Genomic DNA, 56,553 nt, shown 5'->3' with positions numbered 1-56,553 from the left:
CCCGGCCACATCCGCAATCCGGCGACCTTCGACTTCCCGGTCGCCTACCAGGTCGTCGCCGGTGCGACCCCGCGCCGGGTGGTGAGCGAGGCGGATCCGACCCTGCTCGAGCCGTTCATCGACGCCGCCCGCAAGCTCGAATCCGAAGGCGTGGACGCGATCACCGCCGCCTGCGGATTCCTGGTCCTGTTCCAGCAGCGGCTGGCCGATTCCGTCCGAGTCCCGCTCTACAGCTCGAGCCTCATCCAATTGCCCATGGTCCACCGCATGTTCGCCACCGATCGCACCGTGGGCCTGTTCGTCGCCGACGAACAGGCCCTCACCCGCCGCCACCTGGAAGCCATCGGTGGCGAGTCCGTTCCGATCTGTGTCGCCGGAATGGCCAGGCACCCGGAATTTCGCGAGGTCATCCTCGAAGGCCGCCGCGACAACCTCGACGCAGACCGCCTCGGTGCGGAAGTCCTCGAAGAAGTGTCCCAACTGGCTGCCAACAACCCCGACATGGGTGCGCTGGTCATCGAATGCACCGACCTCGTGCCGTACGGTCACGCCATCCAGCAGCTACTGCACATCCCGGTCTTCGACATCGTGACCCTCACCAACATGGTCCACCACACCCTGTCCCACATGCCCTTCCGCATCGGGGAGCGCGGCAACGGTTAGGACGGTGTCACGGCCGCAGCGGCGACGATACCGGCCGACACGAACGTCGTGTTCAGGCTCGCTCGACCAGAGTTCCGGCTGCCGTCGAAACTATCGGGAGGACATTGGATTTCGTCATCTACCCGTCCGGTCAGCGCCATCGTGAGTCGCGGCTCGCGGTTGGCGGTGAACAGACGACATCAACAAATGGTCGACGAATGAGGAAGAGCGAGTTCCCTTGTCAAGTCTGGGAACTCGCTCTCTCGTTGTGTCCGGAGGGGGACTTGAACCCCCACGCCCTAATACGGGCACTAGCACCTCAAGCTAGCGCGTCTGCCATTCCGCCACCCGGACCGGTGATGCTGCACAAGATTAGCGGAGAGGCTGGCGGAAACGGAAATCGGGGCTGGGCCAGGCGAAATGAGGTGCGCGGGGGGAGGTTTGGGGACTAGCGGAGGATGCCTGCCAGGTTGGCGTTCTTGATGGGGGTGTCCTTGTTGGCCTGGACCTGACAGAGGCCCTGGACGGCGGCCATGGACAGGTCGACCTGGGTGCCGGCGGGCTCGTGGTCGTTGCCGGTCTGCTGCTTGATGAACTTGGTGATGGTGACGCGCTGGGTGTCCGCGTTCTGGGCAAGGTAGTCGCTGCACTTGGTGTCGCCGCCCTTGTTGAGAGCCTTCTCGACATCCGAGCAGCCCGAGAGCAGGGCTACGGCCAGTGCGGCGGCCGCCACGGCCGTCCATCGCGCGGTGTTCATCATGCGTTCCTCGTCGGTCGTGCGCGGCGGTATCGGCCGCGCGATCGACCGCCACTGTAGATGGGTGCGACCGTTCGGCAATCGGGGTCGGACCCGGAGATTCGATCCGAATCGCTGTGATTTGCATCACATTTCCCCGCACATCGAGGGGGGTCGACCTGGCATGGTGGGGACATGTCCCTGGCCTCCACCGAAACAATTCGGATCCTCGGCGCCCGCGAGCACAATCTGCGCAACGTCTCCATCGACATTCCCAAGAACAAGATCACCGTGTTCACCGGAGTCTCCGGATCCGGCAAGTCCTCCATTGTTTTCGACACCATCGCCATCGAATCCCAGCGGCAGCTCTACGCCACCTTCCCGGCCTTCGTCCTGAACTTCCTGCCGCGCTACGAACGCCCGCACGCCGAGGCCATCGAGAACCTCACCGCGCCGGTCATCATCGATCAGAAGGCGGTCGGTGGCGGGCCGCGGTCCACGGTCGGCACCATGACCGACATCTACGCCCTGATCCGAGCCCTGTTCGCGCGCTTCGGTTCTCCGTCCACGGGATTGGTCTACGACTACTCCTTCAACACCCCGCAGGGCATGTGCACCGAGTGCGACGGACTCGGTGTGGCCATCACCGCCGACCCGGGCAAACTCGTGGACCGCACCAAATCGCTCAACGAGGGCGCACTACTGGTGCCGGGCTACACCGTCGGCAGCGGCGATTGGCAGCTGTATGCCAACTCCGGCCGATTCGACCCGGACAAGAAACTCGCCGACTACGACGACGCGGAATGGCACGATCTGCTACACGGCACCGGCGGCAGAGTGGAATTGTCTTTCGCGAAAGGCACGTGGAAAGCCAATTACGAAGGCCTGGTCGACAAATTCACCCGCACCCGGCTCAAGCGCGACACCTCGGGGCTGTCGGAGAAGACCCGCGAGCAGATCCAGCGCTTCCTCAGCGAGGGCGTCTGCCCGGCCTGCGACGGGGCGCGACTGAATCCGAAGGCCTTGGCCACCGCCATCCATGGACGCAATATCGCCGACTGGGCGCGGCTGCAGATCACCGATCTCATCGAGGTCCTCGGCGAGATCGACGACCCGGCCGCCGTCCCGCTGGCGGCGGCCACCCGGGTCGCGCTCGAACGCGTTGCCGGCATCGGGCTGGGCTACCTGAGCCTGGACCGCGCCACCTCGACCCTGTCCGGCGGTGAGGGCCAGCGCCTGAAGATGATCAAGCACCTGGGCAGCACGCTGGTCGGGATGACCTACATCTTCGACGAACCCAGCGTCGGCCTGCACCCGCGCGATGTCGGGCGGCTCAACCACATGCTGGAGGCGCTGCGGGACAAGGGCAATACCGTGCTGGTCGTCGAGCACGATCCGGATGTCATCCAGATCGCCGACCACATCGTGGATGTCGGTCCGCGCGCGGGCGTCCACGGCGGCGAGGTCGTCTTCACCGGCAGTTTCGCCGAGTTGCGGCAGGCCGATACCCCCACCGGCGCGGGATTGCGCCGCGCCTTCCGGGTCAAGGAGAACTTCCGGTCCGCGACGGGCGTACTGACGGTGGCGAATGCCAACGCGCACAACCTGAAAGATGTCACCGTCGCCATTCCGACCGGCATCCTGACCGCCATCACCGGTGTCGCCGGCTCGGGCAAGAGCAGCCTCATCCGCGACGAATTCCTGGTGCGCTACCCGGAATCGGTCTTCGTGGACCAGTCCGCCATCGCCGCGTCCTCCCGGTCCACGCCCGCCACCTACCTCGGGCTCATGGATCCGATCCGCAAGCTGTTCGCCAAGGCGACCGGCGAATCGGCCGGTCTGTTCAGCTTCAACTCCGACGGCGCCTGCACCGAATGCGGCGGCCGCGGCGTCATCATCACCGAGATCGCCTACATGGACCCGGTCACCACCCACTGTGAATCCTGTGACGGGCGGCGGTTTTCCGATCGGGTCCTCGCACTCACCCTGCGCGGCAAGTCGATTGCCGACGTCCTCGAGCTCTCCGCCGAGGCGGCCGTGGAGTTCTTCCCCGAGAGGACACTGAATGCCAAGTTGCGCACCATGAACGAGGTCGGCCTGGACTACCTGAGCCTGGGCCAGGCGATGAGCACCCTCTCCGGCGGCGAACGCCAGCGCATCAAGCTCGCGACCCAGCTGCAGAACACCGGCACGGTCTACGTTCTGGACGAACCCACCACCGGCCTGCACATGTCCGATGTCGACACCTTGCTCACGCTCATGGACAACTTGGTCGAGCGCGGGAACACGGTCGTGGTCATCGAGCACAACCTGGACGTGGTCGCACACGCGGACTGGGTCATCGACCTCGGGCCCGACGGCGGCAAGAACGGCGGCGAGGTCGTATTCACCGGTACTCCCGCCGAACTGCTCAACGACCCGGTCTCGCTGACGGGGGAGTACCTGCGCCGCTACAAGTCCGCCTGACGAAGAGCGTCACAGGTACCGATCGTCCGCGGTACTGGCCGCCCGCCACGCCCTGGCTTCATGGGGATTGCCGCGGCGATTGAGGAGTTCGGCGAGACCGGCCATGGCCCGGGGGTCACCCTGGGTCGCGGCGGCGCGCCACCAGTGCTCGGCCTCGGTGAAATCGCCCCGGCGATAACGGAAGACGCCGAGGTCGTAGGCGGCGCCCGGATGACCGAATTCGGCTGCTTGCGTCCATAGTTGGCAGGCCTGCTCCTCGTCGCCGCGACTCTGCATGGCCACGCCCAGCTCGTAGAGCGCGTTCTGGAAGCGGCTGGCATCGGTGGGCGGGGCCGGGAGCGGCGGGGTGGAGCTGATGGTGAGCTCCACGACCAGTTCGCCGAAGTCGGGCGCGCCGACGCCGGTGCTGCAGTGCAGGACCGTCACGGCGGGCTCGCGGGCGATGAGGATGCCGTAGTTACCCGTCCAGGAGACGGTGGACTCGGTGTCGTCCACCCAGACGGGGGTGAGGGTGAGGGCGGCATCGGTCTCGGCAGGGCACACCTGTAGCTCGATGCCGCCCGACATGGCATCACTCCAGACGTCAACCCCCCTGAGCCGGCGGCCTTCCAGCAACACATGTCCGCCCTCCACGGCGAGTCCGATGCCCAGGCTGCGCACGCCGGGGCGTGGGGCGGCGCTGCGCAGGGTCAGCCGGACCGTGGTGGGGGAGCCGCCGAGACCCTCCGAGTGCAGGGGGTAGACCTGCGCGCCGTTCCAGGTCACGGGGTCTGCGCTGTCGTATCGGTCCGCCAGTGTTGGTTCGGTCGTGCCCGGCTCGGCGTACGAATACGACCCCTTCATCTGCCCCGCCTTCCGCCGGTGCCCGGTGATATTCGGGGCTACCGTAGTACCGATGCCACCTGTTGCGTCCCGGATTTGCCAGCTCCGCGATCCAGCAAACTCCTGGTCGCATGACCGGCATCTTTCCGGGCGTCCGACCGGTGCCCGGTGTACTGATTTCGCCGGTCGATCGACGTGGCGGCCACGTCCACGCGGTGTGTCGTACTTGCGGAGGGCCCGGTGTCATGTTGAATCGTCGGCGACGTACCAGCGAACGAGTGAAAGGTAAGGACATATGGCTCTGCCCACCATGACCCCCGAACAACGCTCCGAGGCGCTGGCGAAGGCCGCGGCGGTTCGTAAGGCCCGCTCGGAACTCATCGCGCAGGTCAAGAAGGGGTCGGTCAGCCTCGCCGAGGTGCTCAAGCGCGCGGACAAGGAGGACCTGGTCAAGAAGACGAAGGTGGCGGCGGTCATCAAGGCGCTCCCGGGCATCGGCCCGGTCAAGGCGGCCAAGCTGATGGACGAGGCCGAGATCCCCGCGGACCGCCGAATCGGCGGCCTGGGTTCCCGGCAGCGTGCCGCGCTGCTGGAGGCGCTGAAGGCTTGAGATCGGGGGGTGGCCTGCCGGGTCGAGAACCGGCCCGGCGGCGACCACTCCCACCGCCTCCGAATCCTCGGTGAACGCGCAGGACATCGACCGATTTGGTCCAGGCGGTCCGATCCGATAACCTTGCTGAGCACCACCGGTCCGGGTGGCGGAATGGCAGACGCGCTAGCTTGAGGTGCTAGTGCCCGTATTAGGGCGTGGGGGTTCAAGTCCCCCTCCGGACACAGTCAGTAGGCCTACGGGCGGTTTTGGAGCAGTATCCACCAAAACCGCCCTTTTTCATGGCCACAGCCCGCCGAGGACATCGACCATCTGCCGGATCTTCTCCCGGCTCATCCTGTGTTCCGCAACGGATCTCGCCTCGATCGCGGTGACTTGCGCTGGTACCGAGGTCCAGCCTCCGCACCGCGATCGAACCCCGAACTGAAACGCCTCTCACAAAGTGGCGAATTCCGTACTGCGCCTGCCGAGTTCGGTGATCACCGTATCGGACTCGGGTCATCCGGGCGTGCGTGGCTTCGGCCGAGATGGAACACGTGTTGACAGCGCGATCACGAGCCTCATAAACTCGATATCGATTCGAATTCGGGAAAGACTGGCCTGGTTAGGGCCCTGATTCATCGCCGAGGTCACCGGAACGAAGTTGGCGTCCACGGCGGCGGAGATATGTCGACCACCGGCCCGTTGAGGGCGTGGCGGGTAGTTGTGCGCCGCAGGCAGTTCACAAACACCACGACACCGGGGTGGTCAAACCAATCGAGACTCAGGAGTTGATATGACTGCGCACGAAGAGACCGCAGAGGTAGTTGTCGTCGGCGCCGGGATGGCGGGATTGATGGCAGCGACCACGCTGGCGCCGAGGACCGATGTGGTTGTCCTCGAGTCCACCGATCGCACGGGCGGACGAGTCGACACCGTCCGCAAGGGCGACTACTGGATCAATGTCGGCACTCAGTTCACCGAAGGCACCGGCACACTGATCGATGCCCTGAACAAGCACGGCATCGAGATGGGTTCGCTCGCAGGCAAAAGCGTCGCGCTGTACCTCAATGGCGGGCTGGTCGACACCGCGAATCCTCTCGCGCTCATGTTCCGCACGAAGATGACGATGATGGACCGTCTCGGCATGGCCATCGTCGGTGCGCGCATTCTCGCCGTCATGCCGTTCCTGGAGTCGCAGAGCCGAATCGCGCAACGGGTTCGCGCCAAGCTCGACACCAAGCTGGCCTCGTATCTACTCCAGGGCGTCCGCTCCGAGCTGGCCGGCGAGGTCGTCCGGTCGTGGTCGGCGCAATGGATGGGATGCGAGGCGGAGGAAACGGCCGCGACCCAGTTCGTCACGTCCGTCGCTATCGCGTTGGCCGACCCGGAGAAAATTCCGAACTTCTCGCTGCCGGTCGGTGGCAACCAGACCTTGACCGACGTACTGACCGAAGACCTCGGCAGTCGGATCCGGTTGAACTCGGTGGTGCGATCGGTACGCCAGGACGGCGACGGTGTCGTCGTCGACTACCTCGATGGTGACCGTCCGGCGAGGATTCGGGCCGAGCGGGCGATCGTGACCGCGCCCGGCGACATTGCCGAGCGGATCATTCCAGACCTCCCGCAGCGGTACCGCGTCGCTTTCAACGACATCACCTACGGCCGTTACGTAGTGGTCGGCTTCTTCACCGAGGAAGTGGGGCCGCAGCGCTGGGACGATTTCTTCGGTGTCTCGACGCCGCAGTTGTCGTTTCAAGCGATGTTCAACCACGCCGCGGCGATGCGCAAAGGTGGCGCTCGAAAGCCAGGCGGAGCACTGGCCTGTTTCGCCGGCGGGGCTCAGGCCGACGCATTGCTGGACCTGCCTGACGAGGAAATCCTGTCGCGATTCACGAAGGACTTGCTCACCGTATTCCCCGAGCTGGACGGGAAGCTGGGCGACGGCGTTGTGCGGAAGCACCATCGGGTCGTCCCGTTCTGGGCGCCCGGCCGGAGGAACTCGCTGCCGACGTTGCGGGATCCGTTCGGATCGATCTACCTCGCGGGCGATTATCAGCTCGATCTGCCGTCGCTCGCCGACGCGGCCGCGTCGGGTGAGCGAGCGGGGAAGGCCGTACTGGCGAGCCTGAGCCGGCGACGATAGCCGAGGCCGCGATCGAGAGAACACTGGGACATTCCGGACGCCACCGCGGCCATACCGCACTCGTCGGTCACCCGCCGGCCGGCCGGGTTCCCAACCTCTCGGGTCGGTACACCTAGGTCGTCACGGCTGTCACCGCCGCCAGCGCGGCGGCGGTGAACACCCGGTACCCGCGGGCGGGGTCGAGGCCGTGGATCTCCTTGGTGTCCAGGGCGTCCATGAAGTCGAGGATGTCCGTGCTGAATTCCTGACCGGGGACCAGCACCGGGAATCCCGGCGGATACGGGGTGACGAAGGTGGCCGATACCACCGGCTGCCCGGCGCCGAGCCGTTCGCGGACCTGGTCGGCGGGCAGATACTCGCATCGGTCGTCGTCGTAGGCCAGGTAGAACGCGGTGCGCATGTCCCCGTCCGGCGCTGCCCCGCCGGGGTCGGTCCGGAAGGCGTCGTGGAATCGGGAGAAGTTCGGCAGCGGCGGATGTTCGTGGGTGAGCGCGTGCACGCTGCGTTCGAATTCCTGCCCGGCAGCCGGGCCCCGCTGGCTCGCCTCGTCCTCCAGCCCCTCCGCGATACCCACCAGGGCGCGCAGCAGATACGCGACGGATGTTCTGGTGGTGCCGATGTTCGTCATGGCCAGCACGGTGTTGCGGGTCGTCTTGTTGACCTGGACGCCCCAGCGATCCATCAGCTGGTCGTGTTTGAAAGTGTCTCCGTCGATCCCGGTCGCCCCGATCTCGAGGGTGAGCCGGCACGGGTCGAGCACGAATTCGTCGGTGTGCCAAGCCTCGTCCATCGCCACCGGGCCGGCGTGCAGCGGGCAGCCGCGGCTGCGCCGGTACCGGTCCGGGATCAGGTTCTCGCTGCCCAGCACACGGAAGTACTTCGACAGCAGCGGATGTTCGGCGATGCGGTCGCGCAGGGTCATCGCCAGCTCCACCTGCCGCGCGACCAGCTCGAAGCCCTCGAGTTCGACCTGCCGGCGCCCCACGTCCAGCGACGCCAGGATCTGGTAGTTCGGTGAGGTCGAGGTGTGCGTCATGTACGCCTCGCAGAAGGCGCCCTCGGCGCGCCCGGCGAAGTCGTCGTCGAACACGTGGATCATCGACCCCTGCCGCAACGCGGTCAGCGTCTTGTGGGTGGACTGGGTGGCGTAGACGCGAATGCGCACGCGGTCGGGGTCCGGCAGCAGTGGTTCGTGCACCAGATCGTCGTCCGAGCGGCCGGCGAGTTCGGCACTGCGGCTGTCGAATTCGGCCCGGTACTCCGGGGTCCGGAAGCGCTGCGCGAGCGTGGCCGCGACGTTCATCGCCGTCCGCCGCCGGTACACCGGATGGAATCGGGCGAACGCGAACCATGCCTCGTCCCAGAGGAAGACCAGATCCGGCTTGATGGCCAGGCATTCGGTCATGACCCGTTCGACGTCGTAGACCACGCCGTCGAACGTGCAGTTGGTCAGGGAGATCATCCGCACCTGACCGAGACGGCCCGCGGCGCGGTACGTCAGCAGGGTCCGCTTGATGTCGGCCAGCGGAATCGCGCCGTACATGGAGTACCGGTCGAGTGTGTAGCTGTCCAGGTAGGCCACCCGGGACCCGGCCAGCACCTGGGCGTAGTGGTGCGATTTATGGCAGTTGCGGTCGACCAGCACCACATCCCCGGGCGCCACCAGGGCCTGGGTGACGATCTTGTTGGCGGTCGAGGTGCCGTTGGTGACGAAGTAGGTCCGGCGCGCCCCGAACGCCCGCGCCGCCAGTTCCTGCGCCTCCCGGATCGGGCCGTGCGGTTCCAGCAGCGAATCGAGACCACCGGCGGTGGACGAGGTCTCGGCCAGGAAGATGTTCAGCCCGTAGAACTCGCCCATATCCCGGATCCACCGCGAGTTCACCACCGAGTTGCCGCGCGAGATCGGCATGGCATGGAAGACGCCGGTCGGTTTTCGCGCGTAGGCGGTCAGCGCGGAGAAGAACGGGGTCCGCCGGCGCCGCGCCACCCCGCGCAGGATCGTCAGATGCAGATCCAGCACATCCTCCTGCAGCAGGAACACCGAGTCGAAGTGCTGCCCGAGCTGTGCGGCCAGCAGTTCGATCGATGCGTTGTCGACCAGGTAGAGGTCGAGTTCCGGTCGCAGGGAACGCAATTCGCGCGCGACCGACGAGACCCGGGCCGCGGTGTCGAGCCGGTCGAAACCCGCGAGCTGGACCGGTGAGAGGAGGCGGTCCAGCAGGGAGCGATCGCGCATCGACCGGGTCCGGAAGTCGGAGCGGACGACGACGGCTTGGATCCCCGGATTCACCAGGGCCGCCACCACCGCGTCCTCGACGCTGGGCGCGACCACGATGTCGTAGACGGCCTCGTCCTCCGGCCGGCGGATGGCTCGGATCTCTTCGCGCAGCCGCTGATCCTCGCTGTCGGACAGATCGGCGACCACCAGAATGTCGAAGTGCGGCCGGGGGTCAGTGGCCGCCGCCCCCTCGCCCGGCACGCCGGGCGGCCGGTCGCCGACGTTCGCCGCGGCCGCGAGCGACGCGCCGCCGACGAGCCCCCGGCCGATGGTCTCGGCCAGCCGGGTCAGTTCGGCGTACGCCCCCGTGCCGGCCAGCTCGTGCGCCCGCGCCACCAGCCGGCCGCCGGGGTAACTGTGGTACGGCTCGAGCAGGTCGGTGTCGGCGAGGTAGCGCTCCAGTTCCGCCACCTCGGTACCCGCATCCGGGCCGAGCGCCGCCAGCCGCCGCGCGGTATCGGCGATGTGCCACCAGATGTCGTTCCGCAACTGCGCGACACTGTTGTACGCCGACAGCTCCCGCCCGGAATCGCTGTCGGCGCGGTCGGCCTCCGTGCTCACCACCGCGCCCGATGGGCGGATCCGGGTGCAGACCCCGCCCGGCGGGCGTGACGCTCAACCGCATTCCGCATCCGATCGCCACGCCCGGTGCCCGGGCAGGCGCTGGGAGGCATTGTCATCAGCGTTTCCTTCCGCTGCGGCATCGGCCGGCACCGCCTGCCGCTATTTCCGGTTCAGCTGCCAATCCGGTGGCAGCCCCTGGACTTTCGCGTCGGTGCCGCACGCCTCGATGGATACGGTCGCCGGACCCAGGCGGAGATCCGTGAGCCGGATGATGCCCGCCCGCTCGGGCAGGCGCGGCGCGATGGTGAGGGTGCGCCCGGGGACGTCGGGCATCAGCCCGAGGAACGATCGCATGAGCAGCAGGGGCGCCGCGCTCGCCCACGCCTGCGGCGAGCACGAGGTGGGATACGGCACCGGGGAACTGAAATCGGAGCGGGCGAAGCCGCAGAACAGTTCGGGCGGCCGGGCCCCGAATTCCAGGATGGCCTCGAGCAGTCCGCTCGCGAGTTTCACACTCAGGTCCAGTGCGCCGGGGATGTGGCCGTAGCGCATCAGACCGGCCACCGCGATGGCCGTATCGTGCGGCCACACCGAACCGGTGTGATAACCCATGGGATTGAAGTGGCGGGCGGTGGAAGACAGTGTGCGCAAACCGAATCCGCTGTTCAGGTCCGCCGCGCCCAGCCGCTCGATCAGTTCGGCCGCGCGTTCGTCGGGCACGATGCCGGTCCACAGGCAGTGGCCGGGATTGCTCGATCCGACATCGACCGGCTGCTTCGAGCCGTCCAGCGCCAGGGCATAGCAGCTGCTCTTCGGCATCCAGAAGGCCTCGTCGAAACGGGCTTTGAGGTCGGCGGCCTGCGTGCGCAGCCGCTCGGCGAGGGCGTGGTCGCCGAGCTCCTCGGCCAGTTCGGCGCGGCCGATCCGGGCCGCGTAGACGTAGCCCTGCACCTCGCACAGGGCGATCGGCGGGTCGGCGAGGCGGCCGTCGGCGAATCCGATCGCGTCCCAGCTGTCCTTCCACCCCTGGTTGGCGAGGCCGCGGTCGGTCTTGCGGCGGTACTCGACGAAGCCGTCGCCGTCGAGGTCGGCGTCGGTGTCGATCCAGGCCAGCGCGGCATCGGCGGCCGGCAGCAACTCCTGTACGGCCGCGGCGCCGATACCCCAGCGGCGGCATTCGGCGAGCAGCATCACGAACAGGGGGGTCGCGTCGGCCGTGCCGTAGTAGACGGTGCCGCCGAGCACCCGATCAGTGCCGGGACCGTAACGCCGCTCGTGCATGATGCGGCCGGGTTCCTCCTCGGTGAGCGGATTCGACTCGGTGCCTTGAAGTTTCGCCAGCTGGCGCAGTGTTCCGAGGGCCAGGTCCGAATCCAGCAGCAGCGCCATCCACGAGGTGAGCAGACTGTCGCGGCCGAACAGGGCCATGAACCAGGGCGCGCCGGCGGCCACATAGGAGGTGCCGTCGGCGGGATCGTCCAGCCGCAGCGCGCCGAGGTCGGTCTCGGTGCGCTGCAGGATGAGGTTGAGGCCGGCGCCGCTCGCGGTGAGGGTGGTGGTCGAGGCACGCCAGCGGCGGATCTTGTCCGCCGGGCTGTGTTCGTCGTCGTCGAAGTTCATCGGGACGGCCCGATGGTCGTTGATCGGCTGGCAGTGCACCACCGTCTGCCAGCTGCCGTGTGCGGGGACCAGCACCTGCCAGGTCAGCGATCCGGGCTGAACCTCGGGGTCCTCGCCGGCGGTGATGATGATGCCACGCCCCTGCTGACTGCGGTCGGTGAAGCGCAGCGCCTGCTCGGTGGCGGCCGACTCGCCGCCGCCACCGCCTGCGCGGCCCTCCTTGACCGCGAACAGGTCCGCGAAATCCGCCTCGGCATCGAGAACCACCGTCAGGGCGGTGTCCTCGTCGCCGAGATTGAGCACGCTGATGATCTCCTGCATTCCCTCACCCACGACGCGACGGCGCTGGACCAGCACCGTCGCGTCGGCGACACCGTGCGGTGGCGGCTTCCGGGCCACGAATCGCGCCCGGAAGGGTTCGCGCACCACCACCGAAAGCTGTTCCGGCGGAAGACCGTCCACGCGCAGCTCCCATCGGGTCAGGATGCGCGCGTCCCGGTAGTACAAACCGTGGGCGGTGCCGGGGTGAATGTCCCCGAGTCGGTCGGACAGGCAGAAGGTTCCGGCCTCGACGAGGGTGATCACGCCGGCGCCACCCTCGATGAGAACGGGTGGGCCGGCATTGAATACGCTCACGGGCGACCGCCTGGCGCCTGGCTGCTGAGGATCGGGGTCCCCGCGGGTACCCGCACCCGGACGGCGGTTCGCGACGTCCGTTGCGCCGCCATCTCGATCGCCCGGTGATAGGCCGCCTCGTAGCCCTGCGCGAACAGGTCCGTGGCGAACAGCCTTTCGACCCGCTCCCGGCAGGCGTAGGGGTCGATCTCATCGGCGCGGGCGATGTATCCGGGTAGTTCGTCGGGATCGTCGCAGATCCATCCGGTCACGCCGTGTTCGACGACCTCTTCCACCGCACCGCCGCGCAGCGCGATCACCGGTGTGCCACAGACCATGGCCTCGATCATGACAATGCCGAAGGGTTCTTCCCACCGAATCGGGAACAAAAGGCAGCGCGCGCCGGCGAGCAGATGGCGTTTCGCGGTCGCGTCGGCCTCGCCGAACACATCGTCGCTCTCGGTGAGCAGCGGCTCGATGTAGTTGTCGAAGAACTCGTGCTCGGGCGGCTCGTTGAGCTTGCCCGCCAGGACCAGCCGCACACCGGCGGAGTGAGCGGCCCGGAGCGCCAGGTGGGGTCCCTTGTAGGGCGCGTAGCGGCCCAGGAACAGGGCGTAGTCGAGCTTTTCGGTGCGGAATGGCCATTCCGAGGGGCGGATCGCGTTGTGCACGCGGCCGATCCAGTTCAGATCCGGCGCGAGCGCGCGCTGCCGGTCGCTGATCGCCACGAGCCGCACACTGTGATCGAGCGATTGGTAGTAGTCGTGCATCTCGGGGTCGACCGGACCGTGCACGGTGACGACGGTGGGAATCCCGAGCCCCCGGTAGGCGGCCGCGTTGGCCGGGCCGGCGAAGGTGTGATCGTGCACGACGTCCACCGGGTCCTCGGCATGCAGTGCCTCGATGATCTGCCAGGTCTTCATGGCATTGACGATCTCCGGGTACGGCTCGCCGAGCCGCTTGGACTGGATATCCTCCCAGACCCGGACGAATCGGGCCTTGGTACCGGCGTGGCCGGCGCCGAGCAGCGTGACGCGGTGACCCTGATCGACCAGCTCATCGGCCAGCGTGGCGACAACAGCCTCGATACCGCCATAACCGACCGGTGGGATGTCGAAATACGGTGGAGCGGCGAGAACGATATGCAGCGACCGCTTCCGGGAATTTACCGCGCCGAACACAGCGGAATTTTCGGGCTGTAGCTGCAGAAAGTCGAAGGCGTTCTCGAGTGAGGCATCGCACGTAAGTTCGCTACTCATTTCGAAACTCCTCGTCGTGAGTTGAACTGAGCCAAACCCTCGTATACGGTGCCACGAACGACGCTGGTCGGCAAGGGGTTGTTTGCCCGGTTTGCGCGGTCGCAATTCAAAAGTTATGTCGATGGTTTATCGGCTCGAATTACGGGTATCCCTATCCACCCATCGAGCATGAAATGTATTTGCACCGTGAGGGATTCGCGAATCTCGGCAGTAGCGCTCAGCGAGAACCCTTTTCCACCGACTCACTCCGCAAGCACCTCGGGGAACCCGAACAATGCGACCAGCGCCGGGTCGTGGAATGAGATGACACCGCGGACACCGGTGGTGGTCGGAGCCAGGACCACGATGCCGTGGCCGCGGAGCACGCCATCGGTGTCCCGGTGGTACTCGATGGCGGCGGGCTGGCCGTTGGCCGTAGTGGGTAGCATCCGCCAGTTGCCGGGCCGACCCATCACGTAGGCGTCGAGCATGCGGATGCAATTCACCCGGCCCTCCTGCCAATCGCGGAACGGGGTCGCCTCCAGTGTCGCGTCGGCGCGCAGCACCTGTTCCAGGAGAGCGGCATCGGCGTGTTCGAAGGCGGCGATGTAGCCGTCGAGCAGTGCCCGCGCGCGGCGGTCGGATGGTTCGAGCAATTCCTCTGGGCCCGAGGGCAATTCGTTCAGGCGAGCGCGGGCCCGCTGCAGGCCGCTCTTGACCGCCGCGGTTGTGGTGCCGAGGATTTCGGCGGTCTCGGCGGCGGAGAAGCACAGGACCTCGCGCAGGATGAGAATGGCGCGCTGGCGGGCGGGGAGATGCTGGAGGCTCGCGATGAGGGCCAGGCGGAGTGACTCGCGGGCGACCACCGCGGCGGCCGGATCGTCGGCGGCCGGGGCGATCCAGCCGCCGGGGCATGGTTCGAGCCACGAAACCTCGCCCGGCGCAACGCGACTCGGCGCTTCCTCGGACCCGTCGGCGGGACCGCCCAGGCCCGAAGGCAGGACTCGGATGCGGCGCGGCTCGAGCGCCGACAGGCAGACATTGGTGGCGATCTTGTACAGCCAGGTCCGCATCGAAGCGCGGCCCTCGAAAGCGGCGTAGGAGCGCCAGGCGCGCAGGTATGTCTCCTGGACCAGGTCTTCGGCGTCGTGGGCCGAGCCGACCATGCGGTAGCAGTGCGCCAGCAGTTCCCGGCGGAATCGCTCGGTTTCGGCGGTGAAGCGGCTCCGATCGGCCGCCTCCGCCAGGTGCGCCGTCATGCGGCGAGTTTAGGCTGCCGCCGGGCCGCAGCATGGCTGCTTGTCATGGGCTGCTCTCTTTCCGGATCGTGTGCCCGCTGATCGGGTCCTCGCCCATTGCGACCGGGACGGCGGTCCGAAGGAATCGAAACCCAGGTCAGCGGGTATCCGGATAATCAGGGCAGCAGGGCCAATTTGCCGATGGTGGCGCGGGATTCCATTTCCGCGAGGACCTTCGGCCCGTCGGCGAGATCGTGGGCGGTGGGTCTGGTGGGGGCGAGGACACCCGCTGCGATGAGCGCGAACATTTCGGCCATGACCTCGCCGAAGATGTGAGGAGCGGCCTGGATCAGCACCCCGATATTGAGGCCGATGAGGTGAATCTGGTGCTTGTACACCAACTCCCAGTTGGTGATGGCGGTGTCGCCCCCTGCCACGCCGTAGACGACGACCCGTCCGGTGACCCGTTTGGCCGCGGCGAGGCTCGCGGTGAAGGTCGCGCCACCAGCGGATTCGAGCACCAGGTCGGCTCCGGCGCCGCCGGTCAGTTCCAGCACGTCGGCGGCGAGGTGCTCGGACCGTGAGTCCAGCATGTGGTCGGCACCGAGCCCCCGCACGATCTCGTGCTTGCCCGGCGAGGCGGTGGCGATGACGGTCGCACCGTAATGCTTGGCCATAGTGACCGCGGCTTGGCCGGTCGCGCCCGCTGCGGCGTGGATCAGCACCGTCTCACCGGTGGCTATGCGGCCCAACGGTTTCAATGCGGCGAGCGCGGTAGGCCAGTTCACGACCAGCCCCAGTGCCTGCTCGGTGGTCCACCCGGCCGGGATCGGCATGGCCGAGGCCGCGGGCAGCACCGCGTATTCGGCGAATGCTCCTGCCCCCACGCCGACGACACGGGCCCCCGAAAGCGATTCGGCCACTTCGTCTCCCGCCGCGACGACCTCACCGGCGGCCTCGAACCCCGCCGTGTACGGTGGCCGCGGTCCGCCCAGGAAGGTGCCGTGGGCCTGGGAGATGTCGGCGAAATTGACTCCGGCGGCGGCCACTCGGATCAGGACCTCGCCCGGACCGGGAACCGGTACCGGCGCGTCCGTGATCAGACGCAGGTCCTGCGGGCCCCGCAGCGAGGTTTGCCGCAGGGCCCGCATGGTGGTGGGAATGGTCATGGCGATCAGCACTCCTTCTCGGTTTGTCACCAGGTAGACCGTCGCCACCGGAGAAAGGAATCGGCCGCCGGAACCCGTCAGCCGATCGGCGTGACCGCGGGCATGGTGAAGCGGCCCGACAGGATGTCGGGGCCGGGGACGTAGGAGCGGGCGAAGAGGATGAACGGGCCGGCGGCCGCGGCAGGCAGCCAGTTCGCCTGACGGTCGGGCTGCGGCGTCCGGGGTTGGATCCAGATGTCGATGCTGCCGTCGGGGTTGGTGACGACTCCCGGTGTGTTGCCCGCGATTTCGTAGCGGTTGATCGGGTTGGGGGTCAGGAACTGGCCCGCTAGACGATCGCGGTTCCGTGGCCACCCCAACCGATTCGAGCGAGTCCCCCTGATCACGCGTGACCTACCCGCTCGATGCCGGATCACATTGCCCGACGTGGTGTCGAATGGACCGCCTGAACGTTGTACACGACGTCGTAGCGCAATGTGGGCTACCGCCCGCAGACTTGACCTGATCACTCCCCACAAGGATGGACAGAAGCATGGCGAGTCGTGTGCTCGAGAACTTCATCGACGGCAGGTTCGTGGCCTCGGAATCGACGGACACCCTCGAGCTGGTGAATCCGGTCGACGAGACGGTCACCGGTCGCGTGCCGGTGTCGACCGAGGCCGAGGTCGATTCAGCGGTCACGGCCGCCGCACAGGCTTTCCGAGCGTGGGGCAGAACTACGCCGCGGGACCGCCAGAACGCTCTGCTCGAGCTGGCTGATTCCATCGAGGCGCACAGCACCGAACTGGTTGAGGCGCAATGCCGCAACACCGGTCAGCCGAAGGCGGTGATCGCCGCTGAGGAGATCGCGGCGGGGGCCGACCAGCTGAGGTTCTTCGCCGGCGCGGCCCGTCTACTGGAGGGTAGGTCCGCCGGAGAATATGTCGACGGATTCACCTCGTACGTGCGTCGCGAGCCGATCGGCGTGGTCGCGCAGATCACGCCGTGGAACTACCCGTTTCTCATGGCCATGTGGAAGGTCGGTCCGGCGCTCGCCGCCGGGAACACCGTGGTACTCAAGCCGAGCGACACGACGCCGGAGAGCACACTGGTGCTGGCGGGACTGACCCGAAGCCTGTTGCCGGACGGGGTTTTCAACGTGATCCTCGGCGACGCGAGGACAGGTGCGGCACTGGTGGCGCATCCGGAGCCGGGTTTGGCCTCGATCACCGGATCGGTGCGGGCCGGGATCGCGGTCGCGGAATCGGCTGCGCGCGGGCTCAAACGAGCTCATCTCGAACTGGGCGGTAAGGCTCCGGCAGTAGTGTTCGCCGATGCCGATCCCGAGTCCACCGCGGCCGGCATCGCGCAGGCGGCATTCTTCAATGCCGGCCAGGATTGCACGGCCGTCACCCGCGTACTCGTGCACGAATCCATCCACGCGGATCTGGTGGAAGCACTGGTGAAGAGTGCCCAGCGTCTGCGACCGGGGCAGCCCGACCATCCGGACAGCTTCTGCGGACCGCTCAACAATGGCCGCCACTTCGACTCCGTACTGGGCAAGCTGGCCGCACTGCCTTCCCACGCGACCGTCGTGACAGGTGGCAAGCGGTTGGGCGAGAAGGGTTTCTTCGTCGAGCCGACGATCATCACCGGGGTACATCAGAGCGATCCGATCGTGCAGGAGGAGACCTTCGGCCCCGTGCTGACGGTGCAGTCGTTCACCGACGAGGCCCAGGCCGCCGCTTACGCCAACGATGTGCCCTATGCGCTGGCGTCCAGCGTCTGGACCCGCGACCACGGCACTGTCGAGCGAATGGCGCGCGCGCTGAATTTCGGTGCGGTATGGGTGAATTGCCATATGGTGCTGACCGCGGAGATGCCACACGGCGGATTCAAGCAGTCCGGCTACGGAAAGGACCTGTCGATCTACAGCGTGGAGGAATACACCCGTATCAAGCACGTCATGAGCGCTCACCACTGACCGGTGCGGCGAGCGTGTCCCGAACTTGCAAGGCGAGCCACAACTCGTGCCGCGTGGCTGCGGGATCCAATGACCGCGCCAGCAGTTTCTCGATCTTGGAGATCCGGTTGCGGACCGTGTGACGGTGCACGCCGAGCCGCTCGGCTGTGACATCCCAGGTTCCGTTGGCGTCGAGCCAGGCTCGGAGTGTACTGACCAGCTCACCGGTCTGATCGGCGAGATCGATCGACGCAAGAGTGTTGTCGGCGAACGCCGCGAGCACATCGGGGGAAGCAATCGACAGCAGCAGGCTGCTGGTGCTGTCTTGCCGCGAGGTCGCCGGGCGCCCGAGCCGAGCGCTCACGGGAATCAGCGAACGCGCTTGCTGTACCGACAATGCCGCCATTTCGGGCGCGACAGTGTCGCCGATGCCCACGGGGTGATCGGCGGCGAAGCGACGCAGCAGCAGCGGCAGATCCGTACCGTCGATCACCATCGCCTCCACGCCATCGCCCACGGTGCGAACAAGACCGCCGGGTAATGCATACGCCAGATCTGCGGCGAGCTCTTCGATGCGCTCCGGCAAGGGCTGGATGGCCAGTCCAACGACCGAGCCGGTGCGAATGCCGAACTGGTCGAACATGTCTCGGATAGCGGACGCGCTCGCGCCGGGGGCCAGGACCCGATCGAATGTCGCCGCCCGAGCACGCCGCTCGGCGTCACCCGCCAGATACCGTTGCTCGAGTTCGAGGGTGACCAATGAGGTCAACGCCGACTTCATGAGCCGGATTTCGCGGGCATCCGATTCGACCAGCACGGCGTATCCTCGCACTCGCCTCGCGCCGACCGGCTGCACACTGAGGGTCCGTCCGTCGATATCGGTCACCGAGCTGCCGCGCAGCCCGTGGGGTGCCACTTCGTCGATGAGCTCGCGTGCGGCATCCAGCAGCCGGTTCGTCCCATGGCCCACGGTGGCGATTTCCCGGCCCAGCGGATCGGTGATCAGCGCGGGCAGTTTGGTCGAGTCGAACCACACGCCGATCAATCCATCCAGGCCGCGGCCCGATGCGGCTGCGACCGTCAATTTTCGTTGCACGGTCAGCGTGCGTTCGAGTCGCTGCCGTTCTTCGGCGGCATGCGCCGCGAAAACCGCCTTGGTGACGGCGATGAACGGAGTCTCGTCCGGCACCAGCAGCAGCGGAATCCCTTCGGCCTCAGCGGCTTCGATCAGGGCGGACGGCGCTTGCCGATAGGGCAGGCCGTGCCCCAGCCCCAGTGCCAGCGCGCTCGCGCCGCCGCCGACGACGTCACGCACGAAGTCGCGACATTGTGTCTCGTCCGCGGACAGCTGGAGTCCTGCGGTCATCAGCAGTTCGCCGCCCTGGAGCCAATTGCCGGGGCGCAACAACTCGGTGACATGAGCGGCATCGATCGCGCGGTGGATGGCTTCTTGTCCAGCGATCAGCTCGAGTCGCAATTGTGGCTGTTCGAGCAGGTCCGCGACGGTCAAAGGCATGGACGCAGTGTCCAACAAATTCGCGGATATTTCTACACCGCGTCGATGTGTGGTGGGCTCGGTGCGCATCTAGCCTCTTGCCATGTCTTCCCAGCAATCCCTCGGCTCGATCGATGCGAGCCGAGTTCCCCGGTACTGCGGCCCGGCCACCTTCGCCCGGCTGCCGGGTATCGACGAGGTCGGCAGGGCCGACGTCGCGATCGTCGGAGTTCCCTTCGACACCGGGGTCAGCTACCGCCCCGGAGCGCGCTTCGGCCCGGGACATGTCCGCGCGGCCAGCAAGCTGCTGCGGCCGTACAACCCCGCGCTGGATATCCATCCGTTCGCGGTCCACCAGGTTGCCGATGCAGGGGACATCGCGGTCAATCCGTTCGACATCGACGAGGCTGTGGCGACCATCGAGAGCGAGGCTCGGGGCTGGCTGGCGAAGGGGACCCGCCTGCTGACCATCGGCGGTGATCACACCATCGCGCTACCGCTGCTGCGTGCGGTCGCCGCCCAGCACGGCCCCGTCGCCGTCGTACACTTCGACGCGCACCTCGACACCTGGGACACCTACTTCGGTGCGCGCTTCACCCACGGCACCCCATTCCGGCGCGCCGCGGAGGAGGGTTTGCTGGATCCGCGGCGTTGCCTGCACGTCGGCGTACGCGGCCCGCTGTACAGCTCCGATGATCTGCGATCCGACGAGTGCCTGGGCTTCCAGGTGGTGCACGCCGACGACTATCAGTACGAGGGCGTAGTGCAGGTCGTGGAGCGCATGCGCCGACGACTCGGCACGGGTCCCGTGTACGTGTCGGTAGACATCGACGTGCTCGACCCCGCCTTCGCCCCCGGCACGGGCACTCCGGAATCGGGCGGTCTGTCCAGCCGTGAGCTGCTGGCCACCCTGCGCGGGCTGGTCGGGCTCGACATCGTGGGCGCGGACATCGTGGAGGTCAGCCCGGCCTACGACCATGCCGAGATCACCGGAATCGCCGCCGCGCACACGGCCTATGAACTGCTGTCGGTGCTGGCATGCAACCGAGCAGCCGCCGCCGGGCATGCCTCGCCGCGCGCGGAGCAGGTACGCCCGTGAACGTCGCTGAATCTGGTGCGCCGCAAGAGTCTTCCACCGAGCTCGGATCCGGCGTGATCGGCTCCGCCCATCTTGTGTTCTTCGTTTTGTCCGCCGCCGCACCGCTGACGGTCATGGCCGGTTTCGCCGCGCTCGGATTCATGGTCGCCGGCCAGGTCGCGCCCGCTGGATACCTGATCGCGGGAATCGTCTACGCGGTGTTCGCGGTCGGCTTCACGGCCATGAGTAAGCACGTGCGCAACAGCGGCGCGTTCTATGCCTACATCAGCCGGGGTATCGGACCCACGGTGGGGGCCGGCGCGGCCATGGTCGCCTATCTCTCCTACGCCCTCGGTCAAATCGGATTCCTCGCTGCCACAGGCGTTTTCGGATCAGCAGCGATTTCGATGATCACCGGAGTCTCCGTGCCGTGGCAGGTGACGGCGGTCGCACTCGGGCTGATCGTCGCGCTGCTGTCGTATCTCAAGGTCGACATCGGTGCGAAGGTGCTCGCGGTCTTGTTGGTGACCGAGGTGGGGATTCTGTTCGTACTGGCCGTCGCCGTGTTGATTCGCGGTGGCCATGAAGGGCTTTCGGCGGGCAGCTTCAACCCCGCACACCTGATGACCGGATCGATCGGCGCGCTGTTCGCGATCACCTTCGTGGTGTACATCGGATTCGAGCAGACCGCCATCTACAGCGAGGAGGCCCGAGACCCACACCGCACCGTCCCGCGTGCCACCTATATCGCGATCGGCGTGCTGGCGGTGGTCTACACCTTCATCTCCTGGGTCATCCTCATGGCCGCGGGCCCGAACCGGCTGGCCGCGCTGTTGGCCGGCGACCCGTCCCAGCTGGTTTTCAACCTGAATACCGAATATGTCGGCGCGACAATGACGTCGGTCATGCAGGTGCTGATCATCACCAGCTTCTTCGCGGGCGCGCTCGCGCTGCAGAACGCCGGAGCGCGGTACCTGTTCGCGCTCGGCCGGGACGGTGTGCTGCCGCAGTGGTTCAGCCGTGCCGGGGCACGGACCAAGACCCCGAGTTCGGCTGGGCTCGCACATACCCTCGTGGTGACCGGTACCCTGATCGGCTTCGGCCTGACGTCCCTGGACCCGTACAGCCAGATCGTGCTGTGGACCAACACTCCGACGCTGGTCGGCGTCATGGTGCTCGAAATCGCCGTCTGCGCAGCGGTTATTCGCTATCTGCGGCCTGCCCCGGGTGGAGAAACCCTGTGGCAGAGGCTGATCGCACCCGGGTTGGCCGCGGTGTTCCTCGCCGTCGTACTCGTGCTGCTCATGCAGAACATGCCGATGCTGACCGGGCTCGGACCGATGGGCAACGCGATCATGCTCTCCCCCTTGGCGGTGGGATTCCTCCTCGGAGCCGGGCGAGCGTTGTGGCTGCGCACCGCGGCGCCCGATCGATACCGGCAGCTGTCCGGCGGCACCGAAGCCCTACTCACAGCAGAGGTGGTTCGATGACTGAACAACAGCGGTTTCCGCGACACGCGTGGACCGTACCGGGCTGGCAGTGCGAAATCCCCGGTGGCGATCCATCGTCACCCGAGATCTGGTGCTACACAGACCAATTCTCCTATACCGCCGGGGACACGGTCGCGGTGCACGTGCACACCACCGCCGACCGCTACCGTCTCGAAGTGGTGCGCGACGGTGCACACCCGAAGACCGTGTACCGGCTCGAAGATCTGCCCGGCAAGTCCCATCCAACACCGCCCGACAGCTATACCGTCGGCTGCGGCTGGCCAGTCGCCGCGCGCATTCCCGTCGACCCGCAATGGCGCTCGGGTCTGTACCTGGTGATCGCCCGGATCGAGGTCGAAGGCCGGATCTACGAGCGCGAACACTTCTTCGTCCTGCGGGCGGCCGTCACCGGACGCACCCGGTACGCACTGATGCTCACCACCGCGACGATGACCGCCTACAACGACTGGGGTGGCGCCAACCACTACCGCGGTCTCGGTGACGACCCGGAGATCGACGTCCCCGCGCCGGTGGTGTCCACCCAACGCCCCATCGCCCGGGGGATGCTGCGCAAACCCGTCGGCGCACCGCGCAGCCGACACGAATACACTCCGCCACCGTTCTGGCAGCCGCACCACGAAGCCTATGAGTGGGCGTTCGCCAACGGCTACTCCCGCCATCACGCCGACGCGTTCTGGGCGACCTACGAACGGCCGTTCGTGGTGTGGGCCGAGAACCACGGCTACGACTTCGACTACCTGACCCAGCACGATCTGCACTTCCGCCCGGAATCACTGCGTGACTACCAATGTCTGGTGATCGTCGGTCACGACGAGTATTGGACGGCCGAAATGCGGGACGCCGTAGACGATTTCGTCGACAACGGGGGCAATGTCGCTCGTTTTGCCGGAAACTTCCTCTGGCAGGTCCGCCTCGACGACACCGGTGCCACCCAGACCTGCTACAAGCTCCCCGCTTTCGACCCGCTCTACGAAACCGATCCGAGCCGGGTCACCACCGTGTGGGACGCTCCGATCGTCGGCCGCCCCGGCGCACAGACCATGGGTTTGACCGGTTTCGGCGGTGTGTACAGCCGGTACGGCAACGCGGTGCCGCGCTCCAGCGGCGGATTCACCGTATATCGGCCCGAGCATTGGCTTTTCGAGGGAACCGACCTGTACTACGGCGACGTGATCGGCGGCGCCCCGGTCTGCACGGCGGCGTTCGAGCTCGATGGCGTCGACTACACCTTCCGGAAGGGGCTGCCCTACCCGACCTTCGAAGATGGCGCCCCGGAGACCCTCGAGATCCTGGCGCTGGCCCCGGCGGTGGTAGGCGCCGAGGACCGGTGGAACGCGGAGGTCCCGCTCGGCGCACCGGAGTTCGAGGCGGAAATGATGCTCCCGTTCATCTATGGCGACGACGTACCCGAATACCAGCGCGATCGACGTTACGGCGCGGGCATGGTCGGCGTCTTCACCCGCGGCGCGGGCACTGTCGTCAACGCCGGGTCGTGCGAATGGGTCAACGGCCTCATCGAACGCGACTTCTTCACCGAACAGATCACACACAACGCACTGCGCCGGCTCGGCGCGGCCTCGCAAGCGGAGAAGGGTAACTCATGACCATCGGTGTCAAGGATGTGCGCGCGATCGGTTTGGGCATCGGCACCCGGGTGGTGCCCGAGTGGCCCGAAGGCTGGACCGCCTCCCCGGACTGGGAGGAGGTCGAATGGCGCGGCTGCTCCGACGCCACCGGCCGCATGATCGGCAGTGCCTGGGAGGGCCAGGCGGGCATCTTGCACGTGGTCGACTATCCGGTCGACGAAATCTGCGTACTGCTCACCGGCAGTGTCGCGGTGACCGACGACTCCGGCGAGCGGCGAGTGTTCCGGGCCGGTGAGGCATTCCTGTTCCCGCGCGGATTCACCGGGAAATGGGAGACTCTCGAACCCTCCTCGAAGATCTTCGTCGTCCTGGAACCCGCCCCCGAATCCGCGTAAACCCGCGGTCCTAGAACGAGATCGGGACAGACCGTCATGCGACCGGTTTGCCTCCGATTTCCGTGCCGCACAGTTCATTTCGTCTGGTGGCACAGCAACGAAGCAACAACCGAGGAGATCCAGTGAATCGCCGCACCCGCATCATCGTCGCCTCCGCGATGGCCACGACCTTGATGACTCTCACGGCAGAGGCGGCCACAGCCGCACCCGCACCGACCACTCTGACGGCCGGAGAAATCGAACCGACCATCCTGAGCGCCGATGCCCGGGACAGCGCGACACCGTCGACGCCGCCGGCGACCCAGGATCAGAGGACCACAGATCAGGCTGATGTCGCTGCGGTGCAGCCTCTTTCACCGTCCGCCTCGGTTGCGACCCCGGTTGCCGCGATCGACGGCTCGGATCCGCAAGCCGATATCGAGAATGCGCTGAGTCAGGCGGGCAACGAGTTCATGCTGGCCGCGACCTTGGGCACCATGGCCGGTGGCGTTGTAGGACTCGTGGGCGGATGCGTCATCGGCGCGATCGTCGGTGCGATCGGTGGCTGCCTCCCCGGCCTGGGGATCGGGGCGGCCGTGGGCCCCATTGTCGGTGGCGTGGTGACCGGCGTCCCGGCCGGAATCGCGGCATTGGCGCAGGCGTACAACACGTTGCACGCCGTCGGTGATATCAGCGCCCCGCTCGCAGCTCAGGTCGGCTGACATCCGAGGAACGAGCGAGCGCTCCACCCGGGGCCCTACCTGACGTGAGTATCACGCAAGCGGCACGACCGGCTCGTCGATACGGGTCGGTTGTTGCCGGTGACCGATACCCCGTCAACGGTCCGTAGCCGACGTCGGCGACCGGCTTGCAGGGCCATTCGGCATACAGGTAGTCGATGCAGTTGGTGAGGGAGGACGGGGGTGCGGTGTTCTATTCGCCGGTCGAAGATGAAGGCGTCGCAGGAGCCGACGTGCTCGGCGAAGCGGCGGGTGTGCGGGTGCTGTCCGGGGGTGCGGGCCGCCGGGACTGGTTCGTCCAGCAGGCGCAGCCGGTGATCCTGCAGATCGATCAGCTCGAATTCGGCTGTCTCGCCTGCATGTTCGGTGGCGATGGCCTGTACCCAGCGGGCCACCTTCTCGCCGTTGTGGCCGGGCCGGGTGCTGCCGATGATGATGCCGATGCTGGTCATGTCGATTACTCCTCGGGGTGGTGACGACTCGACGACACAAGTGGCCGCCGACCCCTCGCGCCGTGACATCCCGGCGTAGTGATGTGCGTCACTCATCCGGTGTCCGGAACCGTCCCGGCCACCGGGCGGTTTCCCCGCAAGTGCGGTTCAGCCCACCGAGCCCTCGAATCGGCACGTGCCCTGGGATTTCGACCATCGTGCGGATGGCGATCGTTCTGAACGAGCTGCGCTTCAGTTCAGCGTCGCAACTCGAAGGCGCTGGCGCCCTTGCCTTCAGCGCACAGGCCGGTCACCTCGTGCATCCGTAGCATCTGGGCAGGCCAGGCAACATTCTTGTGCCGGAAGGCATTCGGGCACTCGGAGCCGGAAGCGGTTCCTGACAACAGTCCTGACGATTGTCCCAGTGGTGTGTATGTTCGGAAGGGCATGTTTCACAATGGGGAGTGCCAGGGCTTCATGAGTAGTCAACGACCGCTATCGTCCTTCGAGTTCAAGCATTTCGACCCCGACGCCCGCTGGGGCGACGTGCCGAAAGCCGGTGTGCCGCTGTTCGTCGCGACCACGGTGCGCGGTGAGATCGATCCCGACGTCATGCGCCGGGTGCTGGCGGAATTGGCCGCCGACCACGCGCTGCTGCGCGCGGTCATGGTCCACGAGCCCGGCGGTGAGCCGGTCTTCCGGGTTCGCGAGGAGTACCAGCCCCCGCTCGAGGTCACCGCGTGGGGACCCGACGGCTATCAGCGGCTGGTCAACATCGAACAGGACTGGAGCACCGGCCTTTTCAAGGCGCACGTGCTGCGTAAGGGCGGTCTCGACCAGATCGTGCTGATCATGCACCACGGCATGTGCGATGGGCGGTCGGCGCTGGCGCTGCGCGACGACATGTGGCAGCGCTACGGCGCCCAGCTGGCGGGTTCGCCACTGCCGCCGTCGAATTCGGACAACGAGCTGGTCGACGGTATCGATACCTTGCTGGCGGGCAGTGTCACCGAGGCCGAGGTCGACGAGCTGGTCGCGATGCTACGCGGTATCGCGGCAGCCGGTGACGCGGTGCCCGCGCCACTCGAGCTGCCCCGTGACGGCGACGGCGTAGGCGACCCGGTGGGCCGGTTCGCCACCCAGCGCATCGTGGTGGACCCTGAGCAGAGCGCAGCCTTCTTCGGTGCCGCACGCGCGCAGGGTGTTTCGGTCAACAGCCTGGTCACCGGCGTGGCCATGGTCGCGGTGCGCAGCCAGCTCGAGGCGGATTCCGGGCCGGTGCCGATGGTGTTCGGGCACGCGGTGGATCTACGCACCTCGCTCGCCGAGCCGATCCCGCAGTCGACGCTGCTCAATTGCGCGGGCGGGGTGGCCACCCCGGTCTTCGCCGCCGCCGACACCGACCCGATCGAGCTGGCCAAGGCGACCGAGGTGGCCATGCGCGCCGCCCTCGACGCCCGGTTCCCGGCCCTGTTCATGCGGGCCTCGCAGCGCGCATTCGACCCGGAGACCGCCGCGATATTCGGTGCGCAGCCCACGCTGGGCATGGCGAATCTCGGTGTGGAACAGACGCCTTCGATCCCCGGCGGGCTCGAGTTCGTCGCCGATGAGGCGTTCGGCATGGCCAAGGGCATGCCGCCGAAGCTGACCGTGTGGACCGTCGCCGAGCGGCTCGTCATTCACGTCAACTACGACACCACCCGCAACAGTCACGCCCTGATGGGCCGCGTGACCGAGGCGATCCGGGAGCAGGTTCGTCGCATCTGCGACGCCGACGCGGATCGTGGCTGACTCGCGGCCGGACACGCCATGAGAGTTGCTGTCAGTCAAGAGAAGTGCATCGCAGCCGGTCATTGTGTGCTGCGTGCCGACCAAGTCTTCGACCAGCGCGACGACGACGGTGTCGTCGTGCTGCTCGACGAGAGTCCGGCGCCGGAGCAGGCCCCGGCCGTGCGAACGGCCGCCGAATTCTGCCCAGCGCAAGCCATCCAGATCGAGGATTGACCCGAACATGCCTGAGTCCAGCACCGAGGCCCCCGCCGAGCCGACCTTCTATCCCGGTCGCCGCGCCGCGAGCTGCCCCTTCGCGCCCGCCGCGGAAATCCGCGAACTCGCCGACGCCGGCCCGATCTCCAAGGTCCGGACCTGGGAGGGCAAGCAGCCGTGGCTGATCACGGGCTACACCGAGGCGCGCGAGCTGTTCGCCGACGCCCGCGTCAGCGCCGACAACCACCACCCCTCCTACCCGCACATCCACGAGGGGATGAAGACGGTCGCGGAGATGAGCCCGCGCACCATGTTCAACACCGATGGCCAGGAGCACGCCCGCTACCGGCGCATGCTGGCCAAGCCGTTCACCCCCAAGCGGCTCGAGGCCATGCGGCCCAATATCCAGAAGCACGTCGACGAGACCATCGACGCCATGCTGGCGCAGGGCAACTCGGCGGACCTGATGAAGGCGCTGGCGCTGCCGGTGCCGTCGCTGATGATCTGCGAACTGCTGGGCGTCCCCTACGGGGACCACGCGTTCTTCCAGGAGGCCACCGAACTCGGCTTCGGCGGCAATGCCACCGCCGAGGAGCAGCAGCAGTCGACGCTGGAGATGCTCGGCTACCTCAACAAGCTGGTCGAGGCCAAGACCGAGAACCCGGCCGAGGATCTGCTCTCCGATGTCGCCGAACTGGTGCGCGACGGTGAGCTGCAGGTGTGGGAGGCCGCGCTGCAGACGGTCGGCATTCTGGTCGCCGGGCACGAGACCACCGCGAACATGATCGCGCTGGCCGTCATCGCACTGCTCGACCGGCCCGAGCAGCTGGCGATCATTCGCGACACCGACGACCCGCAGGTGCTCGGCAATGCGGTCGACGAGCTGATCCGCTACATGACCATTGTCGACACCGGGCTGCGGCGGGTCGCCATCGAAGATATCGAGGTCGGCGGCGAGGTGATCCGCGCGGGCGACCCGATCGTGTTCGATCTGGCCACCGCGAACTGGAACCCGGAGGTCTTCGCCGAGCCGGGCAGCCTGGACCTGGCGCGCTCGAATGCCGCGCAGCACTTGGCCTTCGGGTCGGGCCGGCACCAGTGCATCGGTCTGCAGCTGGCGCGCATCGAGCTCGGCATGGTGCTGCAGACGCTGTTCCGGCGGGTGCCGGGGCTGCGCCTGACCGTGCCGACCGAGGAGATCGATTTCAAGTACGACGCCATGGTGTATGGGGTGCGGTCGCTGCCCGTCGCATGGTGATGCGGTGATCGGTGCCCTGCCATCAGGGCAGGGCATGCAGCCAGAGTCTGCTGCGGTCGGCCTCGGTGGTGGCCAGCAGCAGGCCGGCGGGCAGCGCGGCCATGCGAGCCCCGGGCGCGCTCACCGGCAGGGAAATCTGTTGCCATTCAGTGCAATTCGGCGTCATCGACGCCAGCTGCACCATGTGGTCGAGCGCCACGAGACTCAGGACGCGCGACGCGGTCGGCAGCACCTGCAGCACGTCGACCGTTGACGCGCCCGGACCGGGCACGGCGTCGGCCTCGGCCGACGGCCAGCACAGCAGGTGCGGTGTGGCGCCGATGGATTGGCCGAGCACCGTGCAGCCGGCACTGCCGCAGCCGACGCGCGCGGCGACGGCATTCGCCCCGGGCAGCTGGTGACGCTGCCATCCGAGGCCGTCGGGCGAGGTCCACACCAGTGGCCGAAGGATGTTGTCGTGCAAGGTTTCCCCGACGATGACGAAGCCCTGCTCGCCGATGCCGACCCCGGCCGCGCCGGTCTGCTCGCCGGGTGCGGACGACAACGCCAAATCATCCGCGTGGCGTTGCCAGTCGGCGCCGTCCGAGGAGGTCCAGAACGCGGCGCCGTAGCGGCCGTTGTCGCCGTCCCAGCCGCCCACCAGCAGATCGGTGCCGTTGCGCGCGGCCGCCGCGGTCACCGCGATGGCGTGCGGGCCGCCGAACATCTCCATGGCCTGGGTGTGTTCGGTGAGGCCCCGGCCGTCGCCGCTCCAGATGGTCATGCGCGGATTGCTGTGCGCGCCACCGAAAGCCTGACCCAGCACCACGGTGTGCGTGCCGGTGCCCGCCGAAATCAGTTCCGCCAGTGCGCCGTACGGACTGTCGGGCCGGACGGGGACAGATGTCCAGCGTGTGCCGTCGGGGGAGGACCAGGCGGCCGGGGCACGTCCGTCGCCGGCCGGGATCGAGCCCAGGGCGAGCACGCCGCCCGCGATCGGCGCGAACTCCAGCACCCGCGCCCCGTGCTGCGGCAGCGATACCTCGCGCCAGGGCGAATCCGATGGCCGCGCAGCACACCCGGCCGCCAGCATGAGCACGGCGACCAGGACGATTGACCACCTCATTGGGACAGCGTGCCAGACCGACCCGGCGATTTGTCGGTTGTGCGCCTTTCCCACGGGACCCGAACCGCCGCGCCGAGACAAATCCGGGCTGTGCAGCGGACCGCGTGTGACGATCTCTCCTCGTGGCTGCTGTCCGGTTCACACGGATATGGATGCTGGTGGCGCTGGTGACGGCGCTGCTCCCACTGCATGCGCACGCTGATCCCATCTCGGATCTGCTGAATCCGGCGCACGATCCAGCCAGCGTGCTGCCGTCGCCGCCGACCGACCCCTTCTTTACGCCCGGGCCCGGTTTCGAGGCCCGCCCACCGGGCTTCGTGCTCTCGGCCCGTACCACCGACAGCCTGTTTCCCGCCGCCCGCGCCTACCAGCTGCTGGTGCGGTCCACCGACTCCCACAATCAGCCGGTCGCCATCGTGACCACCCTGCTGCTGCCGAACGAGGCGTGGAAGGGGTCGGGCCCGAGACCGCTGGTGTCGTACAACCTTCCGATCTCCTCGCTGGGGCAGTCCTGTGCGCCCTCCACGGAACTCAAGCGGGCTGTGTCGGCCGATGTCGTGGCGATCCGGTTGATTCTGGCCAAGGGCTATGCGGTGGTCGTTCCCGACCATCAGGGCCCGCGGCAGGCATACGCGGCGGGGCTCATGGGCGGGCACGCCGTGCTCGATTCCATCCGGGGCGTCACCCGCGCGAACATGCCGGAACTCGGCCCGGCGACGCCGGTGGTGATGACGAGTTATTCCGGCGGTTCGATCGCCACCAGCTGGGCGGCGCAGCTCGCGCCGACCTACGCGCCGGAGATCCGGTTGGCGGGCGTGATACTCGGGGGGACCCCGGCGGACTATCAGACGCTGCTGCCCGCCATGAACGGCAACTGGGCTACCGGGGTCCTGCTGGCGGCGGTGCTCGGGCTGGCGCGCGAGTACCCGGAACTGATGGGCCTGTTCAACGACAATGGGTGGCGGTTGGCGCGGATGTTCCGCGATATCTGCATTTCGCAGGAGACGGCGCTCGGGCTGATCGCGCCGCTGCGGGCGGACCAGCTCTCGGTCGTGCCGGATCCATTGAAACTGCCTGCGGTGCAGCGGATTCTGGAAGAGAACCGCCCCGGCCGCAGCGCGCCGGCCGCGCCGGTGTTCCTCTTCCACGGCGTCAATGAGATCTTCGTTCCCTTCGCGGGCGCGCAGCACCTGTTCGACGAATGGTGCGCGCGAGGCGCCCGGGTGCGGTTGCAGCCGTTCCCGGGGGAGCACTTCATCGTCGGCGCGCTGTCCATTCCACTGACCACCGGGTGGATCGAGGATCTGCTGGCCGGTCGGCTGGTGCCGCCGGGGTGCACCGGTCCGGGTCACTGACCATCCGCGGAAATTCCAATCGAGCAAAATGTCTTTCGGTGTCGCTGCCATAAGTCATCGGCATTTCGCTTAATATTCCTGGCCGTATTGGCAAAAGGACCTCCATGAATCGTGGCCGATTCTGGAAGCGGCGCTGACGGAATAGGCCGGCACCGCGCTGGGAGGTTGCTCAGCGCCGGGTCGGCCGGTGCCGAGTCCGGTCCGCCCCGCGGCGGTGGTGGGCCAGTTGCAGTTCGAGCAGTAGGCGATCGGCCGGATCGTCGAGGTCGATGCCGGTGATGTCCTGGGCGCGGCGCAGGCGGTAGCGCAGCGTGTTCGGGTGGATGCGCAACGCCGTGGCCGCGGCCCGTACATCGCCGTGATGGCGCAGGTAGTGGTCGACGCTGGCCTCGAGTTGCGCGGCGTGGCCGCGGTCGTAGTCGAACAGGGCGGTCAGGCGCGGGTCCTCGAGTTCGGGGCGGGCGGCGATGAGATCGAGGATCTCGCCCAGTAGTACCGCCGTACGGGATTCGGCGAGGGTGGTCACCCGATCCTTCGGGAAGTCCGCCGCGGTGCTGTCCAGGACACGGTCCACCTCGAGGCGGGCGCGGGCGACGTCGGTCAGCTCGGCGACGGGAACGGCGATGGCGGCGCGCAGGATCGGGCCGCCGGTGGTCTCCAGCTGGTCGACCAGCTGCCGGGTCCAGGCGGTGACCGCGCGGGCCGAGTGGTAGCGGGGGAGCAGGATATAGGCGCGGTCACCGATGAGGGTCGCCAGCGAGTCGCGGCGGAAGGCGCTCGCGCGCAGGCGAAGTGTGCTGCCCAGCGCCGACAGTTCCGCGGCGGCGGGGGTCGCGCCGGAGGATGCGAACCCGATGAGCGCCGCCGGGCCGGTCACCGGGATGCCCAGCGCACTCGCCACCGACGGCACATCGACACCGCCGCCGCGCGCGCCGAACAGGCGCTGGATCAGCAGGGCCTCGGTGGACGGCGCGTCCAGGCTGCGCGAGATGATGCGCGCGGCAATGGCCGACGCGCCCCGCAGCACTTCGGCCGCGTCGGACTTGAACGGCCGCTCGCCCTCCTGCAGCCAGATCGATCCGAGCACGGTGGCGGCGCTGCCCTCGCCCGGCCGCCGAATCCCCACGGCCAGACGGTGTTTGATGTCGAGCTCGGCGTGCGCGGGCAGGTCGACCACCTCGTCGGTGTGCCGCAGGCGGTCGAAGACACCCCACTGCTGCAGGATCCGCAGATACTCGCGCGGCCCCTCCCGGCCCAGGATGGATTGGATCCGCAGCCGGTCCGCGGCATCATTGGAGGCCGAGTAGGCGAGCACGTGCGAGTGCGCGTCCTCGATGGTGACCATGCCGCCCGCGTTCTGCGCGATGATCTGCGCCAGCCCGAACAAGTCGGTATCGGCGGCCAGCAGATCCTGGTCCGCGCTGTCGCGGGCTGGGCCGGTGCGATCCAGCATCCGCCGGATCAGCGGGTACACGTGATCCCAACGGGCCTGTGGATGCACCCCGACCACCGCCACCCCCGCCCGCAGCGCGGCCCGCCGCAACCCGCCCGCCGCGGCCGCGAACTTCGACAGCACCGCGCGGGGTCGTTGCGCCGGTGCCCGCTGGGCGACCTCCTCGAGCCACCGCACGGCCTCGGCCTCAGCGATACCCACGTGCAGGTACATGTCCGACATGGGTGCGTGCGCAACGGTTTCCGAGCTCAGGTCCGAACTGTCGACCAGCGCCACCGACCGGATGGCCACCTCGTCCCCGAGCGGTGCGTCGACCAGTTCGACGAGCGTCGTGCCCAGTGCCCCCAGCAGTTCCCGCAGCGCTACTCCGGTTCGGTCGAGCTCGGCGGCCCGCAGACCGGTGGAGGTGTGGCGTTCGTCTGCGATCATGCTGTCTCCGGTGTTCAAAGCCTGGGTACTGCCGCGCCGGCACGCTCGGCCCTGTGGGTCGTGGCCGGAACAGCGCCATCGATCCGGGCACGAGTGCGTCGGCGGTGTTCAGCCGAACGTACAACAGGATCGATGGTTCTTTGGCTGATCGGCTCAATATCCGTGGCGCGATTCGGGGTTGACTCGGCGTACTCGCCCGGTGACACGGGCCACAATCCGCCAGGAGGTTGTCATGGACGCCGTCACAGTCACTCCACCGCCGGTGAACGAACCGGTGGGGACCTTCGCGCCCGGCAGCCCGGAGCGCGCGCGACTGCAGGCCGAGCTCACCGAACTCGCCGCGACGCCGCTCGAGATTCCGCACGTGATCGGTGGGCGGGAGCGGCGGGGTGCGGGGGAGGTAGTGGATGTCGTGCAGCCGCACCGGCATTCGGCGGTGCTCGGGACCATCACGGTGGCCGAGGCGCGGGATGCGGCCGACGCCATCGAGGCGGCGACCGCCGCGGCGCCGGGGTGGCGGGGGCTGTCGTTCGACGAGCGGGCGGCGGTATTCCTGCGGGCCGCCGATCTGCTGGCCGGACCGTGGCGGGAGACGGTGGCGGCGGCAACCATGCTGGGGCAGTCGAAGACCGCGTATCAGGCCGAGATCGACGCACCGTGTGAGCTGGTGGATTTCTGGCGGTTCAATGTGCACTTCGCGCGCGGGATCCTGGCCGGGCAGCCGATCTCGACGCCGGGGGTGTGGAATCGGGTGGAGTACCGGCCGCTGGAAGGGTTCGTGTACGCGGTCACGCCGTTCAATTTCACCGCCATCGCGGCCAATCTGCCGACCGCGCCGGCGCTGATGGGCAATACAGTGGTGTGGAAACCCTCACCCACACAGGCATTTTCGGCGTATTGGACGATGCGGCTGCTGGAGGCGGCGGGGCTGCCGCCGGGCGTGATCAATCTGGTGCACGGCCACGGTCCCGAGGTGTCGGCCGTGGCGCTGGCCGATCGGCGGCTGGCGGGCATTCACTTCACCGGGTCGACGGGGACGTTCCAGCGGCTGTGGCGCACGGTCGGCGAGAACATTGCCGGCTACGACACCTATCCGCGGCTGGTCGGCGAGACCGGCGGCAAGGATTTCGTGGTCGCGCACAGCTCGGCGGATCCGGACGTGTTGAGCACGGCGCTGATTCGCGGGGCGTTCGACTACCAGGGGCAGAAGTGTTCGGCGGCGTCGCGGGCGTTCATTCCGAAATCGGTGTGGTCGCGCATGTCGGGGGAATTCCTGGGCAAGGTGTCGGAGCTGACCTACGGCGACGTCACCGATTTCACGAATTTCGGTGGGGCGCTGATCGATCGGCGCGCCTTCGACCGCAATGTCGACGCCCTCGAGCGGGCCAAGGCGACACCCGGTCTGACCGTGCTCACCGGCGGGCGCGCCGACGACAGTGTGGGTTACTTCGTCGAACCGACCGTCCTGCTGGGTGAGGATCCGGGTGACGAGGCGTTCCGGACCGAGTACTTCGGGCCGATTCTGGCCGCGCACGTCTACGACGACGCGACGCCGGACGGGTTCGACGCGGTGCTGGATCTGGTCGATCGCGGGTCGTCGTACGGACTCACCGGCGCGGTGATCGCCGACGACCGGATGGCGGTCGCGACGGCGTCCGAGCGACTTCGGTACGCGGCGGGCAATTTCTACATCAATGACAAGCCGACCGGCGCGGTGGTCGGACAGCAGCCGTTCGGCGGGTCGCGGGGCTCCGGCACCAACGACAAGGCCGGGTCGGCGCAGAACCTGCTGCGCTGGACCTCGGCGCGCACCATCAAGGAGACCTTCGTGCCGCCGACCGATCACCGGTATCCGCACCAGGCCGTGGCGACGGAAGCGGGAGAACGCTGATGTTCACGACCGTGCTGCGTCCGGCGCTGCTGGCGGCCTCGCGGTCGCCGCGGGTGGAACGGACGGTGACCGGGCTGACCGCGACCCGGAAGATGGTGCGGCGCTTCGTCGCCGGGGAATCCGAGGCGGATGCCGCGGCGGCCACGGGGACGCTGCTCGACTCCGGGCGGTACGTCAGCCTCGACTATCTGGGCGAGGACACCACCGATCTCGCGCAGGCGCGCGCCACCGTCGCCCACTACCTCGCCCTGCTCGAAACCCTGGGCGATCTGCCCGGGTCCACGGGAGAGGTACGGCCGCTGGAGGTTTCGCTCAAGCTCTCCGCGCTGGGCCAGGCGCTGCCCCGGGACGGCCACGCCATCGCCCTCGAACACGCCCACAAGATCTGCACCGCCGCCGCGACGGCGGGGGTCTGGGTCACCGTGGACGCGGAGGACCACACCACCACCGATTCCACCCTGTCCGTGGTGCACGCGTTGCGGGCGGACTTCCCCTGGGTGGGCACGGTGCTGCAGGCCTACCTGCTGCGCACCGAGGGCGACTGCCGTGACCTGTCCGGTCCCGGATCGCGAATCCGCCTGTGCAAGGGCGCCTATCGCGAACCGGCCGGGGTCGCCTACCAGGGCCGCGACGAGGTGGACGCGTCCTATCTGCGCTGCCTCGACATCCTCATGCGCGGCCTGGGCTATCCCATGGTGGCCACCCACGACCCGGTCATGCTCGACGCCGCCGCCCACTACGTGCGGGCGGCGCGGCGGTCGCCGGACCGCTTCGAATTCCAGATGCTCTACGGCATCCGCGACGACGAACAGCAGCGGCTGGTCGCCACGGGCGCGCACCTGCGCACCTATGTGCCCTACGGCGACCAGTGGTACGGCTACTTCATGCGCCGGCTGGCCGAGCGCCCGGCCAATCTCGCGTTCTTCCTGCGCTCGTTCGGACCGGGCGCGCGCCGCTGATCGGTAACACGATCGCACCGCCTCGGCGGACGCGCCAGGGCGGTGCGCGTCGGCCGGTTGAACAAGAACTCTGAACTTTATTTAACCAACCGCCCGATCACAGCATCGGCCATGGTCCGATTAGCTGAGCTAGCTCGAGTGTGACCTGCGTTACCGCAGAGTGGCGGTACGCAGCGGAACGAAAGGATCCCGCATGTCTTTTGCGGAGTTGCGCGGCCAGATTCTGCGCCGCAAGCCGATCTCGGAGGTAGACGACGACACGCCCGCGGACGAGCGGCTGTCGAAACACCTCGGTCTGTGGCAGCTGACGGCCATCGGGGTGGGCGGCATCATCGGCGCGGGCATCTTCGCCCTGGCCGGGTCGGTCGCACACAATACGACCGGGCCCTCGGTCCTCATCTCGTTCCTGATCGCGGGTGTGGCCAGTGCGTGTGCGGCACTCTGCTACGCCGAATTCGCGGGCATGGTGCCCAAGGCGGGGTCGGCCTACACCTACGGGTACGTGTCGCTGGGTGAGCTGGCGGGCTGGTTCATCGGGTGGGATCTGCTGCTCGAGTACGTGGCGGTGGCGGCGGTGGTCGCCATCGGCGTGTCCGGGTACTTCAACTTCCTGCTGGATCAGATCGGAATCTCCTTGCCGCACTGGATGCTCGGGGCCTCCGGCACCGGGGACGGGCATGTGGTGGATGTTTTCGCGATCCTGTTCTGTCTGGGCAGCGCGTGGGTGCTGTCGCGCGGCATCAAGAGCGTGGGACGGTTCGAGACGGTCGCGGTGGGGATCAAGGTGGCGATCGTGCTGCTGATCATCGTGCTCGGCCTGTTCAAGATCGACAGCGCGAACTACCACCCGTACTTCCCGTTCGGCACCGGCGCGGTGTGGACGGGCGCGGCGACGGTGTTCTTCGCCGTCTTCGGCTATGACGCCATGAGCACCGCGGCCGAGGAGTCCACCGAGGCGAAAAAGCATCTGCCCAAGGCGATCATCTACTCGCTGGCCATCGCCATGGTGCTGTACGTGCTGGCCACGCTGGTGCTCACCGGCATGCAGAAGTACACCGAGATCAGCCCGACCTCCGGGTTCTCCACCGCGTTCAAATCCGTGGGGATGCCGGGCATCGCGAACATCATCGCGATCGGCGCCATCGTCGGCATCATCACCGTGGTGCTCACCTTCATGCTGGGCGTGACCCGCGTCTGGTACGCCATGAGCCGCGACGGGCTGCTGCCGGAATGGTTCGCCAAGACCCATCCCACCCGCAAGGTGCCCACCCGGGTGACCTGGATCGTGGGCGCCGGCTCGGCGATCCTGGCCGGGCTGCTGCCCATCAATACCGTTGCGGAGCTGACCAATATCGGCATCCTGATGGCGTTCATCGTGGTCAGCGTGTCGGTGATCGTGCTCCGCTACACCCGCCCCGACGAGCCGCGGGAATTCCGGCTCCCGCTCATGCCGGTGGTGCCCGTGGTGGGCATCGGCTTCTCCATCTATCTGATCTGGTCGCTGCCCTGGGAAACCTGGGTGCGCTTCGTGGCCTGGCTGATCGTCGGCCTCATCGTGTACTTCGGCTACTCCCGCTTCAACTCCCGCCTGGGTCACCCGACAGCGATCGAAAACGCTTGAGCCGGAGACCATTTCCGGGTCAGGCGGATACGTGAACGGCGATCGAGCCGCTGGGGAGCGGCTCGATTCGAATGTGGGTGAGGTCGGGGACGTGGGCAGTCGGGTCGAGGGTGGCGGCGCGGGGGCCGACGCCGATGACGCGCATGCCTGCTGCCTTGGCGGCGGTGATGCCTGCTTGCGAATCTTCGAAGACCAGGCAGTCGTCGGCTGAAAGGCCCAGTTCGGCGGCCGCTTTCAGGAAGCCTTCCGGATCGGGCTTGCTCACCGTCACCGATTCGGCGGTGATGCGGATCCGGGGGATGGGGAGGCCGGCGGCGGTCATCCGGGTTTCGGTGAGGACGCGGTTGGCGGAGGTGACCAGGGCGTGGGGGAGGTCGGCGAGGGCGGCCATGAACTCTGGGGCGCCGGCGATGGGTACGACGCCGTCGACGATGGTGGCTTCCTCCGCGAGCATGCGGTCGTTGTCGGCGCGGTTGAGCTCGGCGGGACGGTCCGGCAGGAGTTCGGCCATGGTCGCCCAGCCCTGGCGGCCATGTGCGACGGCCAGCACATCAGCTACCGACAGGCCGTGCTCGGTGGCCCAGCGTCGCCACAGCAACTCCACTACGGCTTCGGAATTCACGAGTGTGCTGTCCATATCGAGCAGGAGGCCGCGGGCGGCAAGCGTGGCATCAACCGTCATAGGCTGGTTATAACCACAAGACGCCGGGCGTGCAAGATGTCTCGAATCCGTGTCGCGGGCAAGGGATTCCCGCACACCGCACCCCGGAGCTCGTTACACAGCCCCAGGGCCCACGCTTGCCTTCTCTATAACGGTCGTTATAGTCGACGGAGGCTATTCTCCGGCGAGACGGAGGGCCACGCGCTCGCGCGCCCGAACCTGCACCTGTTCGAAGGAGAATTCGTCTTGGGGTCGACCACAACCCTCGAGCACCCGTTCGATACCGCCATCGCGTTGACGCCGCAGGGGGAAGGGCGCTTTCTCGGTCATACCGCGGCCGAGTACTCGAACATGGTGGGCCCCTTCGGCGGGATCACGGCCGCCGCCATGCTGCGGGCCGTTCTCGACGACCCGCGTTGCGCGGGCAGTCCACTGTCGCTCACGGTCAACTACGCCGGGCCCATTGCCACGGGAGCGTTCACCATCGACGCCGAGCCGGTGCGGACCAATCGCACCACCCAGCACTGGGTGGTGACGATGCGGCAGGACGACACCGTGGCCACCACCGCGACCGTGGTGTGCGCGCTGCGTCGCTCGACCTGGTCCGACACCGAGATCAGCCCGCCCGCCGCGCCCGCGCCGGACTCCCTCGAGGTGGCGGAACTGCCCGAATCGCCTGCGTGGCTGCGGAATTACGAGATGCGGTTCGTGGCGGGCCGCGGCCCGTTCGCCGGGGGCGATGACGGCGCACCGGCCCCGACGTCCACCTCCACCCTGTGGGTTCGGGACACGCCTGCGCGTTCGCTGGACTTTCCGGCGGTGGCGGCGATGAGCGATATCTTCTTCCCACGCGTCATGCTGCGCCTGGGCCGGATGGTCCCCGCGGGCACCGTCTCGCTCACTACCTACTTCCACGCCGAGCTCGACCCGCTCGCCGAACCCGGACAGTTCGTTCTCGCGACCGCGCGGGCTCAACACTTCGGCAATGGCTTCTTCGACCAGTCGGCCCATCTGTGGACCGAAGAGGGCACCGCGCTGGCCACCAGTCACCAGCTCGTGTACTTCAAGGGCTGACCTGCCACGGCTCAGCCGGCAGTCGGCGCGCCCCGGCTACATACGACAGAAGTGTTTGGGGAGCACCGGTTTTCACCGCTTGGCCGGGACCGCCAGGGCGGCCAGACCGACACCGAGGACGATCAGGCCGCACCAGGACAGCGCGGGTAGGCGCTCGCCGACGACGGTGACGCCGAGCAGAGCGGCGACCGCAGGCTCCGCGAGCGTCAGGGTGGTGGCGGACGCCACGGTCGTGTGGCGCAGTCCGTAACCGAACAGGCGGTAGGCGACGAAGGTCGTGAAGAACGCGAGGTGCAGGGCGACCGCCAGTCCCCGCGGCGTGGTCAGCCAGATCGGGCCGGAGGTTGCGACCACGGGCAGGACCAGGACGGCGGCGAGACCGAACATGATGCCCATGACCGAGCCGGAGGCGTGGCCGCGGGTGATGAGGGTGCCGCCGATCAGCGAGTAGACGGCGTAGGTGAGGCCCGCACAGGCTGCCAACAGAATGCCGAGCAGGTCGATCGGGGCCGCATTGCCGAATCGCGGCCCCATAACCAGTACGGCGCAACCGATTACGGCCAGCCCGGTGGCGGCACACCATCTCGCGGACGGTCGCCCCCGGCCGGTGAGCCAGGCCAGCAGGCCCGCGAAGACCGGTGCACTTCCGAGGGCGATGACCGTGGCCACGGCCACGCCGGTGTGGGCCACGGCCGGATAGAAGGTGACCGGATACCCCGCCACGGCGCACGCGCCGAGCAGCAGCAACCACTGTTCCGACGCGGCGGCGCGCATCCGATGCCCGCGGCCGGTGATGAACAGCAGGAATCCGCCGAGGGCCAAGCCGGCCGAACCGATTGCGGCAGCGGATGTTCCGGCTGGAGCCAGCGATGCCGCGGTACCGGTGCTGCCCCACAGCACCGACGCGGCGAGGATCGGCGCACTACCGCGCCAAGCGGTCGAAAGGGTGGGTTCCGGGGTGAGCGTGGACGTGCGTTCGGACACCGTCGAGTACTCCGTCGTCGAATTCCGAAGGGGGAAGGAATCGAAACGGGCGCACGACGAATTCGGGCTGCCGTCGGAGGTCAGCCGGAACGCGAAACGAGAGTCTGCCGCTGCGCCCGATCAGGCGGCAGGCGGCGGCGTGACGGAGTGCCAGAACGTACCCATGGGTCGAGACTACCCAACCGTCTCGCGCCCGGTCCGCCCGGAGGTCAGGTGGTGGCGGTTCCGGTGCGATTCAGAATGATCAGCGGGGTGAGGTAGTGCTCGAGTACGTACCCGCCGAGGGCGTGTGCCGCGCCGGCGGCCTCGTCGACTTCGGCGGCCGTCCAATCGCTGAAGGTGGTGAACAGATCGTGGATCTGGTCGGCGCTCAGTTCGATTGTCCAGGAGATCCGTTCGACATGGGCGGCGACGAAGTGACCGCTGCCGGTGAGACGGCGCACCCATGCATCGGTGTCGAAGTCCGCCGGTCTGCGGGACGGGGGGTCGTCGCCGCGACGCGCGACGATCTCGGCTATTCGCTGCCGGAATGGGGTGGCAGCCGCCGACGGGTCGCCGAAGACGTGACGCCACACCGCGAAATGACCGTCAGTGATCAGCGCGCGGTGAATTCTCGGCAGCACCACGTCGAGATCGAACCAGTGGATGGCCGTTGCCGCGACAGCCAGATCGAAGGCGGCGGACGGCAAGGGCGCTGTTTCGGCGCTGTCGATGAGCACGGACACTTCCGGCCATCGTCGGTGCAGCCGGGCGGCGAGGCCCTGCCCCGGCTCGACAGCGGTGACGGCAGCACCGGCCCGCAGCATCGGACCCGTCGCCAATCCGGTGCCGGCGCCCAGCTCGAGAACCCGGACGCCGTGCCGCAGCAACCCGAACTCCCGCAATCGTTTCCACAGTGCAGCCGGATAATCAGGTCTGGCTCGATCGTAGATCTCTGCATGGGCGTCGAAATGCATCGGACCGAGCCCTCGACCGTCTCCGGACATCAGCCGAGATCGAACTTCCCGGCTTGCACGGCAGCGTTGAACACGGCCCAGTCGGCCGGAGCGAACACGAGCACTGGGCTCGAGTCTCCCAGTTTCGAATCCCGCACTCCGACCCTGCCACGGCTGAGGTGGGCGGCTTCCAGGCATTCTCCGCCCGAATGGCTGTAGCTTGATTTGAACCAATCGGCTTCGGACAGTTCGATGTTCATTCGCCGCACTCCTTGGCTCTCGACAACATGACCTGCCTGGTTGTGACCGGATCCAATGCTACTCGGCTGATCTCGCCGAACGCATGTCGGTACCGCCGCACCTCGGGCTCTCGTTCCAGGTAGAGGTCTCCCACAAAACCTTCGATGTAGACCACCGGGGGCTCGACCATCCCGGTTGCCGGAAGTTTGGGAAACTCCAGTAGGACAAAGGATTCCACCATCGAACCGAGATGGCTCGGAGCGTCGTGGGGGACATACCGAATCGACACGTTCGGCAGCTGGCTCAGATCGGCCAGGTATCGAAGCTGCTCGGCCAGAACTGCCGGTCCGCCGATCTGACCGCGCAGGGCAGCTTCCGACAAAACGACATCGATCTCGAACCCTTTGTCTTCCAATCGGTTCTTTCGCCTCATGGCCATTTCAACGCGCCTCTCCACCTGCTCCGGTGGCATCGTCGGATGCTCGGTCCATTCGATCGCGCGACGATACGCAGGCGTCTGGAACAGTCCGGGTACGTCCGCCTGGCGCCAGGGTCAAGTCCCGGGGCGTGGTGTAACTGGGGTGGTCACCGCATGATCCGGAATGGGGTCAGGCGGTGAGTTCTGCTGGTGCTGGGTCCTCCTGTTCGTCGGTGGTGGTGAGCCCGCGGGAGCGGGCCAGGACATCGAGTCCGAGGTAGCGGCGTCCTTCGATCCATTCGTCGTGTTGCTCGGCCAGCACTGCGCCGACCAGGCGGATGATCGAGCCGCGGTCGGGGAAGATGCCGACGACGTCGGTGCGGCGGCGGATCTCCTTGTTCAACCGTTCCTGTGGATTGTTCGACCAGATCTGGCGCCAGATCTGCTTGGGGAACGCGGTGAACGCGAGCAGGTCCGCGCGGGCGGTGTCGAGGTGGTCGGCGACCTTCGGCAGTTTCTCGGCGAGTGCGTCGAGCATTCGATCATATTGGGCGGCAACCGATTCGGTGTCGGCTTGGTCGAACACTGAATGCAGCAATGTCCGGACCCAGGGCCAGGAGGATTTCGGGCAGACCGACATCAAGTTCACCGTGTAATGGGTGCGGCAGCGTTGCCAGGACGCGCCGGGCAGGGTCGCGCCGATCGCGGCCACCAAGCCCGCGTGGGCGTCGCTGGTGACGAGTGCGACCCCGCTCAGGCCGCGGGCGACCAGGTCACGGAAGAACGCGAGCCATCCGGCGCCGTCCTCGCCGGAAGTGACTGTGAGGCCGAGGATTTCACGGTAGCCGTCGGCGTTGACGCCGGTGGCGATCAAGGCGTGGACGTTGACCACGCGCCCGTTCTCGCGGACCTTCAACACGAGGGCGTCGGCGGCGACGAACGTGTAGGGACCTTGGTCGAGTGGGCGGGTTCGGAACGCCTCGACCTGGGCGTCGAGATCGCGGGCCATTATCGAGACCTGGGACTTGGAAAGTGTTGTGATGCCGAGGGATTCGACCAGTTTCTCCATCCGGCGGGTCGAGACCCCGAGCAGGTAACAGGTCGCCACCACGCTGGTGAGAGCGCGTTCGGCGCGTTTGCGGCGTTCGAGCAGCCAGTCGGGAAAATAGCTGCCCGACCGCAGTTTGGGGATCGCGAGGTCGATGGTGCCGACGCGGGTGTCGAAGTCGCGGTGGCGGTAGCCGTTGCGGTGGTTGACCCGTTCGTCGTTGCGTTCGCCGTAGCCGGCGCCGCAGGCCGCGTCGGCCTCGGCGCTCATCAGGGTCTGGATGAACGTCGAGAGCATGGTGCGCAGCAGGTCCGGGCTGGTGGCAGCCAATTGTTCGGACAGCAGCTGGCCTGGGTCGATAGGCTGGATAGCGGTCATCGCGTGAAAGTTCCTTCGAGAGAATGTGAGAGTTCCTTCGAGGATCACGCGGTGACCACCCTCATGTCCGGGATTCGATACTCACCGGACTACTCGGCGAGCTCCTACACCACGCTATTGGACGCAACCGGCGCCAGAAGGACACGCGGCGGGCGGAAGCTTCCAACCCGAGGTAATAATCGAAACGAGGCTTCATCGCATCCTCGTACGCCCGCCACCAATTCTGCTGCGCCGAGGCCATTTCCTGAGCGAGGCCGAGCAATAGGCGCCGCTCGTCGTCGCTGCACTTGTACGCATCGGCGAGCGCATTGATCCAGACCCGCGACACTTTGGTCTTGAGACCGTCTTCCAGGCGGCCGATGGTCTGTATCGAGGTGTCCACGACCCCCGCCGCGGCGGATCTGGTCAGCGGCGCCCGTTGACGGTATGCGGCCAACAGTCGACCGAGGGCGCGGGCGGCAAGGGTGGAGCCAGACATTTTCCTAGCCTTTCTATCGAAGGCACTGAAATTTGGAACCCCCCGTGGTGGAAGTCCGGCGCAATAGCCGCGACCGGCCACCCATGGCGGCCCCAAATCCCTTGGCATCGGAGTAAATCTGAGTTCGTGTCCAACCCATCCACCACCGACCATAGCGAATTGCCAACGATGACAATCGAATACGCGCATCTGACCATGCAGACACACCGGAATTGTCTGGTTTCGGTGTGTCCGGTGAAGAACCAGGCCAAGCGTCGGCTCATCGCACGCGGGGCTCGGAATCCGCCGACGCTCGACACGTAGGGAGTTGATGTGGTGAATCGACCTGTTACGCACAGCATGCCGGACCACCCGGTGCTGAATCTGGAAGTCGCGCAACACGCCTTGGCTCAGCACACACAGTGCGGTGAGGAGTGCGAGGCGAAGCGGTACTTCAGCCGGCAGGTGCCCTACCTGGAGCGGAGCGGGTACCGGGAGCGCGGCGCCACCAGCTGGAACATCTGGGCCGGTGAGTGACCGCTCGGGACGAATATTCCGTTGATCCGCCCCTCCCGCACGAAGGAAGTTCGATACAGTTCGTCCATGAAGAAGGTTTCTTCAGGATCGAATGTGCCGGGCGGGGCGGTTCCGCTGGATGCCATCGACCGGCTGCTGCTCGATGAGCTGGCCCGCGACGGGCGTATGACCAACAATGCGCTGGCCGCGGCGGCGGGGATCGCACCCTCGACCTGCCTGGGCCGGGTGCGGGCCCTGGTGGAGCACGGGGTGATCCGCGGGTTCCACGCCGATATCGACCCGGCAGCGCTGGGTCGCGATCTGCAGGCCATGATCGCGGTGCGGGTGCGTGCGGCCGCGCGCGGCCAGCTCGCCGAATTCGGCGAGCAGATGGCCGCGCTGCCGGAGGTCGAGAACGTGTACTTCATTGCCGGGGCAGACGATTACCTGATCCATGTCGCCACCGCCGACTCCGGCGAGCTGCGCACCTTCGTGCTGGAGCATCTGAGCGCGCATCCCGCCGTCGCGTCCACGGAGACGATCCTCATCTTCGAGCACGTGCGCCCGGGGCATCGCCCCGCGACCTGATCGGCCGAGTGGGGGCTGGTGGGTGCCATGTCCGGAAAGGTTGGTTCAGTAGGCGGGAACCCTCACGGTCCGATGAACAGTCGTTCGCACGGCAGGCGTGGCGGCAGCCGACAGTCGTCGAAGGTCTGGCGTATGAATTCGATTGTGAACCAAGGCTTTTGCCTCCAATCGTGGATCAAGTTGCGGACCGCCACCGCAGTGACCGTGTAGTCGAACACCACGTCGGCCAGCCAGATTCGCACGTGGACATCACCTTCGGGCGGGAACCATCCTTCGATGGTCATGGCCGATCGCCATTCCCGGCACTACCGTGTCGACCTTTCCGGATGACGCCTCAGGCGGCCAGGGAGTGTGCGGCGTACCCGTGTGCTGCCGCAACCGATTCCGAGAGCAGTTCGCCCTTGTGGGTGCTCAGGCCCGCGGCCAGGCCCGGGTCGGCGGCGACGGCGGCGCGCCAGCCCTTGTCGGCCAGAGCGACCGCGTAGGGGAGGGTGGCGTTGGTGAGGGCCACCGTCGAGGTGTGCGGCACCGCGCCGGGCATATTGGCCACGCAGTAGAAGATCGAGTCGTGCACCCGGTAGGTGGGCTCGGCGTGTGTGGTGGGGCGGGAATCGGCGAAGCAGCCGCCCTGGTCGATGGCGATGTCGACCAGCACCGAACCCGGCTTCATCTGGGCGACGAGGTCATTGGAGACCAGGGTGGGGGCCTTCGCGCCCGGCACCAGCACCGCGCCGATGACCAGGTCGGCCTCGCGCACCAGGTTCTCGACCTCGAGCCGGTTGGACATGACGGTGCGCACCTGGCCGTGGTACAGGTCATCGATCTCGCGCAGGCGCTGAATGTTCAGGTCGAGCACCGTGACCTCGGCGTGCATGCCGTGCGCGACAGCGATGGCATTGCGCCCGGACACACCCGCACCGATCACCACCACGCGGGCCGGGCGCACACCCGGCACACCACCCATGAGCACGCCGCGGCCGCCACCGCTGCGCATCAGGTGATACGCGCCCGCCTGCGGCGCCAACCGGCCCGCGACCTCGCTCATCGGGGCCAGCAAAGGCAGGGAGCCGTCGGGGGCGGTGACGGTCTCGTAGGCGAGGGAGGTGATGCCCGAGGACAGCAGGGCGTCGGTGCACTCCCGGGAGGCGGCCAGGTGCAGGTAGGTGAACAGCACCTGATCCTCGCGCAAGCGCGAATACTCTTCGGCGACGGGCTCTTTCACCTTGAGCACCAGATCGGCGACGCCCCAGACCTCGTCGGCGGTGTCGAGCACCTGCGCACCGGCGAAGCGGTAGGCGTCGTCCTCGAACGTCGAGCCGACGCCCGCACCGGCCTCGACGACCACCTCGTGGCCGCGGGCCACCAGCTCGTGCACGCCGGCGGGCGTGCAGGCCACCCGGTACTCGTGGTTCTTGACCTCGCGGGGAATTCCGATCTTCATCCGCACTCCTGACTCTCTCGACTGGGGTTAGGCGGGATCGCCGCCAGAGAGTCAGTATGAATATTGTGCGAGATAAGTACTAGAGTCGTGAATAAGATTCTCTGAATTCGCACTCGACTAGCCGAATGATCGAAATCCGCAAGTGCGAGCTGGGTCACACCGAAGCATCTTCGGCGTTTGCGGTGCTACTGCAACGGCTCCGGCCAGCTGTCGTCGATCGGCCAGCCGCCCGCCCGCAAATGGGCGCGGACCCGATCCAGATCGGCGGTGCGCGGCATCTCGTCGGTGAGTTTGGTGATGATCACCCCGACGTCGGCCCGGTCGGCGGGCAGCGCGCCGAGCAGCACCAGCTCGGCGGCCACCTGCCGCACCTCGTCCTCGGACAGCCGCCGGGTCAGTACGGCCAGCAGCGGCAGATAGTCGGTGTCGGGGACACCGTGCGGGTACCCGGCGCGCAGCCAGCCGACAATTCTGGCCAGTAGCTCGGACAACTCCATCGGTGCTCGGTTCTACTCTGCCGGAACGGAATTCACGCCTCGGACGGGTCACCCAGCGGCCACCCGCCGGCCGCCAGCCGGGCCGCGACCCGGTTCACGTCGTCGGCGCCGGGCTTCTCGTGGGCGAGCTGCGCGATGGCGGTTTCGATGCCAGCCCGGTCCAGCACGCCGCCGGAGGCGAGCAATCCCTCGATGACCTCGTCGACTTCGCGGTCGGTGAGCTTGCGGTGCAGCACCGCGAACAGGGCCACGTAGTCCTCACGCGGGATGCCGTGCGGGTAGCCCGCGCGCAGCCAGGCCAGGACGGTGGCGAGGATCGAACGATTGGTCGTCATGGCTCACTTCTTCGGGGGTTTCGCGCCGAACAACTGGATGTCGAAGGTGTGGCTGATGAAATCCTTGGCGATATAGAGGATTCCGGCGGTGACCACGATCAGGGCGGCCGCGAAGCAGAGGTAGGCGATGGCGGTGACGACCACATTGCGGTTAGCGGTGGCCGGGCCGTCGGCGGCCGGTTCCAGGGCCCAGAGCCGGACGCCGATCCCGAAGATCACCGGCACTCCGACCCCGAGCACCAGCGCGATCAGCGTGACCTCGCCCAGGGACTTGGCGATGGCATTGAAGGTGTGCATGCTCGCTCTCCTCAGGCCGCGGCGGTCTCGCGCGGCGGGGCCGACGGGGTGAGGCCGTCCGCCCACTCGTCGTTGACATTGCTGGTGTCGATCGGATTGCGGCGCGAGCGCAGGTACATGTGGACCGACAGGGCGATCAGCACGGCCAGCACGATCAGCACACCGAGCAGGCCACCACCGAGATCGGCGACCCACCAGCAGGCCGCGCCGACCAGACCGGCCAGCGGCAGGGTCAGCACCCAGGCCACGGCCATGCGGCCCATGACACCCCAGCGCACCTCCGCGCCCGGCTTGCCCAGGCCGGTGCCCAAGATGGATCCGGTCGCGGTCTGGGTGGTCGACAGCGGCAGGCCGAACTGGGCCGAGGTGAGAATGATGGCCGCCGAGGAGGTTTCGGCCGCGAAGCCCTGCGGCGAATCGATCTCCACCAGGCCCTTGCCCAGGGTCCGGATGATGCGCCAGCCGCCCAGATAGGTACCCGCGGCGATCGCCAGGGCACAGCACACCTTCACCCAGAGCGGGATGTCGTCGGCATTGGTGTAGGTGCCGCGGGCTACCAGGGCCATGAAGATGACGCCCATGGTCTTCTGGGCGTCATTGGTGCCGTGGGCCAGCGAGACCAGGGACGCGGAACCGATTTGGCCCCAGCGGAATGCGGTGCTCACCCGGTCCTTGCGGGAGTGGCGGGTCAGCCAGTAGACGGCGTAGGTGCCCAGTCCGGCCACCAGTGCGGCGACGAAGGGGGCCAGCAGGGCCGGAAGGATGATCTTGTTGATTAGGCCGGTCTTCTGATCCCCGGTCCAGATCACGCCGCTCGCGCCCAGCGCGGCCACCGCGGCTCCGATCAGGCCACCGAAGAGGGCATGGGAGGAACTCGACGGAATTCCGACCAGCCAGGTGAACAGATTCCACAGAATTCCGCCGACCAGGCCCGCGAAAACTATGTGCAGCAAGGCCATACCGTGGATACCGCCGATATTCAGCAGTCCACCCGAGACCGTCTTGGCGACCTCCACCGACAGGAACGCTCCGACCAGGTTGAGCACGGCCGAAAGGGCCACTGCAACCCGGGGAGCGAGCGCGCCGGTCGCGATGGAGGTCGCCATCGCATTCGCCGTGTCGTGAAACCCGTTGGTGAAATCGAACGCCAACGCGGTAACCACCACGATCAAGAGAACCAGTACCTCAGCGCTCACAACTCCAGTGTCACAACGGAATACCGCGCGCTGAATGGCTACACGCCGGTGTTCACTCGAAATTCAATCGGGTAACCCCGGGACGGTCGCCCGGGGTTGTCCGGCCTCTCACATGCCCTGGCAGCAGCCGGGCATGAGCGTTCACATTGAGTTGCAAAGCATCTGCAGCGGGTTGATTCGCGATCACCTCCTCCCGCAGGATTCGGAGTCGAGCGGGGGCCGGAGGTGGGCGGACTACGCCGTCAGTGAAATGAGCGCGCAGCGGCGGTGTTTCGCGGTGAGAATGAGGCGGGCCGCTGGGGCCCGAGGTTCGGGAGGGTGTTGATGGACGAGGTGCTGCTCACGCCGCCGGATGCCGCCGAGGTGCGGTTCCTGGCGCGGGGTGTGGTCAGTGCGGTGGCGGCGGAGGCGGGGCTGACGCCGTTGCAGGAGTTGCTGGTTCCGGCCTTGTTCCTGTCGATGACCGGGCATCCGGTGGAACTGGCCGAGGTGCGCCCGATCGGGGCGGCGGAGTTCGCGGACGGTATGGCGCGGCGCAATCGGGTGTTCCGGGAACGCGTCGTGCAGACCATGTTGCTCGCGGCGCTGGTGGTGCGGCCGCTGCCCGCGGAGGTGGGAAACCGGCTGCGGGAGTTCGGCGATGCGCTCGGCGTCGACGACGACATGATCGCCGTCGCGCAGCGCTACGCCGAGGGCGCGGTGGATCTGGCCGCGGTCGACTTCACCCGCAACGGCTACCTGGGCAATACGAATACGCTGCGGCTGGACGCGCTGCACACCGAGGGTCTGGACAGCTCGTGGAGCGCGGTCACCGACGATCCGATGCTGGCCGGGCGCTGGGCCGAACTGTGGGATCTGCCCGTCGGCACGCTGGGGCGCGGTGTCGCCGACTTCTACCGTGACCGGGGGTTCGTCACCCCCGGTCTGCCCGGTTCGGCGCCGCCGCTGCTGGCCCAGCACGACTGGGTGCACGTGCTCGCCGGATACGGGACCACCCTCGAGAACGAGATCGAGGTCTTCGCCTTCATGGCCCGCGCCAATGACGACCCGCGCGCGTTCAGCCTGCTCGCCATGGTGATCTCGCTGTTCGAGACCGGGTACCTGCGCGCGGGCGCGGGCCTGTTCGAGGCCGACGAAGGCCACCTCAGCACGCACGGCATGGCCGAACGGCTCGGCGATGCCATGCGGCGCGGCGCGCTCACCCAGGGCAGCCACGACTTCCTGGACCTGGACTGGTTCTCGCTGGCCGACCGCCCGATCACGGTGGTGCGCAATGAGATCGGCCTGGTCCCCAAGGCCGGGTCGGCGCTCGCGGCGGGCTCGGCCGGACCGTGGCAGCCCGGCGGGATCACGCCGTACCAGCTGAACTCCTCGAAAAATGCCGCGGTGGCCTCGGGACGGCCCTACGTGCCCTGGCAACCCGACCCGTCGCGCGACTGACCGGCTGCGGCGAAAGTCAGGTCTGGAAGTCATGTTTGCCGTACGAGGGTCGTGCCCGGTAGCCCGGGTGAGTGGTGCGAGCGCCTTGCGCACTGCTCACCCGGGCATGCTGATCCGTCGCTCCCCGAGGCGAGGGGTCAGCCCTGATCGAGCAGGCCGAGCATGCCGGAAACGGCTGCGGGCCAGGTGAATTCCTCGGCGCGGCTGCGGGCCGCGCGGCGGCGTTCGGCGGCCGGGCGGGACAGCACGTCGGTGACGGCTTCGGCGAAAGCACGCGGATGGTCTGCGGCCACCGCGCCGGCTTCGGCGGTGATGATGTCGGCCAGCGCTGAGGAGCGGCTGACCACGACCGGGGTGCCGGCGGCAAGGGCTTCCAGCGCGGCCAGGCCGAAGGTTTCGTGCGGGCCGGGGGCCAGCGAGACGTCGGCGGTGGCCAGCAGGGTGGCCAAAGCGGTTCTGTCGTCGATGAATCCGGCGAAGTGGACGGTGGGGCGGCCATCCGGGAGCGGTGGGATGGTGCGGGCGCGGCGCTCGAGGGCGTCGCGGCGGGGGCCGTCGCCCGCGACGACCAGACGGGCGTCGAGGCCGCGGCGGCGCAGTGCGCTCACCGCGGCGATGCTGCGGTCGACCCGCTTCTCGACCGAGAGGCGGCCGCAATGCACCAGCAACGGGTAGTCGTCGGCGCCGAGATCGGTGCGCAGGCGGTGGTCGTGGCGGTCCGGCCGGAACATGTCCAGATCGACGCCGAGCGGGACGAGTTCGACGTTCTCGACATCGATGCGGTGGAACTCCTCGCGCGCGAACTGGGTGGTGCAGACGACGACGTCGTAGTCCTCGGCGGTACGGCGGTTGGCGGCGTCGGCGGCGCGGCGGGCGATCGGACCGGGCAAAATCTGGCCCAGCAACCGGTCGAGACGTTCATGGGAGATCATCACGCCCGCGATGTCGCGGCGGCGCGCCCACCGGCCGAAGCCACGCAGTGTCAACCGGTCCGACACCTCCAGCACATCGGGCCGCAGCCCGGCCAGGGTGTCGGCGACCCGGCGCGGGTCCGCTGCCCGATAGCCGCCGGTCCACGGAATCTGCGGTGCGGGCACCGTGATCCGCAGCACCCCGGTCGGCAGCACCTCCTCGGACCGCTTCGGCCCCGGCACGACCAGCGCCACCTCGTGCCCGGCGGCCGCATATCCCTCACCCAGGTGATGCAACGCGGTGCGCAACCCACCCGACCGCGGACCATAGAAGTTCGCTAGCTGAACGATGCGCACGAGGCCGATCGTGCAGGGCAACGGGTTACCGTCGGCACCTCCGGCGCCAACACCACATGAACACCCGCGAAAGACCCAGCGAACCCGGCGTAGTCGGCACCCCGCACCCGCCCACCCGAACCTCACACCCCGAACCCCCACGACCCGCACCACCAAGATCGGGAAGCCCGCAGCGCGCAATTCCGAGCAAATCTCCACCACACCGCATACCCATGCGCTCGGTAGTCAGGGCCCAGTGCGCGGCACTGCCGCTCGGCGACCGCTTCACCGGGCGGCCCGTTCGCGGCGATCCGCCGGCGCCGTGCTGCACGGGTGCGCGACGCCGTAACCAGGTGCTGATCGTGAGCGAGTAGAACAGTTCGCTGATCTTGGTCAGCGGCGCGCTCGCCCGGTCAGCGGCGCGCTCGCCCGGTCAGCGGCGCGCTCGCCCGGTCAGCGGCGGCCGCGGCGCTACCGTTCACCGTCTTGACCTATCCCGCACGGCAATCCGGGGCGATCGGCTCCGGCGATCTGGTGCGCGTCGATCGCCCATGGCCTGGCAACCTCGCGCCGCTGCTGCGGGCGGCCCGCGGGTGTTGGTAGTGGCAGCAACTGGTCTGGCCGCTTGACCTGCTGGGTGGGTGGATTTAGCGTTCGGGGATGGCGTTCAAGCGGATCGATCGGCGGACGGTGCCGGACACTGTATTCGAGCAGCTCGTGGGCGAGGTGCTGGATGGGGAGTTGGCGCCGGGGGCGGCCCTGCCGGCGGAGCGTGCTCTGGCGGAGACCCTGGGGGTGTCGCGGCCGACGGTGCGGGAAGCGCTGCAGCGGTTGGCGCACACCGGGCTGGTCGAGGTACGGCAGGGTGGGTCGACGACGGTGCAGGACTTCCGGCGGCACGCGGGGCTGGAGATGTTGCCGCGGTTGCTGATTCGGCAGGGGGAGCTGGACCACGCGGTGGTGCGGTCGATCCTGGAGACGCGGCGGGTGCTCGGGCGGGAGGTCGCGGGGCTGGCCGCCGAGCGCGCCGGGGACGGGCTGGCCGAGGCGCTGCACGCGTCGGTGGAAGCGCTTGCGGCGGAACACAATCCGGTGACACAGCAATTGTCCGCAGTCACCTTCTGGGATCACCTGGTCGATGGTGCGGATTCGATCGTGTACCGGCTGCTCTACAACGATCTGCGGGCGGTGTACGAACCCGCGGTCGAGGCACTGGCCGTCGTGATGACCGGTGAGGTGGGCAGCATCGATCGCTACCGCGGGCTCGCCGAGGCGGTCATCGCGGGCGACGCCCAAGAGGCGCGGGCGGCGGCGGATGCCCTGCTGGCGATCGCGGCGGAGTCGTTCGAGGCATTTCTGCGGCAGGCTCGACCTGGCACGTAGGAATCCCCGCCCGCACCGGCCCCGGTTTGTAGGACGCTCACCCGCACCGGGCCCGGCTCCCGGCGGATAAACCGCTGCCCCGCAACAGGCCCGCTCCCGGCGGATAAACCGCTGCCCGCAAAAGGCGCGCTCCCGGCGGATAAACCGCTCCCCGCAAAGGCCCGCCCCCAGCGGATAAACCGCCGCCTGCATCGGGCCCGCTCCCGGCGTATAGATGCCGCTCGCTCCGGGCCGCGCCCCGGCGATCGCTGCGCACAGCTGACAGATCCCGGCGACGGTCTTGTATTTCGACACTGGATGGATATATTGGTCTGACCACTTGGCCATCAGGCCAAGATCATCTGTTTGGACAAGGCGGTACGTGTATGACGCCCCCTCTGCAATCGCACCGCGAGGCTCGCGTAGAGCAGCCCGACGCGGTTGCCCCGACCGCGCTGCTCGAGCGGGCGCGGGAAGTGCAGCCGGAGTGGGCTGCGCTGACGGTCGCCGAACGGGTCCAGGTGCTGGGGTCGCTGCCGCAGCTGCTGTTCGACCGGATGGACCGGATCGCGGAGGAGATCGTCGCCGAGAACGGCAAGCCGCTCGCCGAGGCGCTGGCGCACGAGGTCGTCCCGGCGATCGCCCTGGCTCGCCATCACCTCGACAGTGCCGTCGCCACCCTGGGCGCGACCCGGATCAGCTCGGCGACCGTGCCGCATCGGAAGGCGATTCGCACCCATCGGCCCTACGGGATCGTGGTCGCCATCGCGCCGTGGAACTTGCCGTTCCTGATTCCGTTCAGTCAGGTGCTGCCCGCAGTGATCGCGGGAAATGCGGTGGTACTCAAGCCTTCCGAGCTCACACCGCGGGTGGCCGAGGCGCTGGTCGAGCTGATCTCCGACTGCGGTTTGCCCGCCGGGGTCCTGCAACTGGCGGTCGGGGACGGGGCGGTCGGCGCCGAGTTGATCGCCGGGCGGCCGGACAAGGTGCTGTTCACCGGTTCGGTGGCCACCGGGCGGACGGTGATGGCGGCGGCCGCGCGCTTCCCGATTCCGGTCGGGCTGGAACTGGGCGGGATCGACGCCGCGATCGTGCTCGACGATGCCGACCTGGAGTTCACCACCTCGGCGGTGGCCTGGGGAGCGAACTTCAATGGGGGACAGGCCTGTTGCTCGATCGAGCGGGTGCTGGTGCACGACTCGCTGCACGACGCCTTCCTGGTCCGGCTCGAGGACAAGGTGCGGCGCATCGACACCGGGCGGGATCTGGCGCCGGCCATCGATGAGCGCCAGCAGCGGGTGTGGGAGCGCCATCTCGCGGCGGCGCGGCAGGGCGGCGTGCAGGTGCGCGGCGGAGAACCGTTGCGGGACCGCCACCTCTCGCCCGCGCTGGTGAGCGGTGCGGATGTCACGGCGTCCGAGGTGTGGCGGGAGGAGACGTTCGGGCCCGTGGCGGCGATCGCGCGGTTCGGCTCCGATGACGAGGCCGTGGCGCTGCACAATGCGACCGAGTACGGGCTCACCGCCAGCGTGTTCTCCGCCGATGTCGGACGCGCCCGCGCACTGGCGCAGCGGCTGCGGGCGGGCGCGGTGTCGATCAATGATGTTGCGGCGACCATGTATTCGACACCGGAGCTGCCGTGGGGTGGGGTCGGCCGGTCGGGCTTCGGCCGCTCGCACGGGGTCGATGCGCTGCTGGATGCGAGCTGGGTGCAGGTGGTGGATCTGCCGCGCGGCCCGGCGTTCGGGCCGAAGCGGCCCTGGTGGTATCCGTACGGGCCCGAACTCGAGGACGCCATGCGGGCGCTGGCCTCCGGTGCGGTCACGCCGCGGGCGGCGGCTCGGCTGCGAGGATACGGGCGGGCCGGTCACGTGCTGCTGGGCATGCTCAGCCGGCAGCCGAAACTCTGAAGGACGGGAATCGGTGAACAACCAAGTCATGACCGCCATCGCCCAGAATGCTCCGCGGCTGCGGGCGGGGGCCGATCACGTCGAATCATGGTTCGTGCGCGCCAATGACCCGCACTCGCCGCGCGCGGTGTGGATCAAGGCGACCGTGCTCACCGCGCGTGACGGGACAGCGCTGGCGCAGGCGTGGTGCAGCGTCTTCGACGGGCAGCGCACGCACGCGTGGTGTCTCGATATTCCCTTGGCCGCGGCACGATTCGAGGCGCACTCGATCGGGCAGGACATCACCGTCGGTCCGCTGACCCTGTCGTTGACCGGGAACGGCGGTACGACCGGCGGCACATTGTCCGATGCCGCACAGACTGTCGCCTGGGATCTGAGCTTCAGCACGGTGGCGGGTCTGGGTGCGCCGATGTCGCTGCTGCCCAGCGACCGGTTGCTCGACACTCCGGTGCCGAACAACAAACTGGTGACCCCGTTTCCGGTGCTGACCTGCACGGGCCGGCTGGAGTGGCAGGGCGAGCACTGGGACCTGAGCGGCTGGCACGGGATGCAGGGCCACAATTGGGGCCGCGAACACAGCCCCGAATACGCCTGGGGCCAGTGCGTTTTCACCGATGCCCGGGGCGGCGATCCCTTCGCCGTGATGGAGGCGGCTTCGGGCCGCACCCGCATCGCGGGCCGCACCTCGCCGCTGCTGTCCATGCTGGTCATCCGCCGCGGCGACGAGGAATTCCGGTTCGACCGGATCGTCGACCTGTGGCGGCAGCGCCCCCGGCTCGACTTCCCCACCTGGACCCTGCGCATGCGCGGCCGCCACGGCACCGCGGACCTGCGCATGCACGCCGAGCCCGCGCAGATGGTGTGCCTGGCCTACCGGAACCCGGCGCGCGACACCAGCTACTGCCTCAATTCCAAGACCGCCGCCGTCTCCGTGCACGTCGCCCCGATCAACGGCAACGCCTTCGAGCTGCGCAGCCCGCACGGCGGCGCGCTGGAATTCCTTGTCCCGCACCCGGTTGCGTCGGTGTCCCCGATCGTCTGAGAGAACCCGCTATGCCTTTGACCTTCTTCGAGACCATGCGCGGCGAGCTCTACGACGCCGACGGGCTGGCGCATCACGTGGCCATGGATCTGCGCTGCGAATCCGGGCACGCGCGCGGATTCGTCACCAATGGGCACGCCCGCATCACAGGCACTATCCGGGCCCTGCCGTGGGCCGACGGCGCGGCGGTGCTCGGCACCCTGATCGCGCTACCGGTGACCAAGCGCCTGATGAGCTACGAACTCGAGTTCCGCGACGACGACGGCCGCGCCTGGCATCTCAGTGGTCGCAAAGATGTGCGCTGGCTGCGCGGCGCACACGCCAGCTTGACCAACCTCGCCACCACCCTGTCGTGCGAGGGTGAGCAGGTCGCGCAGGGGCGAATGCAGTTCTTCGCCAACGACTATCCGAGTTTTCTGCGCTCGTTCCAGCCATGGGTGTCGCTGCGCGCCGACCTGCCCGAGGGTCGCCATCCGGAGGGGATGCTCGGCCCGGGACATCGCGAGACCCTCGCGGCGCTGGCCGAGGTGCTGATCGAGCCGGGCGGGTCGGTGCCGCCCGTCGGCACCGGCACCATCGACCGGGTCGACACCTATATCGGCAATATGACCCCGCTCATGCAATCCGGGCTGCGGGCGGCACTGCGCGGCCTCGATGCGGCGGCGCGCGCCAGGCACGGCAAACGCGCTGCGGCGCTGACGGTTCCGCAACGCCGCGCCCTGGTGGAGGAGGCCCGGCGCGCCAGCGCCCTACGGCACGCGGTCGATGCCGTCGAGACTCCGTTGCGGATCGCGCATTTCGGTGACCGCCGCTATCTGGATGCGATCGGCGCGCCACGTTACGACGAGCCCGTGCTCGACCAGCGGCCGGGCTGGATGGCCAATGTCACCACCCCGACCGAGCTGTCGCGGCGGGAGACGATCGACTGCGATGTCGTGGTGATCGGCACCGGCGCGGGCGGGGCGGCCGCGGCCGCCCGGCTCACCGAGCACGGCCTCGGCGTGGTGATGGTCGAGGAGGGCGACTACGCCGGTCGCGCACAGTTCCGCGGGGATCTGGGGGAACGCACCCAGAAGTATTGGCGCGATGGCGGATACAACCTGGCACTCGGCAATACGGTCCTCGGCGTCAGCACGGGCCGGCTGGTGGG

Annotated in this window: 51 protein-coding genes and 2 tRNA genes (2 of these 53 cut by a window edge); 26 read left to right on the top strand and 27 right to left on the bottom strand. The window is 67.8% G+C overall.

Annotated features, from left to right (window positions below):
- Positions 1–663, top strand: partial view of an aspartate/glutamate racemase family protein gene (locus tag ACWEQQ_RS31620; protein WP_452350813.1) — the 3' portion only. It extends 63 nt beyond the left edge of the window; the window shows 663 of its 726 coding nt (coding positions 64–726); its start codon lies beyond the left edge, outside the window; its stop codon occupies positions 661–663.
- Positions 664–911: 248 nt separating this feature from the next.
- Here ACWEQQ_RS31620 and ACWEQQ_RS31615 read toward each other — a convergent pair.
- Positions 912–996, bottom strand: a tRNA-Leu gene (locus ACWEQQ_RS31615).
- 94 nt (positions 997–1,090) lie between these two features.
- Entirely contained in the window at positions 1,091–1,399 is a 309-nt protein-coding gene (locus ACWEQQ_RS31610) for a hypothetical protein (protein WP_452350812.1), read from the bottom strand.
- Between the two features lie 174 nt (positions 1,400–1,573).
- Between ACWEQQ_RS31610 and ACWEQQ_RS31605 the strand changes: the two genes are divergently transcribed.
- Complete coding sequence (locus tag ACWEQQ_RS31605; RefSeq protein WP_452350811.1) at positions 1,574–3,844, top strand: ATP-binding cassette domain-containing protein; 2,271 nt, start codon at positions 1,574–1,576, stop codon at positions 3,842–3,844.
- A gap of 9 nt (positions 3,845–3,853) precedes the next feature.
- Here the strand turns inward: ACWEQQ_RS31605 and ACWEQQ_RS31600 are convergent, their stop codons facing one another.
- Positions 3,854–4,687 carry a tetratricopeptide repeat protein gene (locus ACWEQQ_RS31600; protein WP_452350810.1) on the bottom strand — a complete coding sequence of 278 codons (834 nt, stop codon included), beginning with the start codon at positions 4,685–4,687 and terminating at the stop codon, positions 3,854–3,856.
- Between the two features lie 274 nt (positions 4,688–4,961).
- Between ACWEQQ_RS31600 and mihF the strand changes: the two genes are divergently transcribed.
- The 3 genes from mihF (at position 4,962) to ACWEQQ_RS31585 (ending at position 7,401) form a co-directional block, all read left to right on the top strand.
- Positions 4,962–5,276 (top strand): integration host factor, actinobacterial type, encoded by a 315-nt coding sequence (gene mihF / locus ACWEQQ_RS31595; protein WP_354832585.1) that lies wholly within the window; start codon positions 4,962–4,964, stop codon positions 5,274–5,276.
- Between the two features lie 139 nt (positions 5,277–5,415).
- A tRNA-Leu gene (locus tag ACWEQQ_RS31590) sits at positions 5,416–5,500 on the top strand.
- Positions 5,501–6,051: 551 nt separating this feature from the next.
- Complete coding sequence (locus ACWEQQ_RS31585) at positions 6,052–7,401, top strand: flavin monoamine oxidase family protein (protein ID WP_452350857.1); 1,350 nt, start codon at positions 6,052–6,054, stop codon at positions 7,399–7,401.
- Between the two features lie 112 nt (positions 7,402–7,513).
- Here ACWEQQ_RS31585 and ACWEQQ_RS31580 read toward each other — a convergent pair whose 3' ends face one another.
- From ACWEQQ_RS31580 to ACWEQQ_RS31555, 6 genes are all read right to left on the bottom strand, one after another.
- Positions 7,514–10,240 (bottom strand): aminotransferase class I/II-fold pyridoxal phosphate-dependent enzyme, encoded by a 2,727-nt coding sequence (locus ACWEQQ_RS31580; RefSeq protein WP_452350809.1) that lies wholly within the window; start codon positions 10,238–10,240, stop codon positions 7,514–7,516.
- A 162-nt stretch (positions 10,241–10,402) separates the two neighbouring features.
- The gene (locus ACWEQQ_RS31575; RefSeq protein WP_452343582.1) at positions 10,403–12,499 is read right to left on the bottom strand and encodes an amylo-alpha-1,6-glucosidase; all 2,097 of its coding nucleotides are present in this window, start codon (positions 12,497–12,499) and stop codon (positions 10,403–10,405) included.
- The gene (locus ACWEQQ_RS31570; RefSeq protein ID WP_452343581.1) at positions 12,496–13,737 is read right to left on the bottom strand and encodes a glycosyltransferase family 4 protein; all 1,242 of its coding nucleotides are present in this window, start codon (positions 13,735–13,737) and stop codon (positions 12,496–12,498) included. Before ACWEQQ_RS31570 ends, ACWEQQ_RS31575 begins: the two co-directional genes overlap by 4 nt.
- Positions 13,738–13,979: 242 nt before the next feature.
- Positions 13,980–14,975, bottom strand: a complete 996-nt coding sequence (locus tag ACWEQQ_RS31565; RefSeq protein ID WP_452350808.1) for an RNA polymerase subunit sigma-70 — start codon at positions 14,973–14,975, stop codon at positions 13,980–13,982.
- Between the two features lie 155 nt (positions 14,976–15,130).
- Positions 15,131–16,123: an NADPH:quinone oxidoreductase family protein gene (locus ACWEQQ_RS31560; protein WP_452350807.1), complete on the bottom strand. Its 993-nt coding sequence runs from the start codon at positions 16,121–16,123 to the stop codon at positions 15,131–15,133.
- A gap of 77 nt (positions 16,124–16,200) precedes the next feature.
- Complete coding sequence (locus ACWEQQ_RS31555; RefSeq protein WP_452350806.1) at positions 16,201–16,482, bottom strand: DUF1214 domain-containing protein; 282 nt, start codon at positions 16,480–16,482, stop codon at positions 16,201–16,203.
- A 173-nt stretch (positions 16,483–16,655) separates the two neighbouring features.
- Between ACWEQQ_RS31555 and ACWEQQ_RS31550 the strand changes: the two genes are divergently transcribed.
- Complete coding sequence (locus ACWEQQ_RS31550) at positions 16,656–18,086, top strand: gamma-aminobutyraldehyde dehydrogenase (RefSeq protein ID WP_452350805.1); 1,431 nt, start codon at positions 16,656–16,658, stop codon at positions 18,084–18,086.
- Here the strand turns inward: ACWEQQ_RS31550 and ACWEQQ_RS31545 are convergent.
- Positions 18,067–19,581, bottom strand: coding sequence for a PucR family transcriptional regulator (locus tag ACWEQQ_RS31545; protein ID WP_452350804.1), 1,515 nt, complete (start codon positions 19,579–19,581; stop codon positions 18,067–18,069). The genes ACWEQQ_RS31550 and ACWEQQ_RS31545 overlap by 20 nt on opposite strands.
- An 82-nt stretch (positions 19,582–19,663) precedes the next feature.
- On the opposite strand from ACWEQQ_RS31545, the gene speB reads away from it, so the two are divergent.
- From speB to ACWEQQ_RS31520, 5 genes are all read left to right on the top strand, one after another.
- Positions 19,664–20,659 (top strand): agmatinase, encoded by a 996-nt coding sequence (gene speB / locus ACWEQQ_RS31540; protein ID WP_452343575.1) that lies wholly within the window; start codon positions 19,664–19,666, stop codon positions 20,657–20,659.
- Positions 20,656–22,128: an APC family permease gene (locus ACWEQQ_RS31535; RefSeq protein WP_452350803.1), complete on the top strand. Its 1,473-nt coding sequence runs from the start codon at positions 20,656–20,658 to the stop codon at positions 22,126–22,128. Before speB ends, ACWEQQ_RS31535 begins: the two co-directional genes overlap by 4 nt.
- Positions 22,125–23,753, top strand: coding sequence for a N,N-dimethylformamidase beta subunit family domain-containing protein (locus ACWEQQ_RS31530; RefSeq protein ID WP_452350802.1), 1,629 nt, complete (start codon positions 22,125–22,127; stop codon positions 23,751–23,753). The genes ACWEQQ_RS31535 and ACWEQQ_RS31530 overlap by 4 nt, the downstream gene beginning before the upstream one ends.
- On the top strand, positions 23,750–24,130 hold the full coding sequence (locus tag ACWEQQ_RS31525) for a cupin domain-containing protein (RefSeq protein WP_452350801.1): 381 nt from the start codon (positions 23,750–23,752) through the stop codon (positions 24,128–24,130). Before ACWEQQ_RS31530 ends, ACWEQQ_RS31525 begins: the two co-directional genes overlap by 4 nt.
- Before the next feature lie 122 nt (positions 24,131–24,252).
- A complete protein-coding gene (locus ACWEQQ_RS31520; RefSeq protein WP_452350800.1) occupies positions 24,253–24,831 on the top strand; it encodes a hypothetical protein in 579 nt (192 codons plus the stop codon).
- 35 nt (positions 24,832–24,866) lie between these two features.
- Here ACWEQQ_RS31520 and ACWEQQ_RS31515 read toward each other — a convergent pair whose 3' ends face one another.
- A complete protein-coding gene (locus ACWEQQ_RS31515; protein ID WP_452350799.1) occupies positions 24,867–25,301 on the bottom strand; it encodes an NADPH-dependent FMN reductase in 435 nt (144 codons plus the stop codon).
- 456 nt (positions 25,302–25,757) lie between these two features.
- Here ACWEQQ_RS31515 and ACWEQQ_RS31510 point away from each other — a divergent pair, with 456 nt between their 5' ends.
- Genes ACWEQQ_RS31510 through ACWEQQ_RS31500 form a run of 3 tightly spaced genes read left to right on the top strand, consistent with a single transcriptional unit; the run spans position 25,758 to position 28,524 of the window.
- Positions 25,758–27,071: a phthiocerol/phthiodiolone dimycocerosyl transferase family protein gene (locus ACWEQQ_RS31510; protein ID WP_452350798.1), complete on the top strand. Its 1,314-nt coding sequence runs from the start codon at positions 25,758–25,760 to the stop codon at positions 27,069–27,071.
- Positions 27,072–27,089: 18 nt separating this feature from the next.
- Positions 27,090–27,284, top strand: coding sequence for a ferredoxin (locus tag ACWEQQ_RS31505; RefSeq protein ID WP_379380893.1), 195 nt, complete (start codon positions 27,090–27,092; stop codon positions 27,282–27,284).
- A complete protein-coding gene (locus tag ACWEQQ_RS31500; protein ID WP_452350856.1) occupies positions 27,280–28,524 on the top strand; it encodes a cytochrome P450 in 1,245 nt (414 codons plus the stop codon). The genes ACWEQQ_RS31505 and ACWEQQ_RS31500 overlap by 5 nt, the downstream gene beginning before the upstream one ends.
- A 22-nt stretch (positions 28,525–28,546) precedes the next feature.
- On the opposite strand, the gene ACWEQQ_RS31495 is transcribed toward ACWEQQ_RS31500, so the two are convergent.
- Positions 28,547–29,629 carry a hypothetical protein gene (locus ACWEQQ_RS31495; RefSeq protein ID WP_452350797.1) on the bottom strand — a complete coding sequence of 361 codons (1,083 nt, stop codon included), beginning with the start codon at positions 29,627–29,629 and terminating at the stop codon, positions 28,547–28,549.
- A gap of 122 nt (positions 29,630–29,751) precedes the next feature.
- On the opposite strand from ACWEQQ_RS31495, the gene ACWEQQ_RS31490 reads away from it, so the two are divergent.
- Entirely contained in the window at positions 29,752–30,984 is a 1,233-nt protein-coding gene (locus tag ACWEQQ_RS31490) for a lipase family protein (protein ID WP_452350796.1), read from the top strand.
- Positions 30,985–31,153: 169 nt separating this feature from the next.
- Here the strand turns inward: ACWEQQ_RS31490 and ACWEQQ_RS31485 are convergent, their stop codons facing one another.
- Positions 31,154–32,866 (bottom strand): PucR family transcriptional regulator, encoded by a 1,713-nt coding sequence (locus ACWEQQ_RS31485; protein ID WP_452350795.1) that lies wholly within the window; start codon positions 32,864–32,866, stop codon positions 31,154–31,156.
- A 232-nt stretch (positions 32,867–33,098) separates the two neighbouring features.
- Between ACWEQQ_RS31485 and pruA the strand changes: the two genes are divergently transcribed.
- From pruA to ACWEQQ_RS31470, 3 genes are all read left to right on the top strand, one after another.
- Positions 33,099–34,757 (top strand): L-glutamate gamma-semialdehyde dehydrogenase, encoded by a 1,659-nt coding sequence (gene pruA, locus ACWEQQ_RS31480; RefSeq protein WP_452350794.1) that lies wholly within the window; start codon positions 33,099–33,101, stop codon positions 34,755–34,757.
- On the top strand, positions 34,757–35,716 hold the full coding sequence (locus ACWEQQ_RS31475) for a proline dehydrogenase family protein (RefSeq protein ID WP_452350793.1): 960 nt from the start codon (positions 34,757–34,759) through the stop codon (positions 35,714–35,716). Before pruA ends, ACWEQQ_RS31475 begins: the two co-directional genes overlap by 1 nt.
- A 193-nt stretch (positions 35,717–35,909) precedes the next feature.
- Positions 35,910–37,337, top strand: a complete 1,428-nt coding sequence (locus ACWEQQ_RS31470) for an amino acid permease (RefSeq protein ID WP_452343563.1) — start codon at positions 35,910–35,912, stop codon at positions 37,335–37,337.
- A 19-nt stretch (positions 37,338–37,356) separates the two neighbouring features.
- On the opposite strand, the gene ACWEQQ_RS31465 is transcribed toward ACWEQQ_RS31470, so the two are convergent.
- Complete coding sequence (locus tag ACWEQQ_RS31465) at positions 37,357–38,019, bottom strand: HAD-IA family hydrolase (protein WP_452350792.1); 663 nt, start codon at positions 38,017–38,019, stop codon at positions 37,357–37,359.
- 225 nt (positions 38,020–38,244) lie between these two features.
- On the opposite strand from ACWEQQ_RS31465, the gene ACWEQQ_RS31460 reads away from it, so the two are divergent.
- Positions 38,245–39,072: an acyl-CoA thioesterase gene (locus tag ACWEQQ_RS31460; RefSeq protein WP_452350791.1), complete on the top strand. Its 828-nt coding sequence runs from the start codon at positions 38,245–38,247 to the stop codon at positions 39,070–39,072.
- A 72-nt stretch (positions 39,073–39,144) separates the two neighbouring features.
- On the opposite strand, the gene ACWEQQ_RS31455 is transcribed toward ACWEQQ_RS31460, so the two are convergent.
- From ACWEQQ_RS31455 to ACWEQQ_RS31430, 6 genes are all read right to left on the bottom strand, one after another.
- Positions 39,145–40,056, bottom strand: a complete 912-nt coding sequence (locus ACWEQQ_RS31455; RefSeq protein ID WP_452350790.1) for an EamA family transporter — start codon at positions 40,054–40,056, stop codon at positions 39,145–39,147.
- Positions 40,057–40,265: 209 nt separating this feature from the next.
- On the bottom strand, positions 40,266–40,940 hold the full coding sequence (locus tag ACWEQQ_RS31450; protein ID WP_452350789.1) for a class I SAM-dependent methyltransferase: 675 nt from the start codon (positions 40,938–40,940) through the stop codon (positions 40,266–40,268).
- 101 nt (positions 40,941–41,041) lie between these two features.
- Positions 41,042–41,251: a DUF397 domain-containing protein gene (locus ACWEQQ_RS31445; RefSeq protein WP_452350788.1), complete on the bottom strand. Its 210-nt coding sequence runs from the start codon at positions 41,249–41,251 to the stop codon at positions 41,042–41,044.
- Positions 41,248–41,757 (bottom strand): DUF5753 domain-containing protein, encoded by a 510-nt coding sequence (locus tag ACWEQQ_RS31440; RefSeq protein WP_452350855.1) that lies wholly within the window; start codon positions 41,755–41,757, stop codon positions 41,248–41,250. The genes ACWEQQ_RS31445 and ACWEQQ_RS31440 overlap by 4 nt, the downstream gene beginning before the upstream one ends.
- Positions 41,758–41,839: 82 nt before the next feature.
- Positions 41,840–43,075, bottom strand: a complete 1,236-nt coding sequence (locus ACWEQQ_RS31435; RefSeq protein WP_452350787.1) for an IS256 family transposase — start codon at positions 43,073–43,075, stop codon at positions 41,840–41,842.
- A gap of 61 nt (positions 43,076–43,136) precedes the next feature.
- Positions 43,137–43,553 (bottom strand): helix-turn-helix domain-containing protein, encoded by a 417-nt coding sequence (locus ACWEQQ_RS31430; RefSeq protein WP_452350786.1) that lies wholly within the window; start codon positions 43,551–43,553, stop codon positions 43,137–43,139.
- Positions 43,554–43,868: 315 nt separating this feature from the next.
- Between ACWEQQ_RS31430 and ACWEQQ_RS31425 the strand changes: the two genes are divergently transcribed.
- Together ACWEQQ_RS31425 and ACWEQQ_RS31420 are read left to right on the top strand one after the other, a co-directional pair.
- Complete coding sequence (locus ACWEQQ_RS31425; RefSeq protein WP_452350785.1) at positions 43,869–44,069, top strand: hypothetical protein; 201 nt, start codon at positions 43,869–43,871, stop codon at positions 44,067–44,069.
- A 66-nt stretch (positions 44,070–44,135) separates the two neighbouring features.
- Positions 44,136–44,636: an Lrp/AsnC family transcriptional regulator gene (locus ACWEQQ_RS31420; protein WP_452343556.1), complete on the top strand. Its 501-nt coding sequence runs from the start codon at positions 44,136–44,138 to the stop codon at positions 44,634–44,636.
- Positions 44,637–44,698: 62 nt separating this feature from the next.
- On the opposite strand, the gene ACWEQQ_RS31415 is transcribed toward ACWEQQ_RS31420, so the two are convergent.
- The 6 genes from ACWEQQ_RS31415 to ACWEQQ_RS31390 all read right to left on the bottom strand — a co-directional run bounded on the left by ACWEQQ_RS31415 (position 44,699) and on the right by ACWEQQ_RS31390 (position 48,402).
- Positions 44,699–44,920, bottom strand: coding sequence for a hypothetical protein (locus tag ACWEQQ_RS31415; RefSeq protein ID WP_452350784.1), 222 nt, complete (start codon positions 44,918–44,920; stop codon positions 44,699–44,701).
- A 50-nt stretch (positions 44,921–44,970) separates the two neighbouring features.
- Positions 44,971–46,077, bottom strand: a complete 1,107-nt coding sequence (ald, locus tag ACWEQQ_RS31410) for an alanine dehydrogenase (protein WP_452350783.1) — start codon at positions 46,075–46,077, stop codon at positions 44,971–44,973.
- Between the two features lie 185 nt (positions 46,078–46,262).
- Entirely contained in the window at positions 46,263–46,574 is a 312-nt protein-coding gene (locus tag ACWEQQ_RS31405) for a DUF3349 domain-containing protein (RefSeq protein WP_452350782.1), read from the bottom strand.
- Between the two features lie 32 nt (positions 46,575–46,606).
- Positions 46,607–46,909, bottom strand: a complete 303-nt coding sequence (locus ACWEQQ_RS31400; protein WP_452350781.1) for a DUF3349 domain-containing protein — start codon at positions 46,907–46,909, stop codon at positions 46,607–46,609.
- Positions 46,910–46,912: 3 nt separating this feature from the next.
- The gene (locus ACWEQQ_RS31395) at positions 46,913–47,206 is read right to left on the bottom strand and encodes a hypothetical protein (RefSeq protein ID WP_452343551.1); all 294 of its coding nucleotides are present in this window, start codon (positions 47,204–47,206) and stop codon (positions 46,913–46,915) included.
- An 11-nt stretch (positions 47,207–47,217) separates the two neighbouring features.
- The gene (locus tag ACWEQQ_RS31390) at positions 47,218–48,402 is read right to left on the bottom strand and encodes an anion permease (protein ID WP_452350780.1); all 1,185 of its coding nucleotides are present in this window, start codon (positions 48,400–48,402) and stop codon (positions 47,218–47,220) included.
- Between the two features lie 324 nt (positions 48,403–48,726).
- On the opposite strand from ACWEQQ_RS31390, the gene ACWEQQ_RS31385 reads away from it, so the two are divergent.
- Positions 48,727–49,842 (top strand): hypothetical protein, encoded by a 1,116-nt coding sequence (locus ACWEQQ_RS31385; RefSeq protein WP_452350779.1) that lies wholly within the window; start codon positions 48,727–48,729, stop codon positions 49,840–49,842.
- Positions 49,843–49,979: 137 nt separating this feature from the next.
- Here the strand turns inward: ACWEQQ_RS31385 and ACWEQQ_RS31380 are convergent, their stop codons facing one another.
- Positions 49,980–51,110 carry a glycosyltransferase gene (locus ACWEQQ_RS31380; RefSeq protein WP_452343548.1) on the bottom strand — a complete coding sequence of 377 codons (1,131 nt, stop codon included), beginning with the start codon at positions 51,108–51,110 and terminating at the stop codon, positions 49,980–49,982.
- Between the two features lie 639 nt (positions 51,111–51,749).
- Here ACWEQQ_RS31380 and ACWEQQ_RS31375 point away from each other — a divergent pair.
- The 4 genes from ACWEQQ_RS31375 to ACWEQQ_RS31360 all read left to right on the top strand — a co-directional run.
- Entirely contained in the window at positions 51,750–52,472 is a 723-nt protein-coding gene (locus ACWEQQ_RS31375; protein ID WP_452350778.1) for a FadR/GntR family transcriptional regulator, read from the top strand.
- Between the two features lie 365 nt (positions 52,473–52,837).
- Complete coding sequence (locus ACWEQQ_RS31370; RefSeq protein ID WP_452350777.1) at positions 52,838–54,361, top strand: aldehyde dehydrogenase family protein; 1,524 nt, start codon at positions 52,838–52,840, stop codon at positions 54,359–54,361.
- A 13-nt stretch (positions 54,362–54,374) separates the two neighbouring features.
- A complete protein-coding gene (locus ACWEQQ_RS31365) occupies positions 54,375–55,403 on the top strand; it encodes a hypothetical protein (protein ID WP_452350776.1) in 1,029 nt (342 codons plus the stop codon).
- Positions 55,404–55,414: 11 nt separating this feature from the next.
- Positions 55,415–56,553: the start of a GMC family oxidoreductase N-terminal domain-containing protein gene (locus ACWEQQ_RS31360; protein ID WP_452350775.1), read on the top strand. The gene runs 1,228 nt beyond the window's last position; only the first 1,139 of its 2,367 coding nucleotides appear in the window; the start codon lies at positions 55,415–55,417; the stop codon falls past the right edge of the window.

This window comes from Nocardia sp. NPDC004123 (genome assembly GCF_053603795.1).
Note: the sequence above shows the minus strand (reverse complement) of the source record. Positions and strands in the feature narration are given on the sequence as shown.

What these genes read in the sequence shown, in the direction of transcription:
- pruA (WP_452350794.1), top strand. Translation starts at nt 33,099, where the DNA reads ATGGACGCCGTCACAGTCACTCCACCGCCGGTGAACGAACCGGTGGGG.
- ACWEQQ_RS31435 (WP_452350787.1), bottom strand. Translation starts at nt 43,075, where the DNA reads ATGACCGCTATCCAGCCTATCGACCCAGGCCAGCTGCTGTCCGAACAA.
- ACWEQQ_RS31485 (WP_452350795.1), bottom strand. Translation starts at nt 32,866, where the DNA reads ATGATCGCAGACGAACGCCACACCTCCACCGGTCTGCGGGCCGCCGAG.
- ACWEQQ_RS31525 (WP_452350801.1), top strand. Translation starts at nt 23,750, where the DNA reads ATGACCATCGGTGTCAAGGATGTGCGCGCGATCGGTTTGGGCATCGGC.
- ACWEQQ_RS31420 (WP_452343556.1), top strand. Translation starts at nt 44,136, where the DNA reads ATGAAGAAGGTTTCTTCAGGATCGAATGTGCCGGGCGGGGCGGTTCCG.
- ACWEQQ_RS31545 (WP_452350804.1), bottom strand. Translation starts at nt 19,581, where the DNA reads ATGCCTTTGACCGTCGCGGACCTGCTCGAACAGCCACAATTGCGACTC.
- ACWEQQ_RS31565 (WP_452350808.1), bottom strand. Translation starts at nt 14,975, where the DNA reads ATGACGGCGCACCTGGCGGAGGCGGCCGATCGGAGCCGCTTCACCGCC.
- ACWEQQ_RS31585 (WP_452350857.1), top strand. Translation starts at nt 6,052, where the DNA reads ATGACTGCGCACGAAGAGACCGCAGAGGTAGTTGTCGTCGGCGCCGGG.
- ACWEQQ_RS31370 (WP_452350777.1), top strand. Translation starts at nt 52,838, where the DNA reads ATGACGCCCCCTCTGCAATCGCACCGCGAGGCTCGCGTAGAGCAGCCC.
- ACWEQQ_RS31505 (WP_379380893.1), top strand. Translation starts at nt 27,090, where the DNA reads ATGAGAGTTGCTGTCAGTCAAGAGAAGTGCATCGCAGCCGGTCATTGT.
- mihF (WP_354832585.1), top strand. Translation starts at nt 4,962, where the DNA reads ATGGCTCTGCCCACCATGACCCCCGAACAACGCTCCGAGGCGCTGGCG.
- ACWEQQ_RS31510 (WP_452350798.1), top strand. Translation starts at nt 25,758, where the DNA reads ATGAGTAGTCAACGACCGCTATCGTCCTTCGAGTTCAAGCATTTCGAC.
- ACWEQQ_RS31465 (WP_452350792.1), bottom strand. Translation starts at nt 38,019, where the DNA reads ATGACGGTTGATGCCACGCTTGCCGCCCGCGGCCTCCTGCTCGATATG.
- ald (WP_452350783.1), bottom strand. Translation starts at nt 46,077, where the DNA reads ATGAAGATCGGAATTCCCCGCGAGGTCAAGAACCACGAGTACCGGGTG.
- ACWEQQ_RS31405 (WP_452350782.1), bottom strand. Translation starts at nt 46,574, where the DNA reads ATGGAGTTGTCCGAGCTACTGGCCAGAATTGTCGGCTGGCTGCGCGCC.
- ACWEQQ_RS31400 (WP_452350781.1), bottom strand. Translation starts at nt 46,909, where the DNA reads ATGACGACCAATCGTTCGATCCTCGCCACCGTCCTGGCCTGGCTGCGC.
- ACWEQQ_RS31550 (WP_452350805.1), top strand. Translation starts at nt 16,656, where the DNA reads ATGGCGAGTCGTGTGCTCGAGAACTTCATCGACGGCAGGTTCGTGGCC.
- ACWEQQ_RS31445 (WP_452350788.1), bottom strand. Translation starts at nt 41,251, where the DNA reads ATGAACATCGAACTGTCCGAAGCCGATTGGTTCAAATCAAGCTACAGC.
- ACWEQQ_RS31475 (WP_452350793.1), top strand. Translation starts at nt 34,757, where the DNA reads ATGTTCACGACCGTGCTGCGTCCGGCGCTGCTGGCGGCCTCGCGGTCG.
- ACWEQQ_RS31530 (WP_452350802.1), top strand. Translation starts at nt 22,125, where the DNA reads ATGACTGAACAACAGCGGTTTCCGCGACACGCGTGGACCGTACCGGGC.
- speB (WP_452343575.1), top strand. Translation starts at nt 19,664, where the DNA reads ATGTCTTCCCAGCAATCCCTCGGCTCGATCGATGCGAGCCGAGTTCCC.
- ACWEQQ_RS31560 (WP_452350807.1), bottom strand. Translation starts at nt 16,123, where the DNA reads ATGACCATTCCCACCACCATGCGGGCCCTGCGGCAAACCTCGCTGCGG.
- ACWEQQ_RS31610 (WP_452350812.1), bottom strand. Translation starts at nt 1,399, where the DNA reads ATGAACACCGCGCGATGGACGGCCGTGGCGGCCGCCGCACTGGCCGTA.
- ACWEQQ_RS31495 (WP_452350797.1), bottom strand. Translation starts at nt 29,629, where the DNA reads ATGAGGTGGTCAATCGTCCTGGTCGCCGTGCTCATGCTGGCGGCCGGG.
- ACWEQQ_RS31600 (WP_452350810.1), bottom strand. Translation starts at nt 4,687, where the DNA reads ATGAAGGGGTCGTATTCGTACGCCGAGCCGGGCACGACCGAACCAACA.
- ACWEQQ_RS31570 (WP_452343581.1), bottom strand. Translation starts at nt 13,737, where the DNA reads ATGAGTAGCGAACTTACGTGCGATGCCTCACTCGAGAACGCCTTCGAC.
- ACWEQQ_RS31605 (WP_452350811.1), top strand. Translation starts at nt 1,574, where the DNA reads ATGTCCCTGGCCTCCACCGAAACAATTCGGATCCTCGGCGCCCGCGAG.
- ACWEQQ_RS31430 (WP_452350786.1), bottom strand. Translation starts at nt 43,553, where the DNA reads ATGTCTGGCTCCACCCTTGCCGCCCGCGCCCTCGGTCGACTGTTGGCC.
- ACWEQQ_RS31415 (WP_452350784.1), bottom strand. Translation starts at nt 44,920, where the DNA reads ATGACCATCGAAGGATGGTTCCCGCCCGAAGGTGATGTCCACGTGCGA.
- ACWEQQ_RS31515 (WP_452350799.1), bottom strand. Translation starts at nt 25,301, where the DNA reads ATGACCAGCATCGGCATCATCATCGGCAGCACCCGGCCCGGCCACAAC.
- ACWEQQ_RS31470 (WP_452343563.1), top strand. Translation starts at nt 35,910, where the DNA reads ATGTCTTTTGCGGAGTTGCGCGGCCAGATTCTGCGCCGCAAGCCGATC.
- ACWEQQ_RS31395 (WP_452343551.1), bottom strand. Translation starts at nt 47,206, where the DNA reads ATGCACACCTTCAATGCCATCGCCAAGTCCCTGGGCGAGGTCACGCTG.
- ACWEQQ_RS31375 (WP_452350778.1), top strand. Translation starts at nt 51,750, where the DNA reads ATGGCGTTCAAGCGGATCGATCGGCGGACGGTGCCGGACACTGTATTC.
- ACWEQQ_RS31385 (WP_452350779.1), top strand. Translation starts at nt 48,727, where the DNA reads ATGGACGAGGTGCTGCTCACGCCGCCGGATGCCGCCGAGGTGCGGTTC.